Source organism: Vasconcelosia minhoensis LEGE 07310, from assembly GCF_015207255.1.
Classification (GTDB): Bacteria; Cyanobacteriota; Cyanobacteriia; order Phormidesmidales; family Phormidesmidaceae; genus Vasconcelosia; species Vasconcelosia minhoensis.
In genome coordinates, this window is sequence record NZ_JADEXG010000009.1 from 57,672 (window position 1) to 111,918 (window position 54,247).

General features: G+C 53.4%; 53 protein-coding genes and 2 pseudogenes (1 of these 55 running past the window's edge). 33 read left to right on the forward strand and 22 right to left on the reverse strand.

Annotated elements, in window-relative coordinates; translation table 11 throughout:
- The 3 genes from bioA to IQ241_RS05745 all read right to left on the reverse strand — a co-directional run.
- On the reverse strand, positions 1 to 371 hold the beginning of the coding sequence (gene bioA, locus IQ241_RS05735) for an adenosylmethionine--8-amino-7-oxononanoate transaminase (RefSeq protein ID WP_193905460.1). The gene continues 910 nt to the left of window position 1, outside the view; 371 of the gene's 1,281 nt are visible here — the first part of the coding sequence; its start codon is at positions 369 to 371; the stop codon falls past the left edge of the window.
- A 60-nt stretch (positions 372 to 431) separates the two neighbouring features.
- A complete protein-coding gene (locus tag IQ241_RS05740; RefSeq protein ID WP_193905461.1) occupies positions 432 to 1,145 on the reverse strand; it encodes a Uma2 family endonuclease in 714 nt (237 codons plus the stop codon).
- A 201-nt stretch (positions 1,146 to 1,346) separates the two neighbouring features.
- Positions 1,347 to 4,931 carry a WD40 domain-containing protein gene (locus IQ241_RS05745; RefSeq protein WP_193905462.1) on the reverse strand — a complete coding sequence of 1,195 codons (3,585 nt, stop codon included), beginning with the start codon at positions 4,929 to 4,931 and terminating at the stop codon, positions 1,347 to 1,349.
- Between the two features lie 340 nt (positions 4,932 to 5,271).
- Between IQ241_RS05745 and IQ241_RS05750 the strand changes: the two genes are divergently transcribed.
- The 22 genes and pseudogenes from IQ241_RS05750 to IQ241_RS05850 all read left to right on the forward strand — a co-directional run bounded on the left by IQ241_RS05750 (position 5,272) and on the right by IQ241_RS05850 (position 25,828).
- Positions 5,272 to 6,927 carry a vanadium-dependent haloperoxidase gene (locus tag IQ241_RS05750; protein WP_193905463.1) on the forward strand — a complete coding sequence of 552 codons (1,656 nt, stop codon included), beginning with the start codon at positions 5,272 to 5,274 and terminating at the stop codon, positions 6,925 to 6,927.
- Positions 6,928 to 7,113: 186 nt separating this feature from the next.
- Complete coding sequence (locus tag IQ241_RS05755) at positions 7,114 to 8,358, forward strand: DUF2235 domain-containing protein (RefSeq protein WP_193905464.1); 1,245 nt, start codon at positions 7,114 to 7,116, stop codon at positions 8,356 to 8,358.
- 1 nt (position 8,359) lies between these two features.
- Positions 8,360 to 9,145: a peptidoglycan recognition protein family protein gene (locus IQ241_RS05760; RefSeq protein ID WP_193905465.1), complete on the forward strand. Its 786-nt coding sequence runs from the start codon at positions 8,360 to 8,362 to the stop codon at positions 9,143 to 9,145.
- Between the two features lie 357 nt (positions 9,146 to 9,502).
- Positions 9,503 to 10,297, forward strand: a complete 795-nt coding sequence (locus IQ241_RS05765) for a hypothetical protein (protein ID WP_193905466.1) — start codon at positions 9,503 to 9,505, stop codon at positions 10,295 to 10,297.
- A 265-nt stretch (positions 10,298 to 10,562) separates the two neighbouring features.
- Positions 10,563 to 11,384, forward strand: a complete 822-nt coding sequence (locus IQ241_RS05770) for a peptidoglycan-binding protein (protein WP_193905467.1) — start codon at positions 10,563 to 10,565, stop codon at positions 11,382 to 11,384.
- Positions 11,385 to 11,745: 361 nt separating this feature from the next.
- Entirely contained in the window at positions 11,746 to 12,615 is an 870-nt protein-coding gene (locus tag IQ241_RS05775; protein WP_228021418.1) for a peptidoglycan recognition protein family protein, read from the forward strand.
- 163 nt (positions 12,616 to 12,778) lie between these two features.
- On the forward strand, positions 12,779 to 13,327 hold the full coding sequence (locus IQ241_RS05780) for a hypothetical protein (RefSeq protein ID WP_228021419.1): 549 nt from the start codon (positions 12,779 to 12,781) through the stop codon (positions 13,325 to 13,327).
- A gap of 71 nt (positions 13,328 to 13,398) precedes the next feature.
- The gene (locus IQ241_RS05785) at positions 13,399 to 14,430 is read left to right on the forward strand and encodes a hypothetical protein (RefSeq protein ID WP_193905468.1); all 1,032 of its coding nucleotides are present in this window, start codon (positions 13,399 to 13,401) and stop codon (positions 14,428 to 14,430) included.
- Positions 14,431 to 14,581: 151 nt separating this feature from the next.
- Complete coding sequence (locus tag IQ241_RS05790) at positions 14,582 to 16,306, forward strand: N-acetylmuramoyl-L-alanine amidase (protein WP_193905469.1); 1,725 nt, start codon at positions 14,582 to 14,584, stop codon at positions 16,304 to 16,306.
- Positions 16,307 to 16,355: 49 nt separating this feature from the next.
- Positions 16,356 to 16,850, forward strand: coding sequence for a hypothetical protein (locus IQ241_RS05795; RefSeq protein ID WP_193905470.1), 495 nt, complete (start codon positions 16,356 to 16,358; stop codon positions 16,848 to 16,850).
- Positions 16,851 to 16,973: 123 nt separating this feature from the next.
- On the forward strand, positions 16,974 to 17,192 hold the full coding sequence (locus IQ241_RS05800; RefSeq protein WP_228021420.1) for a hypothetical protein: 219 nt from the start codon (positions 16,974 to 16,976) through the stop codon (positions 17,190 to 17,192).
- A gap of 253 nt (positions 17,193 to 17,445) precedes the next feature.
- Positions 17,446 to 18,273, forward strand: a complete 828-nt coding sequence (locus tag IQ241_RS05805; RefSeq protein WP_193905471.1) for a hypothetical protein — start codon at positions 17,446 to 17,448, stop codon at positions 18,271 to 18,273.
- An 818-nt stretch (positions 18,274 to 19,091) separates the two neighbouring features.
- Positions 19,092 to 19,739 (forward strand): Uma2 family endonuclease, encoded by a 648-nt coding sequence (locus IQ241_RS05810; RefSeq protein WP_193905472.1) that lies wholly within the window; start codon positions 19,092 to 19,094, stop codon positions 19,737 to 19,739.
- Between the two features lie 554 nt (positions 19,740 to 20,293).
- On the forward strand, positions 20,294 to 20,509 hold the full coding sequence (locus IQ241_RS05815) for a hypothetical protein (RefSeq protein ID WP_193905473.1): 216 nt from the start codon (positions 20,294 to 20,296) through the stop codon (positions 20,507 to 20,509).
- Positions 20,510 to 20,546: 37 nt separating this feature from the next.
- A pseudogene (locus IQ241_RS26370) lies at positions 20,547 to 20,747 on the forward strand (DUF433 domain-containing protein).
- A gap of 14 nt (positions 20,748 to 20,761) precedes the next feature.
- Positions 20,762 to 21,328 (forward strand): Uma2 family endonuclease, encoded by a 567-nt coding sequence (locus tag IQ241_RS05825; protein WP_193905474.1) that lies wholly within the window; start codon positions 20,762 to 20,764, stop codon positions 21,326 to 21,328.
- 49 nt (positions 21,329 to 21,377) lie between these two features.
- Positions 21,378 to 21,632, forward strand: coding sequence for a DUF6888 family protein (locus IQ241_RS26375; protein WP_390622419.1), 255 nt, complete (start codon positions 21,378 to 21,380; stop codon positions 21,630 to 21,632).
- A gap of 134 nt (positions 21,633 to 21,766) precedes the next feature.
- Positions 21,767 to 21,970: a DUF6887 family protein gene (locus tag IQ241_RS05830; protein ID WP_193905475.1), complete on the forward strand. Its 204-nt coding sequence runs from the start codon at positions 21,767 to 21,769 to the stop codon at positions 21,968 to 21,970.
- A 2-nt stretch (positions 21,971 to 21,972) separates the two neighbouring features.
- On the forward strand, positions 21,973 to 22,539 hold the full coding sequence (locus IQ241_RS05835; RefSeq protein ID WP_193905476.1) for a Uma2 family endonuclease: 567 nt from the start codon (positions 21,973 to 21,975) through the stop codon (positions 22,537 to 22,539).
- Positions 22,540 to 22,878: 339 nt separating this feature from the next.
- Positions 22,879 to 23,397, forward strand: a complete 519-nt coding sequence (locus IQ241_RS05840; protein WP_193905477.1) for a Ycf51 family protein — start codon at positions 22,879 to 22,881, stop codon at positions 23,395 to 23,397.
- Positions 23,398 to 23,479: 82 nt separating this feature from the next.
- A complete protein-coding gene (locus IQ241_RS05845) occupies positions 23,480 to 24,619 on the forward strand; it encodes an iron-containing alcohol dehydrogenase family protein (protein ID WP_193905478.1) in 1,140 nt (379 codons plus the stop codon).
- Between the two features lie 9 nt (positions 24,620 to 24,628).
- Positions 24,629 to 25,828, forward strand: coding sequence for an aspartate aminotransferase (locus IQ241_RS05850; RefSeq protein ID WP_193905479.1), 1,200 nt, complete (start codon positions 24,629 to 24,631; stop codon positions 25,826 to 25,828).
- Here IQ241_RS05850 and IQ241_RS05855 read toward each other — a convergent pair.
- The 3 genes from IQ241_RS05855 to IQ241_RS05865 all read right to left on the reverse strand — a co-directional run bounded on the left by IQ241_RS05855 (position 25,825) and on the right by IQ241_RS05865 (position 28,379).
- Positions 25,825 to 26,367, reverse strand: coding sequence for a DUF456 domain-containing protein (locus IQ241_RS05855; RefSeq protein ID WP_193905480.1), 543 nt, complete (start codon positions 26,365 to 26,367; stop codon positions 25,825 to 25,827). The two genes, IQ241_RS05850 and IQ241_RS05855, sit on opposite strands and share 4 nt — an antisense overlap.
- Positions 26,368 to 26,385: 18 nt before the next feature.
- Positions 26,386 to 27,111, reverse strand: a complete 726-nt coding sequence (locus IQ241_RS05860; RefSeq protein ID WP_193905481.1) for a DUF1995 family protein — start codon at positions 27,109 to 27,111, stop codon at positions 26,386 to 26,388.
- Positions 27,112 to 27,218: 107 nt separating this feature from the next.
- Positions 27,219 to 28,379 (reverse strand): cysteine desulfurase family protein, encoded by a 1,161-nt coding sequence (locus tag IQ241_RS05865; RefSeq protein WP_193905482.1) that lies wholly within the window; start codon positions 28,377 to 28,379, stop codon positions 27,219 to 27,221.
- 108 nt (positions 28,380 to 28,487) lie between these two features.
- On the opposite strand from IQ241_RS05865, the pseudogene IQ241_RS05870 reads away from it, so the two are divergent.
- Positions 28,488 to 28,868 (forward strand): annotated as a pseudogene (locus IQ241_RS05870) (ISAzo13-like element transposase-related protein); the annotation flags it as partial.
- A gap of 60 nt (positions 28,869 to 28,928) precedes the next feature.
- Here IQ241_RS05870 and IQ241_RS05875 read toward each other — a convergent pair.
- Genes IQ241_RS05875 through IQ241_RS05885 form a run of 3 tightly spaced genes read right to left on the reverse strand, consistent with a single transcriptional unit; the run spans position 28,929 to position 31,108 of the window.
- A complete protein-coding gene (locus IQ241_RS05875) occupies positions 28,929 to 29,336 on the reverse strand; it encodes an NUDIX hydrolase (protein WP_193905483.1) in 408 nt (135 codons plus the stop codon).
- An 11-nt stretch (positions 29,337 to 29,347) separates the two neighbouring features.
- Complete coding sequence (locus IQ241_RS05880; protein ID WP_193905484.1) at positions 29,348 to 29,743, reverse strand: DoxX family protein; 396 nt, start codon at positions 29,741 to 29,743, stop codon at positions 29,348 to 29,350.
- A gap of 39 nt (positions 29,744 to 29,782) precedes the next feature.
- On the reverse strand, positions 29,783 to 31,108 hold the full coding sequence (locus tag IQ241_RS05885; protein WP_193905485.1) for an NAD(P)/FAD-dependent oxidoreductase: 1,326 nt from the start codon (positions 31,106 to 31,108) through the stop codon (positions 29,783 to 29,785).
- A 283-nt stretch (positions 31,109 to 31,391) separates the two neighbouring features.
- Here IQ241_RS05885 and IQ241_RS05890 point away from each other — a divergent pair, with 283 nt between their 5' ends.
- Positions 31,392 to 32,396 (forward strand): aldo/keto reductase, encoded by a 1,005-nt coding sequence (locus IQ241_RS05890; protein WP_193905486.1) that lies wholly within the window; start codon positions 31,392 to 31,394, stop codon positions 32,394 to 32,396.
- A gap of 6 nt (positions 32,397 to 32,402) precedes the next feature.
- On the opposite strand, the gene IQ241_RS05895 is transcribed toward IQ241_RS05890, so the two are convergent.
- Positions 32,403 to 32,987, reverse strand: a complete 585-nt coding sequence (locus tag IQ241_RS05895) for a thioredoxin family protein (protein ID WP_193905487.1) — start codon at positions 32,985 to 32,987, stop codon at positions 32,403 to 32,405.
- A gap of 263 nt (positions 32,988 to 33,250) precedes the next feature.
- Here IQ241_RS05895 and IQ241_RS05900 point away from each other — a divergent pair, with 263 nt between their 5' ends.
- Positions 33,251 to 33,685, forward strand: a complete 435-nt coding sequence (locus IQ241_RS05900) for a hypothetical protein (RefSeq protein WP_193905488.1) — start codon at positions 33,251 to 33,253, stop codon at positions 33,683 to 33,685.
- Positions 33,686 to 33,693: 8 nt separating this feature from the next.
- On the opposite strand, the gene IQ241_RS05905 is transcribed toward IQ241_RS05900, so the two are convergent.
- Together IQ241_RS05905 and IQ241_RS05910 are read right to left on the reverse strand one after the other, a co-directional pair.
- Positions 33,694 to 34,272 (reverse strand): DUF3172 domain-containing protein, encoded by a 579-nt coding sequence (locus tag IQ241_RS05905; RefSeq protein WP_228021422.1) that lies wholly within the window; start codon positions 34,270 to 34,272, stop codon positions 33,694 to 33,696.
- 216 nt (positions 34,273 to 34,488) lie between these two features.
- Complete coding sequence (locus IQ241_RS05910; RefSeq protein ID WP_193905489.1) at positions 34,489 to 34,692, reverse strand: hypothetical protein; 204 nt, start codon at positions 34,690 to 34,692, stop codon at positions 34,489 to 34,491.
- A 133-nt stretch (positions 34,693 to 34,825) separates the two neighbouring features.
- Between IQ241_RS05910 and purD the strand changes: the two genes are divergently transcribed.
- Positions 34,826 to 36,115 (forward strand): phosphoribosylamine--glycine ligase, encoded by a 1,290-nt coding sequence (gene purD / locus IQ241_RS05915; RefSeq protein WP_193905490.1) that lies wholly within the window; start codon positions 34,826 to 34,828, stop codon positions 36,113 to 36,115.
- 70 nt (positions 36,116 to 36,185) lie between these two features.
- Positions 36,186 to 38,144, forward strand: a complete 1,959-nt coding sequence (gene nblS / locus IQ241_RS05920; RefSeq protein ID WP_193905491.1) for a two-component system sensor histidine kinase NblS — start codon at positions 36,186 to 36,188, stop codon at positions 38,142 to 38,144.
- Here the strand turns inward: nblS and IQ241_RS05925 are convergent.
- The gene (locus IQ241_RS05925) at positions 38,141 to 38,761 is read right to left on the reverse strand and encodes a CpcT/CpeT family chromophore lyase (protein WP_193905492.1); all 621 of its coding nucleotides are present in this window, start codon (positions 38,759 to 38,761) and stop codon (positions 38,141 to 38,143) included. The genes nblS and IQ241_RS05925 overlap by 4 nt on opposite strands.
- Before the next feature lie 159 nt (positions 38,762 to 38,920).
- Between IQ241_RS05925 and psb29 the strand changes: the two genes are divergently transcribed.
- Positions 38,921 to 39,655 (forward strand): photosystem II biogenesis protein Psp29, encoded by a 735-nt coding sequence (gene psb29 / locus IQ241_RS05930; RefSeq protein ID WP_193905493.1) that lies wholly within the window; start codon positions 38,921 to 38,923, stop codon positions 39,653 to 39,655.
- Positions 39,656 to 39,812: 157 nt separating this feature from the next.
- Here psb29 and IQ241_RS05935 read toward each other — a convergent pair whose 3' ends face one another.
- The 7 genes from IQ241_RS05935 to IQ241_RS05965 all read right to left on the reverse strand — a co-directional run bounded on the left by IQ241_RS05935 (position 39,813) and on the right by IQ241_RS05965 (position 44,961).
- The gene (locus IQ241_RS05935) at positions 39,813 to 40,298 is read right to left on the reverse strand and encodes a tellurite resistance TerB family protein (RefSeq protein WP_193905494.1); all 486 of its coding nucleotides are present in this window, start codon (positions 40,296 to 40,298) and stop codon (positions 39,813 to 39,815) included.
- A gap of 114 nt (positions 40,299 to 40,412) precedes the next feature.
- Positions 40,413 to 41,096: a Crp/Fnr family transcriptional regulator gene (locus IQ241_RS05940; RefSeq protein ID WP_193905514.1), complete on the reverse strand. Its 684-nt coding sequence runs from the start codon at positions 41,094 to 41,096 to the stop codon at positions 40,413 to 40,415.
- A gap of 107 nt (positions 41,097 to 41,203) precedes the next feature.
- A complete protein-coding gene (locus tag IQ241_RS05945) occupies positions 41,204 to 41,803 on the reverse strand; it encodes an inositol monophosphatase family protein (protein WP_228021423.1) in 600 nt (199 codons plus the stop codon).
- A 61-nt stretch (positions 41,804 to 41,864) separates the two neighbouring features.
- Entirely contained in the window at positions 41,865 to 42,215 is a 351-nt protein-coding gene (locus IQ241_RS05950) for a DUF1257 domain-containing protein (RefSeq protein WP_193905495.1), read from the reverse strand.
- 156 nt (positions 42,216 to 42,371) lie between these two features.
- Complete coding sequence (gene ycf46 / locus IQ241_RS05955; RefSeq protein ID WP_193905496.1) at positions 42,372 to 43,883, reverse strand: stress-responsive protein Ycf46; 1,512 nt, start codon at positions 43,881 to 43,883, stop codon at positions 42,372 to 42,374.
- Between the two features lie 68 nt (positions 43,884 to 43,951).
- Entirely contained in the window at positions 43,952 to 44,299 is a 348-nt protein-coding gene (locus IQ241_RS05960) for a hypothetical protein (RefSeq protein ID WP_193905497.1), read from the reverse strand.
- A 98-nt stretch (positions 44,300 to 44,397) separates the two neighbouring features.
- Positions 44,398 to 44,961 carry a metal-dependent hydrolase gene (locus IQ241_RS05965; protein ID WP_193905498.1) on the reverse strand — a complete coding sequence of 188 codons (564 nt, stop codon included), beginning with the start codon at positions 44,959 to 44,961 and terminating at the stop codon, positions 44,398 to 44,400.
- A gap of 117 nt (positions 44,962 to 45,078) precedes the next feature.
- Between IQ241_RS05965 and recQ the strand changes: the two genes are divergently transcribed.
- The 4 genes from recQ to nikC all read left to right on the forward strand — a co-directional run bounded on the left by recQ (position 45,079) and on the right by nikC (position 50,949).
- The gene (gene recQ, locus IQ241_RS05970; protein ID WP_193905499.1) at positions 45,079 to 47,301 is read left to right on the forward strand and encodes a DNA helicase RecQ; all 2,223 of its coding nucleotides are present in this window, start codon (positions 45,079 to 45,081) and stop codon (positions 47,299 to 47,301) included.
- A gap of 174 nt (positions 47,302 to 47,475) precedes the next feature.
- Positions 47,476 to 49,116: an ABC transporter substrate-binding protein gene (locus IQ241_RS05975; protein ID WP_193905500.1), complete on the forward strand. Its 1,641-nt coding sequence runs from the start codon at positions 47,476 to 47,478 to the stop codon at positions 49,114 to 49,116.
- Positions 49,117 to 49,126: 10 nt separating this feature from the next.
- Positions 49,127 to 50,050 carry an ABC transporter permease gene (locus tag IQ241_RS05980; protein WP_193905501.1) on the forward strand — a complete coding sequence of 308 codons (924 nt, stop codon included), beginning with the start codon at positions 49,127 to 49,129 and terminating at the stop codon, positions 50,048 to 50,050.
- 2 nt (positions 50,051 to 50,052) lie between these two features.
- A complete protein-coding gene (gene nikC / locus IQ241_RS05985; RefSeq protein WP_193905502.1) occupies positions 50,053 to 50,949 on the forward strand; it encodes a nickel transporter permease in 897 nt (298 codons plus the stop codon).
- A 10-nt stretch (positions 50,950 to 50,959) separates the two neighbouring features.
- Here nikC and IQ241_RS05990 read toward each other — a convergent pair whose 3' ends face one another.
- Positions 50,960 to 51,481, reverse strand: coding sequence for a hypothetical protein (locus IQ241_RS05990; protein ID WP_193905503.1), 522 nt, complete (start codon positions 51,479 to 51,481; stop codon positions 50,960 to 50,962).
- Between the two features lie 211 nt (positions 51,482 to 51,692).
- On the opposite strand from IQ241_RS05990, the gene dxs reads away from it, so the two are divergent.
- Positions 51,693 to 53,609, forward strand: coding sequence for a 1-deoxy-D-xylulose-5-phosphate synthase (gene dxs, locus IQ241_RS05995; protein WP_193905504.1), 1,917 nt, complete (start codon positions 51,693 to 51,695; stop codon positions 53,607 to 53,609).
- On the opposite strand, the gene IQ241_RS06000 is transcribed toward dxs, so the two are convergent.
- Positions 53,606 to 54,247: DUF2721 domain-containing protein (locus IQ241_RS06000; RefSeq protein ID WP_228021424.1), on the reverse strand; the 642-nt coding region annotated here is incomplete at its 5' end. The two genes, dxs and IQ241_RS06000, sit on opposite strands and share 4 nt — an antisense overlap.

A 54,247-nucleotide genomic window follows, 5' to 3' on the forward strand; every position in this document is an offset into this window, starting at 1 on the left:
TTTCCCTGGTTTACCCAATACTGATAGGCCATTTTCAGCGCCACTTCTACCGCCGTCGAGCCGTTGTCGGAGAAGAAAACGCGTTCCAGGCCATCGGGTAGCTTGGCCACCAATCGCTCCGCTAGCTGCTCTGCCGGGTCGTGGGTAAACCCCGAGAAGATCACCTGCTCTAGCTGCTGGGCCTGCTGATAAATCGCTGCGGCAATCTGTGGATGGGCATGCCCGTGGGTGTTGACCCACCAGCTCGAAATACAGTCTAAAATCTGCCGACCGTTTTCCAACTCCAGCCAAGCGCCTTTACCTGACTTAACTTTAATAGCAGAGGGGGCGGTCTTAGCCTGAGTATAGGGGTACCAGATATTAGGATGCATACTGAAAAGTTGGAGCTAACAACTCCTCAGCATAGCTGACCTGTGATAACGATTACCGGCCTATGTCTGATCTGGATTAACGCCTAATTCACGTAGCTTGGCAGCTAGCCTTTCACTGCGCTGCCGTTCAGCTTCAGCGGCGGTTTGAGCAAGTTCTGCCGATTCCTCAGGGGTCGGAATTAGCTCCCCTTCAGCGGTAAAGTAACGCAAGGCTTGCTCGTAGACCCCCAGGTACAGGCCCAGCTGCTGACTCCACAGATGTCCCTGCTGATTCGGCTGAAGCTCATGATAGGTACCATCGAGCAGATGGAAGCCTTTGAATTCTAAGCTGTCAGGATCGAACCAGAAGTAGTCAGGCGTGCGGAAGATGTCCTGATAAATCTGCTTCTTCAGGCCCCGGTCGGTCTTAGCAGTCGAGTCTGACAGCAGCTCAATGATGATATTGGGATACTTGCCGCCTTCTTCCCAAACGACCCAACTTTTACGGGGCCGCTTCTCAGCATCGAGTACACAAAAGAAGTCAGGTCCTCTAAAGTCCTCAGATTTACGCTGGTGGGGACTGTAGTAAATCGTCAGGTTACCGGCTGAGAAGTAGTCAGTGCGGTCTTTCCAAAGCCAGTCGAGACAGGTCAGCAGCAGCATAATCTGCCGCAGGTGCAGAGAGCTTTCCAAGGGCGGTTCATCGCTATAGAGGTCGCCAAGCGGAAAGACGATGCCGTCTAGCTGAGCCGGGTCTGATTGGGCTGGCAGGGATTCGGTGGCTGGGGTGGACATTGACGGAATCCTAAGGGCGTCAGTTCATTCAGTATAGTTTCGTTTTATGCCCCTAGGATCGAGAATTAAATAACTTGACCATTTGTGCATGTCTCGCGGCCCTCACCCCGGCCCTCTCCCCGGGGGAGAGGGAGCTAGATCCGGCCCCCTTCTCCCCCGGGAGAAGGGTTGGGGATGAGGGCTCGGGAGTTGTGCATCTTATTAAATCCTTGATCCTATATGTTGGGAGACTTTAAGCGCTGAATCTTCCGGAATCGGGATGGGAATCCGTGAGAGAGGGCTCGATTCTTCGGTTGCACCTAACGCTTTTAGGGTTGCTTTTTGAGCATCGGCCAGCCCGCTGACGCCGGTGATCTTCAGGCCGTCGTAGGGTCGGGGCGTGCGGCATGTGTTCAAGCAGGTCTGTGTTTCTAAGCTCCACTGATTAAGGGTTTCATCGAAGCTGCCGCTCCAGAAGACGGGCTGAGGGGCTGAGGAGTTTGCTGACGGTTCGGCGGGGGGAAACGCGATCGCAGAAACCAGTTCGGTATGCCCCTGAAACGTGTGAGCAGATTGCCCCGTTTCAAGATCCCAAACGCTGATCGCCCGGTCGAAGCCGCCGCTCAGTAAGGTGCGCCCGTCTGGCCTAAAGGCGAGGGCCACCACCGGCCCGGTGTGCCCGGCAAACGTATGACAGCAGGTTCCCGTTGACAGATCCCATAGCTTAACGGTTTGGTCGTAGCTGCCGCTGGCCAGCCACCGCCCATCGGGGCTAAATCGAATCGTCCAGACCGTGTCTTGATGGCCTTCTAGAATTTGAATGCACTGCTCTGACTGAGCGGCATAAAGCCTGATCGTTCGATCCAGGCTACAGCTGGCCAGCCAGGGCTGGTAGGGATGAAAGGCCACCGACCAGACCCAGGCGGTATGGCCCTGCAAAGTCGATAGGCACTGCCCGGTTTCGGCATTCCACAGCTTGACGGTGCGATCGCCACTGCCGCTCGCCAGCAGCGTATCGGTTTCATAGGCGGCGGTGGGCGGTGCAAAGGCGACTGACCAGGCTCGGTTGGCATGGCCTCGCAGGGTTCGCACGACTTCTCCTGACTGGGGATTCCACAGCTTAATCGTTTGGTCTTCGTGCCCGGTCGCGAGCCACTGCCCGTCCGCTTTGAACGACAGAGATAAAATACCGTTGGTATGGCCTTTCCAGGTTTTAGCACAGTGGCCTGTTTTGAGATCCCACAGCCGGGTCGCGTGATCATCGCTGCCGCTGGCTAGCTGCTGACCATCGGGGCTAAAGGCCACCGACCAGACCCGGTTGCCGTGTTCTCTCAGAGTTCTGACGCACTGTTGGGTGCTGACCTGCCAGACCTTTACGGTTTGGTCATAGCTGGAGCTGGCCAGCAGCTGACCATTGGGGCTGAAGGCCAGCATGGTGACGGTCGCGGGATGTCCCGGCCAGCTGTGCAGGCACTCGCCGGTGGACAGATCCCAGAGCTTAAGGGTGCCGTTGAAGCTGCCGCTGGCAACAGATTGCCCATCGGGGCTAATCGCCACCGTTTTCACCCAGGACTGATGGCCGACGAAGGTGCGATCGCATTCCATACTCTCCAGATTCCACCGTTTCAACGTGCAGTCCTCACTTCCGCTGACCAGCAGCTTCCCATCCGGGCTGAAGGCCGCCGACCAGACCCGGCCCTGATGGCCTTCTAGAACCTGACAGGGGACTGTTTCGACATGGGGATCGTCCAGCTGCCAGAGACGAATGGTGGCGTCTTGACTACAGCTGGCCAGGAGTTTTCCCTGGGGGTGAAATGCGATCGCGTTGATCGTATTGGTATGGCCGGGTAGCGATCGCAGGCATCGTCCGGTGCTGGCATCCCAGAGCTTGACCAGCCGGTCGTCGCCGCCGGTAGCCAGAATGGCGGCGTCAGCATCTGCAAGGGGAGACTGGGGGGCAAAGGCCGCCGCCCAGGTCCAGATGGCATCAACTCTGAAAGCGGTAATTTGCTGATAGCTGGACACATCCCAAATCTGCACTTCGCCGCTGGTGTCGCTGGTGGCGAGCCACTGACCATCTGAGCGATAGGCGGTGCAGGAAACGCCGCCAAAGGTTTCGGCAAAGACCGACCGCCTGACCTGGGCGCAGGTCAGGTCGGTGTTGAGCAGGTTGGCTTTGACAAAGTCAGCCTGCCAGATCTGACAGTAGGAAAAGTCAAAATCGGATAGATCGACCTGTAAATAGGTCAACAGATTAATCAGGTTACCCACGGCATAGCCCGCCGGGCCTGCTTGCTGGAGGTACTGGATTCGCTGAATAATCAGGTCAATCAGCTTGCCTTCACTCCCCGCCTGAGCCTCTGCCTGGGTGACCAGCGGCGCGACGATAATGTGAATCTGATTTTTGCGGATGTAGTCTTTAGCGGTTGCCTTTAGCAGGGCAAAACGCTTGAGAAAAGGGGTCGGGCCATTGGGGAGTGAGTGGGTCAGTTCAGCGCAAAAGCGCTCAATCAGCTGGCCCGTGACGTACTCCATCATCACGGGCTGCTGGGTAAAGCCCTGGGACGTTTGCTCAATCAGCGATCGCCCCCGCAGGGACTCCAGCGCTTCTAGCAGAACTGGAGCTGAAACCGAGGGTGCCATATCTGCGAGCAGTTCGGCGATGGAGACGGGCGCACGGTTGATGGCGAGCCAGTACATGACGGTTTCTTCGAGAGTCGAAATCCGCTCGATCTGGCGCTTCAGCAGCTGGCAAATGCCGTTGAAAACGGCGATGTCCTGCTCTAAAAAGCTCGTGATGTTTCCGCCAAAGAGGTCGCAGATTGAGGTCGCCGTGATCTTGAGGGCCAGCGGATTGCCCTGGTAGCGTTCGATCAGCTGATGCATCGCGCCGTCCGCTCCCCTGATCCCTTTGGCCTGGAGCAGCGGCTCGGCATCTGCTGGCGGCAGTCCTCGCAGCTGGAGGGCACGAACCCGGGTTTCTTCTCCCTGGAGGATGCTGACTTCCAGGGGCTTCTCCCGGCTGGTAATGAGCAGACTGCTCTGATGACGAGACTCGCCGACGCGCTGTAGAAGTTCGCCATAGTCGGCGTAGCCGGCTCGATAGGTGCCTAGAGGCTGGCCTGCCTCAAACAGGGCGTCAAAGTTATCGAGCACGAGCAGACACCGAACGGTTCGCAGGCTTTCGATCAGCAAGGTCAGCCGGGCGCTTCTGGATTCGGGCAGTGCGCCGTTCTGTCCCTGGGCTAAAAATTGCAACAGGGCCGCGAGGAAGCAGTCGAAGGGCGGGGTATCCCGGAGCGATCGCCAGTACAACAGCTGAAACTCCGGTTGGACCTGCTCGGCTAGCCTGACCGACAGTGAGGTCTTACCGACGCCGCCCATGCCTAAAATTGCGACCAGGCGACATTGCTCCTGGGTTATCCACTGGCTGAGGCGCTCCAGTTCTGAGGCGCGACCATAAAAGTGGGAGGCGTCAACCGCTTCTCCCCAGTCCTGACCGGGAGATAGCGCTGTGGAATCAGGCGAGGAGGGAGCTGTACTTTCCGCTGCCTTCTGCTGGTGGTGGCGCTTCAGGACGGCCTGAAAGTTAAATTTGGTGACCGACTCCCCCAGCCCTGATGAAAGACACCGCCACAGCTTTGATCCCACGTCTTTGATATAGCCGGTGTCGTAGCCGGTAGCGCGGGCGATGGCTTCATAGGATAGCCCCTCCCACGCATGGCGAAACACCAGTTTCTGAACCTGAGTTAATCGTCCTCGTTCTATAGCCCCTTCAACCAGGGCAAGTGCCTCTTCAATGTCCATTTTTCAATGCTTAAATTTTTGTTTAGAAAGTTAGTATTTTCATTAAAACGTGCATGATTTCGGTTGAGTTTTAGGCCAAAAAAATTCCTGAAAGCACTCTCAAAAAGACAGATGCCTGCCTTGAGACGGCCTATTTGCAGGCAATCCAAAAAGCGTTTGCTCCATGAATACTTGGTTATCCGTATCTTAGAGCATTCTCTAGGACTTTCCATCTGACCTTTATCTAACTTTTATATGACTTTACCGACTATCTACGTTCTGGCTTAAGGGCTATCTTGAATTCACCTCAGTAAAACTACTGCTTCTTCAGAGCTAGAACATCGTAAAAGGAAGTCATTTCATGAAAAAAGGTGAAGCTCTCGGTCCCCAAACGCCTGCCGAACGCAGAAATGAAGCCTTCGAAAGACGCGTATGCGCTGCGCGGGCACAGCAGGCAGAAGTTCATCCCGTCCATATGAATAATGGGGACGACGAAAAGTACGCAGATCGTCGGGCTTCCTTTACGAAGGGAATGCTTCACGATCCTGAGACGGGTCTAGCTGACCGGGCAGCTTATGAATCTCTGCTTAACGCTTTGAAGTCAGGGGTTCCTGAAGCTTTTGATCGGATTCGGCTAAGTGGCGATCGCAAGCTGGTAAACCCTCAAGCGGGTCTTGCCTTTGAAGTTGCAGGCGGTGACAATCACGCCTTTACCGTTCCACCCGCTCCAAAGTTCAATAGTCAGGAAGAAGCCGCTGAAATCGTTGAAAACTACTGGATGGCTCTGCTCCGCGATGTGCCCTTTGATGAATACGCGATCACCGGCGGGGCTAAAGATGCGGCTGAAGAGCTAACTGACTTCGGCAGTGAGTTCAAGGGGGCTAAAGATGACTCAACGCTGCGAGTCACCCCGAAGACTCTTTTCAGAGGTCTAACGCCGGGTGACAAGGTAGGCCCTTATATCTCTCAGTTTTTGATGCTGCCAGTGCCTTTTGGCGCTCAGGGCTACAACCAGCAGATGCTGACGCCCAAACCGAAAATAGATTTCGTCACTGATTGGAATGAGTATATTGTCGTTCAAAACGGGGCTGAACGAGGCTTCAAACTCGATAAAGACAATTCAGATAAATCAGACTTTGATCCATGCCCGGTCTATATCCGCAACGGACGGGATCTCAGCCAGTGGGTTCATATTGATGTGCTGTTCCAAGCCTATTTCAATGCGATGCTGATTCTCTTGCAGGGGCCTAATCATCCGACTCCCGTATTGGGAGGACTCCGCGCACCCAAAAACCCAGGCAATCCCTATCTTCGCAACGCTACTCAGGATGCATTTGGTACTTTTGGTGACCCCTACATTGCGGCTACGCTATGTGAGGTGGCCACACGGGCTCTGCGGGCCGTATGGTTCCAAAAGTGGAACGTCCATCGCCGCCTGCGCCCAGAAGTTTTTGCGGCTCGCATTCATGCTAACCATGTTTGCCATACTGACTTCGATGTTTGGGAATCCCTTAAGCCAGATTCAACCTGTAAGCAGCCTGTCTTGGATCATGTGTTTGAACACAACAAGCAGCAAAACACACGCACCGGAAAGTCCACTGACGGAACTTACTTGTTGCCGCTAGCTTTCCCAGAAGGTAGCCCAACTCACCCAGCCTACGGTGCAGGACATGCAACGGTAGCAGGTGCCTGTGTAACGTTGCTCAAGGCGTTCTTCGATGAGAATCAACCCATCTCAAAACCTGTGAAGGTCAGTCAGGATGGTCAAACGCTTGAGGACTACACCGGCGAAGACAAGGACAAACTAACCATTGGCGGCGAGCTGAATAAACTTGCATCCAATATTGCAATAGGCCGAAATATCGCAGGCGTACACTGGCGCTCCGATGGTACTGAGTCCTTGTTCTTGGGTGAACAGGTCGCGATCTCCCTACTCCGCGATCACCGCCCGACATTCAACGAACGCTTTGGCGGATACGAGTTCACAACCTTTGCTGGCAGGAAGATATCTGTATAAAGTAGAAAGGTTCCCTTTTTACTTTGAGACCAAGAATACACCCAGCAAAAAAACATGCTTGGTACATTACAAAAAACATGCAATGCGAATAATTAGTTGATGACAACTGATTAATTCAGTAAGACTTCACATTTCTAAAGCTTAGAGATCAAATACATAAGACTACTGTTTGAGGAATAACTTCATATGACCCCTGATAAAAAACGACTCATAGTTTGTTGCGATGGAACTTGGCAAACGTTAGACAATGTTTATCCTACCAATGTTGTTAAGATTGCTCAAGCAATTAAGCCTATAAGCGAGGATGGTACGCAGCAAATACTCTACTATGACTCAGGAATTGGAACTTTAAGGGGAGACAGAATTAGAGGAGGTGCATTTGGAAGAGGAATAGACGAAAAAATACTCCAAGCTTATCGATTTTTATGCCTCAATTACTGCCCAGACGTAGATGAGATCTATCTATTTGGTTTTAGTCGTGGAGCTTATACTGTTCGAAGTCTAGCAGGAATGATGAGTTACTGTGGCCTTTTGCCTAGACAACAAATTCGAAGTTCTAGAAAGGCTTATGATTTGTATCGAGAACGAAACAACGTTGAATTCAAAGATCAAGAAGCTTCTACAAAGAACTCAAATAATGAAAAAATAAGAGACTTTTGGCAAACCCACGGATCTCAAACAGTAAAAATTACGCTCCTTGGCTGCTGGGATACTGTAGGAGCTTTAGGTATTCCTAATTTTGTAGATTTGCCAGAGGTCATAAGATTTCTTGATCTGTCTGAGCGGAATCAGAAAAAATACGAGTTCCTCGACACAAGTCTGAGTAAGTTTGTTCAACATGCCTTACATGCAGTAGCAGTTGACGAGCACCGAAAGGTATTTCAAGTTACTCCTATGACACCAAATCCAACAATTCCTGATCAAGTTCAAGAAATGTGGTTTGCTGGCGAGCATGGTTGTGTCGGTGGCGGTACACAAGGTCATCGAGGACTCTCAGACTGCACTTTACAATGGATGATAAATAGAATTCGAAGTCTTGGTATAGGACTAGAATTTGATGAAAGTCGTGTACAGTATAGCGCTGATAACGAATCACTGAAACTCGGAATTTATCCAGACCCTGAAGTTCCTTTTTTGAATGGCGGCCCTACTAAGTTTGGTTTTAGAGGCAATCATTTGCGCGAGATAAACAACCAAAAAGACTTAAGTGAGTACCTTAAGATTCGCTGGAAAAGTGAAAAGGTGGACTATAAACCAGAGAACTTGGCAGCCTTTAAAGGCTATCTCGATTCCTGGGGGCAAGATGAAGCAAGTAAAGTCGATGCTTTTGAAGCTACAGACGATGAAATTGATGGATGTGGTATCACTATCGAAGAAAAGGATGCAATACCAGATGAAGATTTACCCAATGCCGACGGAGGTGTAGAATAAGATGCCATTTTCTTTGATTTGGTTGCCGAAAGTACTTCAAGATGCTGGCCTCAAAGTTGCTTTAGTCGATGGTTGGGAAGATCGAGGTAAAGGTGACATAGGTACTGTAAAAGGCGTTGTTTGTCACCACACAGCTGGCCCAAGGAATGGAAATATGCCTAGCCTTCAAATCGTCAAGAACGGCCATCCTAATCTTAGCGGCCCTCTTTCCCAACTTTGCCTTGGGCGAGATGGAACGTACTATGTGGTTGCTGCTGGTAAAGCAAACCATGCTGGAAGTGGTGTGTGGCAAGGCATTACAACCGGCAATACTAACTTCATTGGCATTGAGGCAGAGAATACTGGATTGAATAACGATTTCCCCTGGCCAGATATACAGATGGATGCCTATCGACACGGTGTCGCAGCAATCTTGAAGAAAATCAATAAAGGAACCATTATGTGCTGCGGACACAAGGAATATGCCCCCGGACATAAAATTGACCCCCTTTTTGATATGAACGCGTTTCGGTCGGAAGTTGACGCAATCCTACAAGGTACAACGCCTCCTCTGAGAAGAATTCCGCAAATGGAGGATAGTACTACTGCAAGACCTACGCTTAGACGAGGTGCGACTGGCGACTTAGTAAAACAGATACAGAGAAAGGTCAGAGTTGATATTGTAGATGGTATCTTTGGTTCTAGAACTGAGGCGGCGGTACGTGAATTCCAGCGAAAACATAGTCTTGTTCCTGATGGCATTGTTGGCCCTAAAACTTGGGCGGCTCTTGATGACGTAGCGATTTAGAAAAATGCATGCACAGAATCAAACGATGACGGTTGAAGTTTGCGAACTTCATAAACATTTTCTATTCAATCATTGAAACCAAAGTCTTAGGCGTTTAATACGGCGTTATTGCATGAATCAAGTCAGCCACAGCAAAGGTTTCAGCATTTGTGAGCCCGAGAAATCCTCAGACTTTATTTTTTCAAAGCCTGAAACACTTGCATAGAAACAATTATTTATGCAACAACGCCCAATTATCGAACGTTTTAACTGTCTGCGTTCTGGGAAGACATTTGGAGAAAAATTAAGCTTAGTCTAAAAAATGACATGCTCAAGTTTTAAAAGTTTACATTTCCTACTTTAACTGAGGATTAAGACATGCGCGATATGAAAATACCAGACGTCAGAACCACACCAGACGCCAGAACCTTTCTAGCTCTGTTCATTCCAGTCATTGCAATTCTTAGCGCATTAATCTTGTCAATAACAATTATCGTAAATGACGATGAAGATACCACAGCCTCAGAGCGAGGACAAATTGTTTTTAATGCAACTTTGCCACTTTTTGGCACGTGGGTTGGAACCGTTTTGGCATACTATTTCGCCAAAGATAATTTTGAGGCGGCTTCTCAAAGCGTTAGAAAAAGTGCCGAACTAGCTCAATTAACTTCTCAGGTTTCCCAAGGAGAACTGCAATCTACTCTTGTCACTGTTGCTATGACCGCTAAAAGTAAAATGTTCTTTAAATATTCTACTGATACAATCGCACTGGATGAGATTGTGCGACAATTAGAAAGAAGAGGGCTCAGGCGTCTTCCAATTCTTGAAGACGCCACTGCGCAGACGACGAGGCAGACGACGAGCCCCGACTCATCCGAAGAAATTTTGGCTTTTCCTAAAGGAATAATATACATCGAAGACATACTTAAATATCTGTACTTTAGATCGCCAAAAGCTAGTGAGTCGCCAACCTTGCAAAACTTCCTTCAGGAAGTTAGTAAAGAAAGACCCTTTGCCTTAGTAGGTGAAGAAGCAACACTTTCAACAGCAAAAGAGGCAATTGACAAGATTCCTGATTGTAACGATGCATTTGTAACTAAAACGGGTAGACAAGACAGCGAAGTTGTAGGTTTTCTAACTAACACAGACATTGGAAACTATACTAAAGTTTAATGTACGCTCCCTTTAAAAGCACTGCAAATGTCCAAAGGAAATTGAAGAAATGATGCGAATATCCGTTCAAAGCCGTGCCTTGATATCGAGTAAACACAATGGTTTTCACTCTATTAAACTTAGCCCTACATAGCAACCTGGGTTCCTTTAGTTTGATATTAGTTTGATAGATTAATGCTTTCTAAGGGCGTTGACATAAATCATAATAAATGATGATTTTCAGAAGTTGAAACAATCGCTTTTTGTTTAATTAAGGAGAACAACTATGCCAACAATCAAGCAAATGATTGATAACCTTTCTAATAACACTTGCGGCACTAGTACAGTACGAGGTCTTAGCCTTCAGATTATTGATGAAATGAATCTCCTAATCCCCAGTGTTTTAGTCAATATTGAAGATCTCAATGTCAAATTAGAAAGCTCAGGAGTCAACCCTTACCTTCAACCCGCAGCAAAAGAGGCACTGCGACGAGCTATCACGAGGCGTCGGGCAACCTTGCATATAACTTCAGCTTATCGAACAGTAGCCCAGCAGTACCTTTTGAGACGTTGGTTCGAAATGGGTAAGTGTAACATTGGTGCCGCAGCACGGCCAGGGTTTAGCAACCACGAAGACGGTTTAGCTCTAGATACTCCAGATTTTGATGCTTGGAGGACTGCTTTAGAGGCTGAAAAATGGGATTGGCTTGGAGATACAAATCACAAGGATCCATTCCACTTTACTTTTGTAGGAGGGAGTGTACGAGATGATATTGGCGATATTGGGGTCAAAGCTTTCCAACAGCTCTGGAATAAGAACAAACCAGACGACCAAATTTCGGTTGACAATGTCTTTGGCCCTCAGACTGCAAAACGCCTAGATCAATCTCCATCAGAAGGTTTCAATATTGCAAGACTTCTCAAGCTAGTAAGTCCCCCGATGCAAGGTGGCGATGTTCGAAAGGTTCAAGAGTCCTTAGTCAATGTTGAACTTCTTAGTATAGAAGATGTAAACGGCATCTATGACGAAAAAACTGCAAATGCGATAGCAACTTTTCAAGATAAAAGAGGATTAAGCATAGATAGAGTGGTTGGACCTCCAGGGTAAGCGCAAGAATCAATAAAGACTGCCTTATTGAGAAAAATGGCCGCGCCTATGTCAACAGGGTAAAGCTATTGAGAAAGGCGAGTACGAAAAACTGGGGCTTCTAGCCACGTCTGCAGCGCCCAAAAGCCAATGCATACTTTGGATACGATTTTCTTGCGCTTACCCTGGTTGGACCTCAAACCCGTCGAAAGTTAGGGATTCTCTAAGTCGAGAATGGAGAGCACTTGCCATGTTAAGCTACGTGGTCCGAACTAATAGAGTGCGAAATCAGTGGGGCCGTTCAGCCTTACTCAAAATTAAGAAGAATTAAGAGATTTGGGTGACACCCAAATTCAACAACTCATTCGATTAACGTACTTCGTTGCGATTAACTCATGCTGATTTAGCTGTTCATCTTTGTTCAGGAGTTAAAAATATGCTATTTACTGCTCAAGTAGTAACCACAGACGAATGGGAGGCAGAGCCTTCTGGGCCATTTTCAAGAACGGTTCCGCGATTTGTTGTGATTCACCATACTGATAACAACAATCCTCCAAATGATCCTTCCAGAGGAACAATTGAAGGTGCAAAAAGACTTGCGAAGAATATTCAAATCTTCCATAAACGCTCTAGAGGGTGGTCAGATTCAGGACATAACTTCTTGAATACTACTGGAGGTTTTATCCTTGAAGGAAGACATGGTTCATTAAACGCTGTTAAACAAGGATTTTGTGTTCTATCAGCTCACGCACTTCAAGATTCACTAAAGCTGGCTGGGGGAAACCAGTCTCCTGGTATTGAAAATGAAGGGAATTTTATGACCTTCGAGATGGGGCAGGCCCAGTGGAATAGTTTGGTGGAGCTTTGCGCTTCCCTTTGTGAGTCATGCGCCATTAGCCCTAAAAATATCAGGGGGCATCGAGAATTTAGCAATACAGATTGTCCAGGTGATTGGCTCTTCAAGCAACTACCTCGTTTGCGCAAAGCAGTTGCTGATAAGCTAGAAATGCATATAGACTTGCATGAGCTTGAGAATAATGTTGCTGGTCAGACCCTAAAAGTTGGTTCGACAGGCCCTGAAGTAATTAAACTTCAAAAACGCCTGAGTGAGAGGAACTTCAACCCTGGCCCTATTGACGGTCTATTTGGAGATGGAACTAGATCAGCTGTAATACTCTTTCAAAGATCTGTGGGCCTCGAAGAAGATGGCATTGCTGGTCCACAGGCTCTCAGATCTCTGGATTTAATCTAACTGCTAATTCGGACTAACGAACATCATCTAAAAGTTATACAAGTATATGAGATTGTCTAAGCCCTAAAGATAGCCTTTAAAACAATCTATACCCTATTAACAAATTTCTCTCCGTCTATAAAGCCCATTTTCAGCAAGAGTGAAAATACATCACCAACTGACCATGACATATACTGCCGTAAAACAGCACGTTTCAAATAGAGGCGTTCCACCAAATGACTTTCTTGATCAGCTAGTTGCATGGGGGAAAGATGCGCCTGATGAGATATTCGTGCGAAACCCTTTTAGCGATATTTATTCCAGTGTATTCAACACGCTCGGGCCTTGGCAGGGCATCCCACATCGACGCGCTGTTATGTTAGAAGTGATGCGCGTTCTTGCTGGCTTTGAGTCTTCATGGAATTGGAACGAAGGGCGTGACATTACCAACCCCACTTCCGTTATACCAGACACGATCGAGGCTGGCGCTTGGCAGGTGAGCGCGAATGCGATGAATTTCGGGCAGGAACTCAAGGATCTCGTGCTTGACAAAGTTGGTACGCTCGATGGCAATGCTTTTCAAAAAGCAATGAAATTGGATCATTTGCTGGCAATGGAATTTGTGGCTCGGCTGCTACGCCGAACCACGCGTCACCATGGTCCTGCCCTTCGGCACGAGATTGACCCGTGGTTGCGCCGGGATGCGGTTGCAGAGTTTATAGCTTTAATGTAACGCGAGCATAGCTAAAGGTGTGCAGAGATCGCCTTTAATCTCTTTGTAAATGTTGAAAATAGGAATCTCAAATGGTTATGACATCAAATGGAATTAATGCCGCAACCGCTTGGTATGTCCCTTTGGGAGAATTAGATAAGCCAGAAGGTGCCCCTCTTCAGCGAGCTGAGGGTAAACCCGCTGCGACAGATACGCTTGTGCAGGAGGGAGGCAGCTTTACGATTACCCTGGAAACCTTTTGCATTAACGGACATCACGATGAGCGCAGTGACAATGATTTGCTAGTGCGATCGCGAATTAAATACGGCAGCGCTCCTCTGACCGAAGCCATCAATTTTTTTGGTGCCGATATCCCCGCTGGACAGGTGCAGGAGAACCTGCTCTCAGAGTACATTTTTAGCCAGGAAAACTACGATGGGCGCGATCGCGTTTACCTGGAAATTGATATTACCGAAGTCGATCGGAACTTAGCTGGGGACAGCTCTCTACTAAGCGGACTCCAAACCATCAAAGCAGACTTTGGCGCAATTTTTCCGACCCTACTTCCCTTCGCTGCCGTAGCTGTCAATACCCTCAGTAAGCTAACCAAACTTACCGCACGCCGAGATGACAACAAAATAGTATTTAAGAATTCTCTGGATTTTTCCCTGGTAGGAGCTGAAGGAGAAGCCAGACTGCGCTGCGGCGCTTATATCCTGTTTAACAGTCCAGTAGAAGCGGTGCAGTATCGGCTACGAGGGCTCAAGATAGAGTACTTCACGCCTTCAGAGCAAGGAAATCCGGTAAAAGATGACTATGTAGTGATTAAAGTTGTCCCAGTGTTGCTCAATACAGGCCACGATGAAGACCTGCTAGAAAACCAGCAGCTTGCTGTAGTATTAAGCCACGCCAATCAGAAGCAGGCGGGTATGGCTGACCGACTCTCACAGCGGAAGTTTCTTCAAAGCTTTATCCAAGACGCTCAAAAGATGCGAGACCTCGATCGATTTTTGAATTTGAAAGGAGTAATCGATCTTAACCTACCTCTAAATCCTAATCAACAGGAAACTTTTCTTCGCCTTGCCCAAAAATTCAAAGGCGTCATCGCTGCTCTCAAGCAGTAAGCGCTAGAAAAAAATCATATCGGGCAATGACTCAAACTATCCATTTATTCTAGATTCGAAAAACGATTTCTACTGCTTGATTTTGCCGGTAAACGACGTAATAACAGACTGCATAGTTCAACTACAAAACACGTATTACAGGATTGGTACAATGAGTAAACTTTTTAACCAGTTGGTCAAAATTTACGCAGAGACAAGTATAGATTTTCCCCAACTTAAAGAAATTACTATTGCTCAATGGCTCCTTGAATCTGGCCGAGGCACTAGCCGGCTTGCTATCGAACATCGCAATTTTGGTGGTTTAAAGTGGCGAGCTAAAATGGCAGGATTTGCCATACCAGTGGACTACCAAGCTAGTGATGGATTAGATAAATACTGTGAATTTGAAAGCCTAGAAGCTTTCATCAAAGGTTACTGGCATTTTTTGGAACGTTCTCTTTATGAAGGTTGGCGTAATAATACGGGATCCGCTGAAGAATTTATTAATTTTATCGGACCTATATATGCAGGCGATAGTGAGTATATTTCTAAAGTTTCTAATTTACTCTTTGAGGCCAAACTAATTTTGGCTGATGCCCAGCATGGAAAGCACCATGCGGGAACTGCTGAACCTGTAAAGAAGCCATCAATCAAGGCTTTTATCGAAAGCCCGAACCATAGCAGCCGAGCAGGTGCTGAAATAGATACAGTTATAATTCACTATACTACAGCAGGCACTTATGAAAGCACAAAAGCCCACTTCTTAAATCCTGAATCTAAGGTTTCTGCGCATTATGTTATCGACAAAAATGGCGATATATATCAAATGGTTAAGGATAGTGATAAAGCTTGGCATGCTGCTCAAGCAAATCGTAGTAGTATTGGGATTGAACACGTCGCTAAAGTAGGAGATCGGTTAACTTCAGCCCAAGAAAAATCATCTGTAAACTTAATAAAATGGTTGATTGCAGAATACAAAATTCCTAGAGAAAATGTTAAAGCTCATAAGCAGGTAAGTTCAACTAGCTGCCCAGGCAACATATTTGGAGACAACATAGACGATTTACATATTCCTAATTTCAAGAAGTGGATCGATAAAAATATTATAGGCAATGTTGCTTCAACACTTCAGCAAATTGGGCCAAGTGGCTTAGGTATTTACATAGTAAAGCCAGGAGAGACTCTTTTGGTAATTGCTGATCGCCATAATACAACCCTTGACAATCTACTAACAATTAACCCTGATATTCAGAATCCTGATATTATTTTCCCAGGGCAGAAGATCATAGTTGCCCGAGTGGATGGGGACGATGATTTAATTATTGCTAAAAGCCGTCCTTTAAATCTTCCAATTATAATTGCAGAACATCAACTTAACCGTAATAATTACCAAAATTTCTTGCATCACCTTCTAGGTGATATAACAATTACTGGTGGTTATATGGAACCACTTGGACATTCTAAGAAGCCAGAACAGAAAGCTATCTATTACGATGGGACATTAAAAACCTTACCTGCTGATGGAAGTAGTAGTGGACGCAATATTGGCATTGACTACGTCGTTACTAATAAAAAAGTAAAAGCTTGGTATGGAGGAATTGTAACCAGACAAGGTAGAGAAGGCGGCTATGGGCGAAGGGTTCACCTTCAATTAGATGTCATGTATCAACATGAAGAGAAAAAATATCAAGTTTATCAGGCTTATGCTCATTTACGTGAAACTTCAGTTAGTGTAGGACAAACGCTACAACAAGGAGAGCAAATTGGCATCATGGGAGGCTCAGGATCTTCTACAGATAATGACTATCCACCGCATGTCGATCTAAGCACATATTTGTTCATCAGTGGCCGGTTAGTTCAGCTGAATCCTCAGGTTTTGGATAAGCAGCTTGTTTGAATGTTCATCATTGAAAATCTTGCGTATCATTAAGCAGCGAAGTCAAACCATGAATGGGCTAGACAATATTTCAGATTTTATTGCTGAACGCTTACATATTTGTCGTACAAAGAGACGGTCATACGAGATTTGGCTTTCAATCCTTCAGCCGCTAAATATAGTCACAATAGCTGCCCCCGCAGTTTTATCAGTTATTGCGGGTTCTACAATTTTAACAGAACCTGCATTCTTTGGGCCAGATGGGGGGCGCTTAGTAGCAGGACTTTGCGCTTTTGTAAGTGCAGTCCTTACAACTATCCACAAAGCTCTTAATTGTGATAATCATCAATCTGAGTGTCGTAGACTCGTGCAAACTTATTCCGCACTGGAAGCAAGCTATGAAAGACTAACACTTATTTCTGAGGAAAAGCAGCTTAAAGAAGAAGTATTAAAGCTAGATATCCGCCTAGAGCAAATTAAAGAAGGAGCAGGAGCACAACCACCCGATTGGTGTCGGAGGAGGGCACAAAGAGAGCTGTCAAAAACTAAGTATAGTCGCCATTAATCTAATCAACCTGTTTAAATTAAAGGCGTTTCCCTTAGCGTCTCGGCATAGTTAAAAAAGTTTAGGCAGTAGACTTTATGAACCTATTCTAAACTAGACATAGCTACTCCTCTGGGAATCGCCATGACTGATACGCTCATCCAAAGCCCCGGTCGGGTCATTTTCCAAAACATCAGCTGGCAAACCTATCAGTCCTTGATTAAGGACTTTGTCTCTGAGCCTGCCATTCGACTGACCTGCGATCGCGGCATCCTCGAAATCCGCAAGCCCCTCGACCCCCACGAAAGCTACAGAAAACTACTTGGCCGCCTAATCGAAGCCGCAACGGAAGACTCGACCTAGAAATTCGCAGCTTAGGACTCGTCCGTAAATAAACAACCGATTTCAGGTTGACCAAAACTTTAAGTCCAGCTAGATAGAGAATCAACAATCCGGTAACTTAATTCCGAACGGAGCCTTATATGATCCTAGAGTTGATGACACGATGTCCAGAATCGTATGCACAAGATAGCTAAAAGCAAAATCTTGTGTCAAATTTTGTTTGACTTTTTACCAACATCACTTTCAGATTATTGCCCCTCGAATAGTAGAAACAATGAATAGAGAAAAAATTACTTCCCGAGAATATAAGGTTATACTTCGAAAAGAGCACTTTGTTGGAGATGAAAGACAACTCCTAAAAGCAAGTAAAGCTTTTTGGCAATCTTTCAAACAAGTTGCTGTCGATATTGTCCTCGATTCAGAGGGCGATTTGGAGAAGATAGTAGACAGGCGAGAGATCCAGCTCTATGACACCAAAAAACAGCTTTTTTATAATAAGAACTACATTTTTCGAGAGAGATACGATGTTCTCACCCACAAGAGGGAAGTTACTCTAAAGTTTCGGCACTTAGATCGTTATGTTTCTCAAGATCGCGACATGAAAGCTAATAATCACAGTGAGAAGGGATACAAATTTGAAGAAGACATTAAATCTCCTTTTTTAGTTTTATATAGCTTTTCATCAACTCAAACAATTCCCATTGATGAGAATTTTAGCAAAGTTCGAGATGTGTTACGGTTATACCCTTCCTTATCGGATGAATTTACAAATTACAATGAAGATGAAAACATCAAATCTGTAGGAAATATCATCCTTGAAATTGTTTTGAAGGGAGCTAAATTCCGTATTAGAAAAAACCCACAGTTAGACTGTAAATGTGCTTTAATTGTTTGGTATGCTAAAGACGATGATGAGAAGCCAGTAGTAGTCGAGTTTAGTTTTAGATATGGCGATGATAGTGAAAACTACACCAAAAAAGCATCCCAGCGGGCTTACGATGTGTTTTACAAGTTACAACATAAATTGGAAGATTGGGTAGATATCGAATCTGAGACTAAGACCTCCTATATTTATAAAGTTGCTCAAGGTGTAATTAAATAAAAAGTAGTGCCCCAGAAATGATGATTTTACTGTTCTCAGCCTCCACCAGCAAAGGATTTCAGTACTTTATCATTACCCATTTGGGGCACACCAAATAAAATAAATAAAGTAAGTATTCAGGTCACTGAAAGGTTCTAATGGAGCGGCTTTCGAGTTAGACAGATCTCCACTACTAGCACTCTTTTCTCAATAGCCTACAAAAAATCAAGGTCGAATGATACTCATCGAGAATCCTTATAAGCTTAAATATTGGCTGAAACCTAGCAAACTCGTTCCTCGTTGAGGCAAAAATTACGTCTGTAAATTGGAATTTGGAATTGCTGCTTCTCCAGTACGGAGGTATATTGCTCAGTTACTTCTAAATGCTGAACCGAATTGGAGCCCTTTATGAGCGAAAAGTCAACTTGTTTTAACAATTTCTGGTACTCTGTTCAAGAGTGTAAGGATAAAAGCGATTATGAAGCATCTATGGCTTGTTTCTGGGACTGTCAAGTAGATTTTGCCAATTGTATTAGTAGAGAGCTTGGTCTTTCTAAAGCTGAAGCGCTAGATTTTGTGCGGGAGACTATCGTTTTATTGAAAACGATCACTCCAAGAGAACGTGATGCTTTCTTTCGCTCAGCCGAAGACTCCTCGTCTGTTGATCGAATTTGGTCTCTTGTTCGACCTCTACCTGTTCTTCGTGAAGAGAGTTCGAGTGACTGAAATAAGTACCATGATCTGACGGATGACCTATAGCAGACCTCACAAACTCAAAGTGCGATCGCGGGTTCATCAGCCTAGCCTAAACTAGATATAGCTCTCTGCCGGGAAACGCCATGACTGCTACACTCATCCAAAGTCCCGATCGGGTCATTTTCCAAAACATCAGCTGGCAAACCTATCAATCCCTGATCAAGGACTTTGACTCCGAGCCTGCAATTCGACTGACCTACGATCGCGGCACCCTCGAAATCCGCAAGCCCCTCGACCCCCACGAAAGCTACCGAAAAATACTTGGTCGCTTAATCGAAGCCGCAACCGAAGAACTCGACCTGGAAATTCGCAGCTTAGGGTCGCGCACCGGCGACCGAGAAGACCTGAAAAAAGGATTAGAACCAGACCAGTGCTATTACATTCAAAACGAGGCTCAGGTACGAGACATCGAACAAATTGACTTAGCCTACTTCCCGCCGCCCGACCTGGCAGTCGAAGTAGACATCACCAGCAGCTCGCTAGATCGATTCTCAATTTATGCCGAATTAGGAATCCCAGAAATCTGGCGCTACGATGCGCATTCTCTGGCCATTTACACCTTATCCGAAGGCCAGTACAGAATTTGCGCCCAAAGCATTGCCCTATCGCCGCTCAAAGCAACCGATATTACCCGCTTTCTTGAACTGCGCTTTCCCAAGTCAGAGGCAAAAACAGCCGTAGGCGAAAACAGTTTAATCAAGCAGTTTCGACAATGGCTCGGAAGCCAGTAGGCCAATCGTCCTGAAAGCCCGGATAGAAAGTGCGATCGAGTCTATTATCCCGATTCAGCTCTACATACCCGAATACAGATACCTTCCGTCTGGAGAGCGTTGATTTTTACGATGTCCCGGCTGCTCTGCATAAGGATGTAGCGCTAGCGGGGACGGCACTCAGCTTGACCCGATACAGTCAAAGCCATTCGTCGCTAGATCAGTTACCATCGATGCATGAGTAGTCGGTGAGCACAGGCAATGCTACGAGAAACGCTAAAGCAAGAAATCAATCAGCTCAGCGAAAGTCAGCTGAGGGAAATGGCTGATTTCCTTGTCTCAATCAAGGCTCAGTCTCAACAGTCAGCAAAAACTGATCTGTTCTGGCAGCACGCAACACCTACAGAGCGGTCCCAAAATTTTCGAGCATGGGTTACGCAGCTTCCTAATACGGGCTTAAGCCTTCCGGATACAGCCTTCGATCGCAGCAGCATTTACGAATAGTGACCCGATACTTGCTGGTTACCAACATCGTTTTTCAGATACCCTGGCTGCTCTATATGAGGATTTAGAGCATGAGTCGCTATACTGAGAGCATAGTGATTGAGGCAGAACAGCGTCGCCAGCAAATCGCGATCGCGGCCAAAGCAGCAGTAGATGACTACTCAACAAACGGTGAACTGACAGCTTTCACAGCTCTAGATGGGAAAGACGTCTATGACAGCCCCGGTGGTGAGTTAAAATTGGTTAATTTCGATGCATCGAAGCGAAATCAAAAGAAATGGCAGTGATTTCTAGGAAAAAGCCAAGCAGCAGGGAGCCTTGAACATGGATTGGCAAACTCGAATCGTCATAGACCCTAATATTCTCGTCGGCAAACCGATTTATCAAAGGGACTCGCCTCGCCGTTGAATTCATTATCGACCTTCTTGCCCAGGTTGGAGCACCGATGAAATCCTCCGGAACTATCCTGGCATTACCCTTGAAGACATCCAAGCCTGCCTCAGATGTGCTGCTGCCCTCAAGTAGTTTGTTCTAATGCTATGGTTGCCTTGCCCCAGCCCTCCCTTACGCCTGATGAATATCTCCAGCTAGAGGCCGAAAGCCCCGTCAAGCACGAGTACATTGGCGGCGAAGTCTACGCGATGGCCGGAGCGACTGATGCCCATGTCACGATTGCCGGAAACCTCTTTGCCTTACTCCGTAGCCACGTGCGTGGTACCGGCTGCCGAGCCTACATTGCTGACATGAAAGTGCGGATTGAGAGCCACAATCGCTTCTACTATCCCGACGTCATGGTTACCTGCGACCCCCGCGATACGGAAACTACAAGCTACAAGCGCTTTCCCAAGCTGGTCGTGGAAGTTCTCTCTGACTCTACCGAAGCCTTTGACCGAGGCGATAAGTTTATGGACTATCAGGCCCTCGATAGCCTAGAAGAATATGTGCTGACCAACACCCGCCATCAGCGAGTTGAGTGTTTTCGCCGCAATGAAGCGGGCCTTTGGGTCTTGCAGTACTACACGCCCGAGACAGACGCCTTCCGCCTGGAAAGTATGGATTTTTCAGATACTCTAGCCATTCTATATGAGGATGTAGAGTACGAGTAGCTATACTCAAAGCGTTAGCGGTTGAGGCAAATTTAATACACCTGTACCGATGCCTGCCGTAGAACAGGCTTTTACCTGCGTCGGAGTATGCCAGATGCTTTCAAATGGGTATCAGCCCATCCATCTGTTTTGGTACAATTCAAATCCCCAAACGGTATTCATTCTTGCCGGTGTGACTGAGAGCTTGGAAATTCTAGTTTTCTCAAATGGACAATGGACTCATGGTTCGCTTATTTATTTTAGTGGTTCGCTAAATTCTGAAAACGCCACATGTAGCGTAAAGTTGATTACATTTTCCTCATGACTTCCTGAGACGCCATATGGCAAGAGAAGACTCATGGGTTAGAACATTTGTCAATAGACCGGAAAGCCATTGCTTTCGTGGTATTTCTGAATCTCAAATTATTTTGAGCGAACCATAAGAATGGAGGTTTAATAATGTCGAAACCTGACTTTAGCCAGATGTCTCGTCAAGAACTAAGAGCCTATGTCCTGGCACATCGCGAGGACGATGCTGCCATCGAAGCTTTAATTCAAAGCGGAAATCCCGACAGCCCAATCTATCCCTATCCTCAAACTGATGAAGACTTAAAGGCCATGGAAGCAATTTTCAGGCAAAAGCTGAGCGGTAGGGAGTCCTGAATATGGTCGCCTCATCCCAGCCCTCCCTTACGCCTGATGAATACCTCCAGCTCGAGGCTGAAAGCCCCGTCAAGCACGAGTACATTGGCGGCGAAGTTTACGCGATGGCTGGGGCGACCGATGCCCATGTCACTCTTGCGCTGAACCTAGCTACCTTACTTCGCCATCACGTGCGCGGTTCCGGCTGCCGAGCCTATATTGCTGACATGAAAGTGCGGATTGGGAGCCACAATCGCTTCTACTATCCCGACGTCATGGTCACCTGCGACCCCCGCGATTCAGAAACTACAAGCTACAAGTGCTTCCCCAAGCTGGTCGTGGAAGTTCTCTCTGACTCTACCGAAGCTTTTGACCGAGGTGATAAATTTGCCGACTTCCAGACCCTAGACAGTCTGGAAGAGTATGTCCTGATCAATACTCGTCACCCCCGAGTTGAGTGTTTTCGGCGCAACAAAGCGGGGCTGTGGGTCTTGCAGTACTATACCCCTGAGACAGATGTCTTCCGGCTGGAAAGTATCAACTTTTCAGATACCCTGGCTACTTTGTATGAAGATGTGGAATATCAATAGCGATGTCATTCTTCCTAACCTGCGATCGCGTTTTCTATCTTGGCATCATGGTCATCGACACTCTCCGCGAAGGGAAATTCGGAAATGAACTAATGCAACAAATCACAGAAGCCCTCGCGATTGTTCTAGCGATTTGAACAGGGCCAGTTTATAACGCTCCGACCTAACGCTAGGGTTGCCTCACCTTCGACGAATACCTCAGCGACCAGACAAGCCACAGAGGGGAAACTGGCTGGTACGATCAGGATAGGTTCAGGCAGGGCGCTATTCTCAGTAATCTGACCTGACCCAGCGCCATAGATACGGCTGACCATACTCAAGGACCCATCGGACTCTGCCATGCTCACTCCCGCCGATTTTTTACAAGCAACCCAGTGGGTTGGCCTGGGTACCCTCGCCTTTGCGGGGCTGACCCTCCTGGCGTTTATTCTCAAATGGGGCTGGCGGTTTCGGCTAGTGGGTGCCACCGGGCTGATGGCCGTGCTGACGGTGGGGCTATTTGGCCTCAGCTTCGAGCCGTTTACGCGGGCAGCGGTGCCGGGTTCAGTGCCTTTTACAACCGTGTTTGACTCCGGCGGCTCGCAGATTGTGATCAAGGTGCCCCAGTCGATTACGCAGACCGAGCTGGAGGCGACGCTCCAGCAGGCGGCCAGCAATCTGCTCAAGGCCAGTCGATTGGGCAACCGACAGACGCCGACAATTCGGGCTCGGACAATTGTGCATCCCCGTCCGGGAATTTCTGAGCTGCTGTACGTGGGTCAGGTGCAGCCAATCCCTGACGCGGAAACGGGTGAGCCGGTGACGATTCAGATTAACGCGCCGCAGCTAGCCAAAGCCAGTGCAGCTAGCGCGGCCTAGCATTTATGTCTAGGCTGCATTACACTAGCTTTTCATTAAACTCGTTCTGCTAAGGGCCTTTTCGCTGCAATCGGTGAATGCCATGACCGCCGCTCTCAAACCGCCGCTGATGATTGCCCCCGCCCAGGTGATCCGGGGACAGGGCATAATTGCGCAGAGCTCATCCCTAATCCAGCGACTGGGACAGCGACCGCTGATTGTAGGTGGCGATCGCACCCTAAAAATTGCCCAGCCTTTTCTCCAACCGGCCCTGACTGAGCTGAACTGGGAAACCGGCTCCTATCAAACCGATTGTAGCGAAGCCGCGCTGAAACATTTGCATCGAGCCGTCGTCAGCCACAGCGCTGACCTGATTATCGGAGTCGGCGGTGGCAAGGCCCTGGACGCGGCCAAGCTGCTGGCCCATCAGGCGAATTTACCTATAGTCACTATCCCGACCTCTGCCGCCACCTGCGCCGCCTGGACGGCTCTATCTAATATTTATTCAGACCAGGGGGCCTTCCGCTACGATGTCAGCCTGCCTCGCTGCCCCGACCTGCTTTTGCTGGATTACGACCTGGTTGCTACCGCACCGCCGCGCACCCTGATCGCAGGTATCGGCGACGCCCTGGCCAAATGGTACGAAGCCTCGGTCAGCAGCGGCAGCTCCGACCAGACCCTGATGATTGGCGCAGTGCAGCAGGCCCGGGTACTGCGCGATATTCTGTTCCAGAAGTCAGCAGCGGCGCTTCAGGAAACGGGCGGTAGCGACTGGCAAGAGGTTGTGGATGCAACCATACTGATGGCAGGCGTCATCGGCGGCATGGGCGGGGCTCAGTGCCGAACCGTGGCGGCCCATGCGGTTCACAACGGACTGACCCAGCTGCCCGCCAGTCACGATTCGCTGCACGGCGAGAAGGTGGCCTATGGTATTCTGGTGCAGCTTCGACTTGAAGAAATGGGGCCGGGGAATGCCCTGGCAGCAACGGCGCGGCAGCAGCTCTTGCGGTTTTACGCAACGCTGGGACTGCCTAAAACGCTGGCCGACTTGGGACTGGGTGAGATTGCCCTGAGCCAGCTCCAGCAGGCAGCGGTGGTAAGCTGTCAGGCCGGGTCAGATATTCATCGTCTGCCGTTTCAGGTCTGCCCAGAGCAGCTGCTGGCCGCGATGGTTTCGACTACGGCCCCAGGTCAGCGGCGAGCCGCAACCCCTACACCTGCAAGCGTCGAAGCCTCGGCATAGGAGAGATGGATGCAACTCGATTGGCTACAACCGGCTGAGCGGCTAGGAGCCCTGCCGCCCTACGTATTTGCCCGACTGGATGAGCTCAAGGCCAAGGCCCGCGAGCAGGGCGTTGATTTAATTGACCTGGGGATGGGCAATCCCGGCGGGCCGACACCGCAGCCGGTCGTTGACGCCGCGATCGCGGCCATTGCCGACCCGGCCAACCACGGCTATCCGCCCTTTGAGGGTACCGCTAGCTTCCGCCGGGCGATTACCAGCTGGTACCATAGCCGCTACGAGGTCACCCTCGATCCCGATAGCGAAGCCCTGCCGCTGCTGGGTTCCAAGGAAGGACTGAGCCATTTAGCGATGGCCTACATCAATCCGGGCGATGTAGTTCTGGTGCCGACGCCTGCCTACCCGGCTCACTTTCGGGGACCCGCGATCGCGGGAGCCGACATCCATCCCCTCATCCTCAAGCCTGAGAATGACTGGCTGATTGACCTAGACGCCATTCCCGCAGACCTGGCCCAGCGAGCCAAAGTCCTTTACTTCAACTATCCCAACAATCCTACGGGAGCCACTGCGCCGCGAACGTTCTTTGAAGACATCGTCGCCTTTGCCCAGCAGTATGAAATTTTACTGGTCCACGACCTCTGCTATGCCGAGCTGGCCTTTGATGGCTATCAGCCCACCAGCCTGTTAGAAATTCCGGGAGCTAAGGCGCTGGGGGTGGAGTTTCATACGCTATCCAAAACCTACAATATGGCCGGCTGGCGGGTGGGCTTTGCGGTGGGCAATCCGCACGTGATCCAGGGCCTGCGAACGCTTAAGACCAATCTGGATTACGGCATTTTTTCGGCATTGCAAACTGCGGCTGAGACGGCGTTGCAGCTGCCCGATGTCTATCTGCATGAGGTGCAGGCTCGCTACCGCAGTCGCCGCGATTTTCTGATCCAGGCGCTGGCCGAACTGGGCTGGGACGTGCCTAAACCCGAGGCGACGATGTATCTCTGGGTGCCCTGCCCGCCGCAGATGAGCGCCTCGGATTTTGCCTTCATGCTGCTGCAAAAAACCGGCGTGGTGGTCACTCCGGGCAGTGCCTTTGGCGAAGGTGGCGAAGGTTACGTGCGAATTAGCCTAATTGCCGACTGCGATCGCTTAGGTGAGGCAGTAGAGCGACTGCGGCAGGCCAACATTCGCTACCCAATGGCGGCCAGCGTCTAGCTCGCGCCGACGGTGGACCAGGTGGTGACGACAAAAATTACCGCCGAAGTCAGCCCTAAAATGCCTTCAATCACGTTGCCGATCAAAGAGCCGACGACCACGGCCAGGCTGACTTTGGCGCAGAGCTTAGTGCGCGCGCCAAGGGCTAAATCCTGACGATAGATAAATTCGCCTACAAACGCACCCAGCATCGCCCCGAGCACAATCCCCACCAGCGGCCCGCCCACCGGCAGCGTGGGCAGCAGGCCAAAAAATCCCAGCAGCAGCCCAGCCACAGCTCCAATCTGCCCCCAGCGGCTCGCCCCCACTTTCTTAGCGCCTAAATAGGCGGCCAGATAGCCCACAATCAGACTCAGCAGCAGCGCCAGAGCCGTGATGCCCAAGGCCCAGCTCACCTTTGCAAAGCCGACGACCAGGCCCCAGATCACGACCGCCGCTAGAATGACGCTAATCCCAGGTAGGGCTGGCACAAATGCGCCGATGACGCCGATCGCGATCGCAACCAGCAAAACCCCATAAAGCACTACCAACCAATTCATCTGCAACCTCTTAAACCGCTATTGCGACAGCGCCCTAAACAGCTGCTGTAGCTCTGATAGGAGTCCTCGCCTCGGCTTACTGCTGCCCTCAGACGCATCTTTGTCAGACTGAGTCTCATCCGAACCGTAGAGGATTCGCTCAAGCGCCTCTCCTGACGGACGCTGGGGTAGCTCTGTCAGTAACTCATACTGGCCATCCTGCTCTTTCCAGATTTGCCAGGGCTGCGGATAGCAGCGCAGCACCGCCGCGCCCTCCATCGGTCTGAGGTAGTAGCAGGTTTCTAGCGTACTCAAGAAGCGATCGCGCAGCTGCCGACCGGCGTAGCCAATCCCAATCGTCGAAACGTCTTCTAACTTAGGATTGAGAATAATCACCGGTCGGTCTAGGGCCACTTCGCAGAGCTGCTCAACCTGACTGACCTCCACCGATGACGGGTTGACAACCAAAAATGCCTCATCTTCAGGCGCAGCCGGTTCCCGCGCTTCGGTCAGGCCGCGAATGCTGAAGTCGGGATTTTGCCAGTCGCGCTTGGCCAGGGCCGCCGCGCCCGCATCGGGGAAAAATACTTTGAATTTTAAAGACAGCGGCTCAAATACAGACAAAAACTGCTCGGCAATCGGCTGCTGCTTCAGCTCGGCAATCGCCATTTCCACCTGTAAGCGACCATAGCCGTCGCGGATAGCGGCCTGGGTCGCCGCGATCGCTTGTTCAGTAGCGGCTTCGAGCGAAGAAGGAATCGTCATGGGCGCTGGAATAATCAATAATCTGCTGTGCAGCGGTGCTTTTCAGTTTAATGGATTCTGACCTGCCGCTCCTGTGCTTGCAATGAATCCAAATCTTTGGTCAACGGCTATACCGGCGCGACGAATTTGGCCGGGAGGCTGCGGGCCAACACCTGCTTCAGAACCATCGCTGTCCAGTCAATATCGGCGGCGGTGGTGCGGCGGCCCAGGGTGAGGCGGATGCCGGTCAGGGCAGCGCGATCGCGGTATCCCATCGCCTGCAATACCGGGCTGGGGCTGAGCTTACCGCTGTGGCAGGCTGAGCCGGCGCTGATGCCAATCCCAGCCAGGTTCATCTGGCGCACCAGGGTTTTGCCGCTGAGACCTTCGGTATGGGGCAGGCAAAAGCTGACGTGGTGGGGCAGCCGCTCGCGGCGGTCACCGGTGACCGCCAGTTCGGGCACATCGGCCAGCAGAGAGAAAAGGCGATTGCGTAGGTGCATCAGCCGCAGGGTTTCTGCGGGCATCTCCTGGGCCGCTAGCTCCGCCGCCAGGCCAAAGCCTGCAATGTTAGGCAGCGCCTGGGTACCCGAGCGCAGGCCAAACTCCTGACCGCCACCGCCCAGCAGCGGCGTCAGGCTCACGCCGGGTTTGATATAGAGCGCTCCAGCGCCCTGCGGCCCGTAGATTTTGTGGCTGGAGACCGACAGCAGATCTACCGGCAGCTGCTGCACGTCGATCGGCAGGCGGCCCGCTACCTGCACCGCGTCAGTGTGGAAGAGGGCGCCGTGGGCCTGGGCGATCGCGCCCAGTTCGGCGATCGGCTGTAGCGTCCCCACTTCGCTCTGGCCGTAGATAATCGAGACCAGGGTGGTATTGTCCCGCAGCGCCTGCTTTAAGTCAGCCGGACCCACCTGCCCGGTGCGGCTCACCGGCAGTCGGGAGACCTGCCAGCCGCGGGCTTCGAGCTGGCTGGCGGGAACCGCGATCGCGGAATGCTCGACGCTAGAAATAATTAAGTGCTGCGGCTGCCGGTAGGACTGGGCCACGCCGAGAATGGCCAGATTGTCCGCTTCAGTGCCGCCCGCCGTGAAGACTAGGCTGTCTGGGGAGGCGTTGAGTAAGGCTGCGATTTGGAGGCGAGATCGCTCCAGCACGGTGGCCGCCCGGTTGCCCCACTGATGCAGGCTAGAGGGGTTGCCCCACTCCGCTTGCAGAGTCGCCTGCATCAGCGCAATCACCTCGGGCCGAGGCGGCGTAGTCGCGCTGTAGTCCAAATAAATCTGCATGAAACCTAGAAACCGGACACCTGTTACCAGGATATCGCTTGATCAGCCCGGTTCCCCCAGTCCTAGCATAGATATAGTGGGCATAGATATAGTGGGCATAGATATAGTGGCGGCAGCAACGGACATCGAAGTCGATTATGGAAGCTCGAATTGCAACGACTCGCAGACGAAACAGAGATGAAAATAGAAGTGTGCCACTATCCACCTGGCACGAGCAAATGGAATAAGATTGAGCACCGTTTGTTCTGTCATATTACCCGCAACTGGCGAGGCGTTCCTTTAGAAACCCATCAGGTCGTCGTCAATCTAGTCAGCTCAACTCGAACCAACGAAGGCCTTGAAGTTCACTGCTGGCTCGACGGCAACATTTATCAGAAAGGACGAAAAGTTACCGCCGAAGCAATCGGTAGCCTCAGGCTAAAACGTAATTCATTTCATAGTGACTGGAACTACGAGATTCAACCTCATGAACAATTAGTAGTTAGGTAACTTATTTCCGAACGACTTCTAAGCTCAATTCTGTATTCTAGTTTTATTAGACCCAGCGGCCTAGAGCTGATTCAGCCGAGTTAATGCAGGGATAACGCATTCTGTCACCAGCGGAGCGATGCGGCTGGGTGACTCTGCCGCATCTCGACTGAGCCAGAACAGTTCTTCAATTTCATTCGTGGGAACGGGTTCGCCCAACAGCGGGCCGGTGTAGACCCGAGCTACAATTTGACTGTCGGGCTCATTCGCAGCCGCTGTGACAAATTCGCCTAAAAAACTGACCTGAGAGAGATCGATCCGACAGCCCAGTTCTTCTTTGACCTCGCGCTGTAAACAGTCTAGATCGCTCTCCCCCAGCTCGTATTTGCCGCCGGGGAACATGAATTTGGTCGTCTGCCGCTTTCTCACCAACAGCAGGCGCTGTTCCTGTACGACCGCATAGGCAATGACGCGCAGCTGATTTGGCATAGGCTCGAGAATCAGTAGCTGCGAGAGCTGGCTGGGGAAGTCGGGCCGTCTACGCTCAGGGCACCGGCTCCAGCATAGATCACCATCAGCAGACCGCCAATGAGGGCAAGATTCTTGAGGAAATTAGTGAGCTGGCTGGGGTCGAACGGATTGTGAAAGAAAATGCTGGCGGGAATGAGGAAGAGGATTAGCAGCGTTGCACCAATCCGCGTTTTGAACCCGATTAGCAGCGATAGGCCGCCCAGAAGTTGAAAGACGATAGTGCCAACGGCGAGCAGCGGGGCCAGCGGTAGACCGGCATCGGCGATGTCCTGTTGAAAGCCAGGAAAGTCGATCAGATGGCCAATGCTGGTCTTGAGAAAGAGAATGGAGAGAAAGATGCGGGCTGCGAGTGGAATGTATTGCATAAAACCTCCAAGAGGACAAGGGATTGTGAGAACTAACAGCTAGGATTTTTGACTCAGGTCGGGCATCTCTGGCTGGGTCTCCTCAGGCAAAACCTGAGGGAGGCGGCTAGGAACCGCAATAATTTGGCGCACTGCGCGATCGCGAATAATATAGTCTTTCAGCCAGCTCGCCAGCACATTCCAGCGATTGGAAAGGCCCGGCAGATAGTAAAGATGAATACCCAGCCACAGCAGCCAGGCCCCAAAGCCCGACATCGCTAGCTTACCAAAGAGATGAGCGACCCCAGCATTACGAGCAATAATCGCGGCGCGGCCCTTGTTGAAGTAGCTGAACGGCACCGGATCAAGTCCCCGGAGCTGACGCTTAATGTTTGCGGCAACGGCGCTACCTTGCTGAAGGGCTTCCGGTGCTACGCCCACCAGCGGCTCTCCGGAATCCTCGACATAGGCCCCATCGCCAATCACGTAGACCCGGGGATGGTCAGCCAGCTGGAGCGCAGGCCCTACCACGATCTTGTTTTGCTTGGCTGCGGGCAGATCGCGGTCTGTGGGCGGAATGTTGGCCACGACTCCCGCCGTCCAGATTACGGTCGATGTGGGCAATACCGTTTCATCCGCCAGGGTAGCGCTGCGCGCTGAAACGGCTTTGACTTTAGTCTGTAGCTGCACTTTGACACCCCGTCGGCGCAGCTGACGGCTGGTATATTTCCCCAAATGCGGCGGCAGGTTGGCCAGCAGCCGATCGCCCGACTGGACTAGGATGACCCGGGCCTGGGTCATATCCAGGCTGGGAAAGTCCTTTCGCAGCGATTCCCGAATCAGCTCCTGGAGCGCCCCGGCCAGCTCTACCCCGGTGGGGCCACCGCCGACGATGACGAAGGTGATCAGCTGGGCTCGCAGCTGCCAGTCGGTCGTACTGGCGGCTCGCTCAAAGCAGTGGAGAATGTGGTTGCGCAGCGCGATCGCGTCTTCCAACGTCCGCATCGGCAGCGTATGGTCAGGGGCTCCCGGCACGCCTAAAAATTTGGTCTGGCTACCGGTGGCAATCACCAGATAGTCGTAGTCAATCGGCGGGCCGCTGGTTTCAACTCGGCGAGCGGCAAAATCCACTCGACGCACTTCCGCCAGGATGAAGCGAGCGCTCGGCAGCTGCCGCATCAGCTTGCGCAGCGGATAGGCAATCTGGCTGGGCTCGATGAAGCCCGTTGCCACCTGGTACAGCAGCGGCACAAACGTGTGGTAGTTGCGACAATCGACCAGGACCACCTCAGCCGCCGCGTGGGCGAGCTTCTGCGCGGTGCGGACACCGGCAAAGCCAGCCCCGATGATCACGACGCGGGGGCGATCGCGGAGAGCAGCGTTCATAAAAGGACTTTGCTGAGGGTCTAGCTGTGGACAGAATGGAGCAGTTGATTGGTTATGAAGGACTGATAGACCCCCCGAGACTTTAACCCCCGGAGTTTTCAACCCCCGGAGTTTTCAACCCCCGGAGTTTTCAACCCTAGAGAGATGTATTCCTCGCAATCTTAGAATAACCTGTACTTTAGTTTGCTGCCTGAGCCAGTCCTGAGCATAATCTGAGCGCTGGCTGAGCTTCTGGGTCAGCCTCGCCAGCGAAACCGGATCCCCCTTAGCCCTCACCAAAATTATGGAATATACCTCTATCGGTCCCCTTCAGCACGCCTCTCAAATCGGTCTGGGTACCTGGGCCATCGGCGGCTGGATGTGGGGCGGCACCGATGAGCAGCGCTCGATCGACACCATCCTATCCGCCCTCGACCGGGGGATTAATTTTATCGATACCGCGCCGGTCTACGGCTTTGGCCGCTCTGAGGAGATTGTCGGCAAGGCGCTAGCCCAGTACGGCCAGCGGGATCGGGTGGTGCTGGCGACGAAGGTGGCCCTGGACTGGAATGAGGATGGTAAAGTGGTGCGCAATTCTAGGCGCGATCGCATTCAAACAGAAATTCAGGATTCCCTGAAGCGCCTGCAAACCGACTATATCGACCTTTACCAGGTGCACTGGCCCGACCCGCTGGTGCCCTTTGCAGAAACGGCTGAGGTCCTGAACGAACTCTACGAGGCCGGAACGATTCGCGCCATCGGCGTCAGCAACTACAGCCCGGAACAGATGGATGCCTTTCGTCAGGCGGCCCCCCTGCACTCGGCTCAGCCGCCCTACAATTTATTTGAGCGCGCTATCGACGATGACATTCGACCCTATTGCTTAGAGCAGGGGATTGCCCTGGTCACCTACGGAGCGCTCTGTCGGGGCCTACTGAGCGGCAAAATGAGCCAAGAGCGCAATTTCAACGGCGACGATCTGCGCAACAGCGACCCTAAATTTCAGCCGCCGCGCTATGAGCAGTACCTAGCCGCGGTGGAACGGCTCGACCAGTTTGCTCAGGAGAATTTTGGCAAGCGCGTCATCCATCTGGCGGCCCGCTGGCTGCTGGATCGGGGTGTCTCTGTCGCCCTTTGGGGAGCCCGTCGCCCCGACCAGCTGGATGCCGCCGAAGCAGTGGCGGGCTGGTCGCTGAGCCAGTCTGACCGAGCCGAAATCGATCGAATTCTGGCGGAGACCGTGAAAGACCCGGTGGGGCCAGAGTTCATGGCTCCGCCCGAGCGCGACCCCCAGACGGCAACGGCTTAAGCGCCCCTAGGCCCCGAAGTAGGCGGGTTCCTGGCCGGGATGCCATTTGATATTGCAGCCAATGCTGGGCTTTTGGGCTTCAGCGACCGGCTGCATCGCAATCACCGCGTCCAGCGCCTGGCGCAGGTCAGCCCCGTCTACCGGCTTGTCATTTCCCGGTCGGCTGGCGTCGAGCTGACCGCGATAGACCAGCTTCTGATTGGCGTCGAAGAGAAAGAAATCCGGCGTGCAGGCCGCGGTGTAGGTCTTGGCGACGGCCTGGGTCTCGTCGTAGCAGTAGGGAAAGTTAAAGCCCAGCCGAGTCGCCTGCTCACGCAGCTGCTCAGGGCCGTCCTGGGGGTGAGTTTCAACGCTGTTGGCGCTAATCGCCACAATGCCCAAGCCCAGAGGCTCATAGTCTCGCCCAATCTGGCCCAGCTGCTGCTCGACATGCTTGACGAAGGGACAGTGCTGGCAGATAAACATCACCAGCAGCCCTTTTTTATCGGCAAACTGGGCGGGCGAAACCGAGTCGCCCGTGACCACATCGGTCAGCTGAAAGTCTGGCGCTACCGTACCCAGCGGCAGCATGGTCGATTCGGTCATCACCATGGGAATATCCTCCAATATGTACTATCCGCCTGCGGCAAAGCCCGCCATCACCAGAATTGACAGCAGCAGGCCGGGGCTGAGCAGCAAAATTAGCGTTACCAGTTCGTGCATTTCCATCGGGTCAGAGTCTCCTCACGCGGGAACAGCTTACCTCTATGATGACGAATAGCGGCAGCAAATAACGGGCTAATCGATTTAAAGCAAGCAATAAATTTCGCGAAATTGGCGTATCTTGTAGCTGAGAGGGGAGCGAGGGGTTGGCAATGAGCGCCCGATATTGCCAGAGTGAAGGTCTGTTCCATGGCCTGGTGAGCGGCCTGATAGCTGCAACTATCTGCATCTGGGCCGTCCCGACTAGCGCCCAGGAGCTGAGCCAATCTGCAACCGACCTCCAGGGTCCGCCAGCTCATCTCCCGACTGCCCCCGCTGCGCCGCTCGATCCGCTCACCGAATCGGTTCCTACCACCCGCGTGACGGTACCGCCGCTGGAAGTACAGGAAGCGTCTCCAGCGCCCGAGCCTGCTGAGACCGCCGATGCGCCACCTCCACCTCCTACCGCTAGTCCAGCACCCGAGCCAGCCACCGCTGGCAGTGAACCGCTTGACCCATCTACCAATCCACTGATCACGCCGCCCGCGCCGAGCCTAACCAGCCGCTGGCCCGACCCAATACCCTTTGGTCAGCCGCTGCCCCGTTAGAACCGGTCTTAGAAGCGGCCACCGCCGTCGTTTTGGTAGATGCAGTCCACCTTGGCTGCCTTCGGCGTGTTGAGGTCGCCGGTAAAGCCAAAAGTATTCATCCGATTGCGGCAGGAGCGCATCTCTTCGGAATTCAGCACATCCTTTTGCTCCAGCACTGACCAGTTCGACGTGCGCATGACGCAGCCCGGTGAGCTTTGGGGCTGGGAGACAAAGACTCGTCTGGGATTCAGCGTGACAAACACCCTGGTATCCGTCACGATCGCGCTAGCCCCATACTGGGCACAGAGCTCTGGATTAGGCGCCAGGCTATCAATCTGGGCTTCGGTCGCCACCGACTGGTCGCCGCTGAAGTTGGAATTATAGGCAACCACCACCCCAAGCACGATCCCGAGGACAAAAATACCCGCGACGACGGCCCAGTTCATGCCGCCGAGCACGCCGCTGGGGCTACCGCCGTTCATGCCGCCGTTCATGCCGCCGTTGTTCATGCCGCCGTTGTTCATGCCGCCGTTCATACCGCCGTTTGGAGCACTGCGATAGCCATCTGGATTGCGGGGGGGAGGTAGGGGTCTTTTGCGTTTCATAGCCGCTTCCTAGCCGAACCCATAATCGGTCGGCAGCTTAAAACTGAGACATTACCTGTATAGTATGCCTCTGATCTGGGGGTTCTGTGTATGGAATAGGGTTAGATTTTAGATCATTCCAGACCAAACAAATGCCCCTAGGGCCAATCGGGCCCAAACCCTTCGATCACAGGGGCAAGTTTTATGACCAAGTTTTATGCCATTGATAACGCTGGTTTAGAATGCCTGCCGGGAAACCAGCTTTTCAATATCGGCTTGGGTCTGGTGGAGCAGGGCCTGGCGAGGGTCGCCCTGGTTTTGTAGGGGGGGAACCAGATTGCGGGCTTGGAGCGCCATATGGAGCTGAAGATGGGCCACGTATTCGCTAAAATCTTCGCGAGCGGTAGCGGACGGCGCGGGTGTGGACTCAGAACGTAACACCAGATTACTCTCCTCAATCTTCGGTTACGAAGTTATCACAGTCTGCTAAGCCGTTTTCAAGCTTTGCAACGAAGCTTAATGTGGGAAGATAATTGCCGCTATTGAACTCATTCAACTATCAGGGGGGTCAGCCGTGAGATTTATTGTCGTCGGCAGCGGAGGCAGAGAGCACGCCTTAGCCTGGAAGCTGCTCCAGTCGCCTAGCGTTCGGGAAGTCATCTGCGTTCCCGGCAACGGCGGTACGGCCCGGCTGCCCGGCTGTCGCAATCTGCCTTTAGCGGCAACTGACGCTGAGGGAATTGCCCGATTTGCCCTAGTGCACAATGTGCCGCTGGTGGTGATCGGGCCAGAGCAGCCGCTGGCCGAGGGCATGGCCGACCATCTGCGATCGCAGGACTTAAAAGTATTCGGTCCATCCCAGGCCGGTGCCCAGATTGAAGCCAGCAAAGTCTGGGCCAAAGACCTGATGCAGCAGGCCGGTATCCCCACCGCTGCGTCAGCTACCTTTACCGACGCGGCAGCGGCGCTAGCCTACCTGGAGCAGCAAACCGCGCCAATTGTGATCAAGGCAGACGGCCTAGCGGCGGGTAAGGGTGTCACCGTCGCGACCAGCCTAGAGATGGCCAGACAGGCGGTTGAGGCGGCCTTTCAGGGCCAGTTTGGCGCAGCAGGTCAGCAGATTTTGATTGAGGAGTGCCTGACCGGGCAGGAGGCCTCTGTTCTAGCCGTAACTGATGGAATCACCGTGCGGCCGCTGCTGCCCGCGCAGGACCACAAGCCCTTAGAAGAAGGCGACACCGGCCCCAATACGGGCGGCATGGGGGCCTATGCGCCGACGCCAGTCGTGCCGCCAACCCTGATGGAGCGGATTTGTGCCGAGGTGCTAGAGCCGGCGGTGGCTCAGCTGCGATCGCGCGGCATTGACTACTGCGGCGTTCTCTATGCCGGGCTGATGATTACACCTGCCGGCGACCCCAAGGTGATTGAGTTCAACTGCCGCTTTGGCGATCCTGAAACCCAGGCGCTGCTGCCGCTGCTGGAGACGCCGCTAGCGGACATTATCCTAGCCTGCTGCGAGCAGCGGCTGACGGATCTGCCGCCGCTCGAATGGCAGCCCGGGGCATCAGTCTGCGTGGTCATGGCGGCTGCCGGCTACCCAGAGCGCTATCCTAAAAATATGCAGATTTCGGGCACTGAAGCAGCTGAAGGCGATGGCGTCTGGGTCTTTCATGCCGGCACCCGCTGGCAGGGCAACCAGCTGAGAAGCACCGGCGGTCGGGTATTAGGCGTTACGGGCATGGCCTCAACCCTAGACCAGGCCCTCACTCAAACCTACGCCGCGATGGATAAAATCCACTTTGATCACAGCTACTACCGTCGTGACATCGGCTATCGAGTGCAGGGCAGGGCCCGTCAGCTCTGACCTGCCCAACGAAATTCCGTGCAACAATAGAGAATGAAAGCGGTAGCAGCTGGCGAGCCTTGACGCGCCTATGATGCAACTCCTGAGGCAGATCAAAAAATTGATGCTTCGCTGGTGGGGCGACTTCACGCTACAGACTCGGCTGATGGCCGGGGCAACGCTGATCGTGTCACTGGTGATGAGCGGCCTCACCTTCTGGGCCGTCAACACCATTCAGCAAGACGCACGGGTCAACGATACTCGCTTTGGCCGCGACCTGGGCCTGCTGCTGGCGGCGAATGTGGCCCCGATGGTAGAAAAGGGCGATCGCACCGAGCTGGCTCGCTTCACCTATAGTTTTTTCCAAAGCACTTCTAGCGTCCAGTACATGCTCTATGCCGACGAAGACGGCAACATTTTCTTCGGCATTCCCTATTCCGAAGCGGCGGTCCAAAATTCCCTCACCCTGCGGCGGCGGATGCAGCTGCCGCCGGGCTATGCTAAGCAGGCCGAACTCCCTACGGTGCGCCAGCACCTAACGCCAGCCGGCGAAGTGACCGACATTTTTGTGCCCCTGAGGGCGGACAATCGCTATCTGGGCGTACTGGCCCTCGGCATCACCCCCAATCCCACCGTCGTCGCCTCTTCCAACCTCACCCGCGACGTCACCATTGCCGTCTTTGTCTCGATTTGGGTGATGGTGATCCTGGGAGCCGTGTTCAACGCGCTGATCATTACCCAGCCGATTAAAGAGCTGCTTGGAGGGGTACAAAATATTGCTGCGGGCAATTTTAAACAGCGGATTAATCTGCCCATCGGCGGCGAAATTGGCGAGCTGATTTACAGCTTCAACGATATGGCCGAGAGACTGGAGCGTTATGAGGAGCAGAATATCGAGGAGCTCACCGCTGAAAAGGCAAAGCTCGAAAGTCTGGTTTCGACCATTGCCGACGGGGCGATTTTACTCGATGCCAACATGGACATTGTCCTCGCAAATACCGCCGCCTGTCGCATTTTTGGCTGGGAGACCCAGCTAGAGGGCAGCATTCTGCAGCATCTGCCGCCCGAAGTCCGTATTCAGATGACCCGCCCCCTCTACCAGGCCGCTGCGGGCGACTCTTCCGAAGGCATGGAGTTTCGGATTTCGCTGATGGAGCCCGCTAACCGGACCATTCGGATATTGCTGAACACGGTGCTCGACCAGTCCCGCGAGAATGTCAAAGGCATTGCGATTACGGTCCAGGATATCACCCGCGAGGTTGCCCTGAACGAGGCCAAGAGCCAGTTCATCAGCAACGTTTCCCACGAACTGCGCACTCCCTTATTCAACATCAAGTCCTTTATTGAAACGCTGCATGAGTACGGCGAAGATCTGTCCGACGTGGAGCGGCAGGAATTTTTGGAAACGGCTAATCACGAAACCGACCGGCTCAGCCGACTGGTCAACGATGTGCTAGACCTATCGCGGCTGGAGTCGAGCCGACGCTATCAGTTCTCGCCGGTGGAGGTGCATCAGCCGATTGAGCAGGTCTTGCGCACCTATCAGCTCAACGCCCGCGACAAAAAGATTGAGCTAGAGCAGGACGTCGAGCCCGACCTGCCGCCGATACTGGGCAACTATGATCTGCTGCTCCAGGTCTTTGGCAACCTGGTAGGCAATGCCCTGAAGTTTACGACTGCCGGTGGGCGAGTCGTCATCCGGGCCTATCGCTCACCGGCTTTGCAGCACCATCCCAGCGCCGAGTCCGTGCGCATTGAGGTGGGCGACACCGGGATTGGCATTGCCAACAAAGACCAGAAGGCGATTTTTGAGCGGTTCTTTCGGGTGGAAAATCGGGTACACACGCTGGAAGGAACCGGGCTAGGACTGTCGATTGTCAAAAATATTATGGATAAGCACAGCAGTCTGGTCAACCTGGTCAGCGAAGTCGGGGTGGGCACCACCTTCTGGTTTGATCTAGCCGTCTACGAGTCGGCAGCGAGCGTCGCAGCCTCCCCCACCCCGCACCAGACTGCCGACCCTCAAACTACGCTCTCCGGCTCCAGCTAAAAGCCCCAGTCTGAGCTGTAGTCTTGCTGCTTAACGAGCCGATAGGGTCCCATCAGGGCTCCCCACAGGGCCTTTTTAGTCTCAGGGTCAATCCCCTTGTCGAAGATTAGTAGCTCAGTCGGGCCGTTAGGGTCAGTAGCGTTCACCTCGAAGCCCAGGTAGACATACTTACGCTGTCCATTGACCTCAAAGGCGCAGAGCTGACCCTCGGGCAAGGTGGCTTTGAAGGCGGGGCTACCAATCTCTGAACGCAGCTCGATGCCCAACTCGCAATCGGGTAGGTGAATACAGTCATTCTCTGTAAGGTTTGCTAGCAAAGCAGGCTGCTGACCCGCACCTTGAAACTGATGGGGTTGCCTCAGCGCATAGTACTCAGCCCGCAGCTGGCAATCAGATTGCTTCAGCTGGAGCAGCCGCTGCCGGTAGGGCGTTTCGCTGGCCAGGTTGACCTGCTCTAAAAACAGCATCACACTGTTTTCGGATGGGGCAGACAAGGCTAAAATCGGCCTTTGCCACAGCCGCAGATGGACGTACCAGGCAGGATCGGCCGCAACCTGGGCCTGGTTTTCAAATTCGCCGGCGAGGGCAGATGCTAACTGCTGGAAGGGTGAGGCCACGCTAAATCATTCAGCTAGATGGTCAGCTAGGATAAGATAGAAACTCTTGAATCATACCTCAGCAGCGATCACAGCCGGGTAGGGTTCGGCCGGATCGGAGCCTTGGCAAACCGCCTCCAACGGGTGAGAATAGAAGCAAAAGTACTATGAGCGCTCACTGTGAATAACGTCCGCACGGTTTCAGATACAAAGCGAGCTTTTTACGCTCAGCACAATCGCCCCATCAGCTCGCTCTATCAGCGAGTGGTTGAAGAGCTGATGGTAGAAATGCATCTGCTCTCGGTCAATGTAGATTTCGCCTACGATCCGATCTACGCGCTGGGCGTCGTCACCACCTTTGAGCGCTTTACTCAAGGCTATACGCCAGAATCGGGGCGGCAGTCTATCTTCACGGCTCTGGTCCAGTCAGTGGGTGACAGCCCTGAGCAATACCGTCAGGATGCCGAAGCGCTACAGTCATCGGTGGCTGGGCTCAGCCTAGCCGACCTCAAGGCTCAGTTCGCGGCGGCCAAAGAACAGGGTGGCTCCCTACTACAGGATACGCTACACAAGGTTGCCAACAATCCCAAGTTTAAGTACAGCCGCCTGTTCGCCATCGGCCTCTATACCCTGATTGAGTCGGCTGATGCCGAAGCGTTGAAAGACAAAGCCCAGCGGGATGCGCTCCTGCAAGAGGTTGCTGAAGCTTTAGGGTTAGGGCCCGAGCAATTTGTTAAAGATCTGGATCTCTACCGCAGCAATCTAGACAAAATGTCCCAAGCTGCCGCTGTGATGAAAGATATTCTCGAAGCCGGTCGGAAAAAGCGGGAAGAGCGAGCTAAAGGCAAAGAAGCGGTAACGGAGCAGCCTGGCGATACGTCCGAAGACCCGGAAAGCAAGCCAGAAACGGTATAACCTTATTCATGACTGACCGCTAACTGCCCTTTCAATCAGGACAACAGAGGTTGTTCAACTGCGCGCAAGCTAGAATTGCGAAGATGACTTCAAATCTAGGATATCTCTAATAGAAGTTGGGATCTTTCCTTTTAGGATTTTCTAACCAAGCGAAAAGTCAGGAGGACCAGAAGTCGCGGAGCTGGTAAATGAGCAAATCGACTACGTTTTTATTGCCCTGGCTCAGCGAGACCTCGGCTTCCTGCTCAACTCGCTGCACTACGTCTTCCGGCAGGTCGAGCAGGTCGAGCAGCTTTTGATAAGCCTGGCTTTCGTCCTGATTAATTTTGGCTTCGTCGGGCGTGCGGGCGCTAGCGCTGATCACCTCGTAGCCCAGGCGCAGGACAAGTTCCTTTTCGGCAGGCGCGGTGAGATGCGGAACCGATTCCTCCAGCGGCACGTTTTGGATCAGGTAGCTTTGCAGCTCTTCTCGCAAAAACGTCTGCCGTTCCGGCGTTTTAGCAAACAGACGGCTGAAGCGGTCGAGCATGACATCGACTTCTGCCTGCTCTAGATTGCCGTCTGACCAGGCCATGGACAAAACCACGCGGAGCAGATTCATCTGCCGGGGAGAGATGGCGGGCGGGGAAGGTTGCGAATTCATAGCGGCGTCTAACTCTGGAGAAACTGCGATCGCTCCCCATCACTTTAACGACTCCGCAGCAAATCAAAGACGCTCCACCACAAATCTAAAGATTCAAGCTAATGCATCGCTGGCTTAGGACTGCTTCAGCAGCTGCTTCAGCGGCGATAGGTTGGTCAGGAATAGCGCATTGGTATCGGGGTCAGTCCGAATCCAGGCTTTTTGCTCCAGCTTCGCCATCAGCTTGACAACGTCGTGCTTACTTACATCAGCGACGGCGGCCAGGTCACTGGGCGGAATATTGAAAATCTCGACCTGATTCCCCACCTGCGTTCCATAGGCTTCAGCCATTGCCAGCAGCGTATTGGCCAGCTTAATAGCGGACGCTTTGTGACTCAGCTGAAAGCGAATATTGGTCAGGCGCAGCCGCTTCACCATCAGCTGTAGCATCCGGTGATGCAGCTGCGAATCTTTGAACAGCGTTTGGATAAACAGCTGGGCGGGGATGCTGACCAGCTCAACCGTCGATAGCGCCGTCACGTCGGTTGAGCGGGGGGACTCGTCAAGAATTGCCATCTCGCCAAAAAAGTCGCCCCGGCTCAGCACGGCCAGCGTGACATAGTCATCGCCCACCTGCCGCCGGACTTTAACCCAGCCAGAAGCCAGAAAATAGACCGCGTTGCCCCAGGAGTCTTCCATCAAAACCGTGCGGCCCGGAGGGCAGTCATACTGGGTAGCGGCAGACAGCAGCTGCTCCAGGGTTTCAGGATTGGCCGCGTTAAATAGTGGAAACAGCTGACTAAAGGCTTCAGGCTGCATAGAAGGGGTTAGCGTACTAGTGGACATCGCACCTGACTGTTGAGGTAGACCTGAGATTTGCCATCGGCTCACCTCAGTCTACCCAGTTCACCCGGCCTAAGCTCGCTCTAAGTCCGATTCGTTTCCTGCACGGCTGCCTGCACTTTTGGGCGCAGCTGCTCAATGTATTGGGACCAACCAATTAAGATCGTCTGCTGATGGATGAGTGTCTGCCCATCGACCGCATCGACGTCCCAGCGCAGCGGCTGGCCTTCTAGACCGCAGCAGGTGAGCCCGGCGGCTAGGGCGAGCGCCAGTGGGCCGGTCGTGTCCCAAGGTTTGACCTTATAGCTTCCCCCTCGACGGATAAAATTATCGGTGCCGTCGATCGGGTCGATTAGCCACAGCCGTCGGTGCTTGACTTGAAATGCCTGCCGAGACCGGACATTCTCCTCAGTGACGATGCCGTCGGTCGGAAAAAGAGTGGCCAGGCCGCTGGAGAGCTTGCGGTCTAGCGCCCGATCAACCGATGTCACGAAATCCTTCTGGCCTTTTTCATAGATATCGAAGGCCGCCTTTCCGAGCTGGAGCGCCTGCTGCCCGGCTTCAATAATCAAGCGGCAAATTTGCTCATTTTGATCCACAGAGAGCCGATCGATAGAAAGCTGATCTGAACGCTGATCCAAAGAGGGAAGCCGATATAGATAGCTGAGAGGGGTAACGCCCATAGAAAATGGGCTGGCCTATAGAGACAGACCAACCCATTCATAGGTGGGAACGCAGTAGAGCCTACTGAAGAACGAGCTTCACGTTTGCATTCTGCAAACCAGGGCGCTTAACCTCAGACAGGGTCTTGTTGACAGCGTACTTTTGGTTGATCGAGTTGATCAGCTCGGTCTGGTTGTGCTTTTTGGCAACACCCCAGAGGTCAGCAATCAGGTCAAAAGAACCATCCGCATTCCGGGACCAGCCCAGATCGTACTCACCTTCGAGAACGGCCACAATGTCAGCCCGGACGCGCTGGCCGTTATAGCCACGAACATCCGCCTCTGACTTGACAGAAACGCCCAGATCGCGCAGCGAAGATTTTAGGATCTCAGCATCGGTGATCTTGGTGCGCAGCGTGCTAAAGTGGGACATCTTGAGTTTCCTCCTGTAGAGAAATTGAGAGACAACGAGGTTGGAATCGATATCCGTCAAAAGTCGGTATGAACGACGATTGACTTTTTTTGAAAACTGCTAGCAACCGTTAGCCGGTACTAGCCCCTTTTCCTGTGGGAGCAGGAAAAAAGCCTGTTAGAACTCCATCCGCTGATATTCTGCAACGGATGCAGCTGCTGGACGGGCGCGCTGGCGAGCCCAGTCGCGAAGGGCGGTGACCTGCTCGCTCATCGTCTTAGATAGCGGCAGCGTCGATCGAATTGCCGCGATGATGTCGAGCTGGTTGAACTCACGACCCTGGGCAAACGCCTCATACATTGCCGAGATCAGCCCTTGCTCGATCTCCGCGCCCGAAAACCCTTCACACACCTTCGTAAGCTGTTCGAAGTCAAACCTCGAAACGTCGCGTCGCCGCTTACTCAGATGAATTTTGAAAATCTCTTTGCGCTCTTCTTCGTTGGGCAGGTCAACGAAAAAGATTTCGTCAAACCGACCCTTTCTCAGGAACTCACTGGGCAGTCGCTCTACCCGGTTGGCCGTTGCCATTACAAAGACCGGGGATGTCTTTTCCTGCATCCAGGTCAGGAAGCTACCAAAGATGCGGCTAGAGGTGCCGCCGTCGGAATCAGCCGAACCGGCGCTACCGGCAAACGCCTTGTCAATCTCATCGATGAACAGAATTGCGGGCGAAATGGACTCAGCGGTTTTCAACGCATTCCGCAGGTTAGCTTCTGACCGACCCACCATCGAGCCGTCATAGACTCGGCCCATATCCAGCCGCATCAGGGGCAGTCCCCAAAGCCGGGCCGTTGTCTTGGCAATCAGCGACTTACCACAGCCGGGCACGCCTAAAATCAGCATTCCCTTCGGCTGGGGCAGGCCATACTCACGAGCCCGCTCGGTAAAAGCGTTGGAGCGCTGTCTCAGCCAGTGCTTCAGCTCGTCTAGTCCGCCAACAGAGTCGAGGGTCTCATCCTCTTCAATGTAGTCCAGAATGCCGTTGCGGCGGATCAGCTGCTTCTTCTCAGAGAGCACAATATCCACCTCGGCTTCCGTCAGCCGCCCGGCCATCACCCGAGACTTGCGAAAGACTTTCTCCGCTTCATCGCGAGTTAGTCCCAGAGCCGCTTTCAGCAACTTCTCGCGGCCCTCAGTCGTAATATTGCTAGTACGCGCCTTATCTAGCTCTGCCGAGAGCACCTGATTCAGCTCGCTCATCGTCGGCAGGGTAAAGTCGAGGACAACAACCTCCTTCTCTAGCTCAACCGGAATCTCCTGCACCGGAGACATAAGAATGATGGTTTTCTGAGTGCCTTTAAAGCTCTCAATCGCATCTCGCAAACCGCGAGTCACCGCCGCAGAGTCTTTGAACGGATGTAAATCCTTGAATACAAAGATGCTGGGCTCGCGCTGCCGAATTGTCCAGTCAAGTGCGGCTTCGGGAGAGAGCGTGTTGTTGTGCTGAGTGGCGTTACGTCCCTGACCGTATTCCATAATACCGTGGGTCATCGTCCAGGTATATAGGCGACGGGGGCCTTTCTTCTGCGCGATCGCGGCAATCGTCTGCTCCGCCCGCTGCTCTTCAAAGGTGACTAAGTAGATTAGCGGATATTGAGATTGGATTAGTACGCTGAGCTCTTCTCTCATGATTACCGCCCTCGGGTAGACGACCTGTTGAGTGGGTTAGCAAGTCGAAAGCAATTCAGAACAGCCCTTTAGCAGGGCACCAGTTCACCCTCATCTCGACTCAGTGAGTCGGGCGCAATTGGCATCTCACCCAGCGTCAGGTCATCGACCCGACAGCTGTTTGAATGGGTACTAACAGCAGCGAGTTCACCTTCACGCAGCACAACCGCAGTGGAGCACTCTGGGCAGTCATAGACCCGATGAGTTTGACCGCAGGTATCAGCCGTCCCCTCAACAATGTCTGAATGCGTGAGATAAAAACCAATGGCTCGCTCAGCCATAGCAGACATGGCTTCACCATCGACCGCTGAGCGAATTTTGAGCTGACGATGGAGATCGTTCGGGAGATATAGGGTGACCTTATGCTTACCTTGCATATCGAACTTTAATAATAGGGGGGTTCCGGGTATGTGAATTACAATAGCGGGCGGCTCAGGGGCTGTCAAGACAGTAAGCCGCTATGACAGCATTATGTTTACATATGTTTACGATGCGGGGTGATTTTGTTCTTTTGATTACCTTTTGAGCTGCGTTTTAAGGGCTGTTGTGCTGCCTGCCATCGGCGCAGCAGCTTCAACAGCAGTAGGGAATAAAGGGTTTCAAAGCTGATAAATATCAGATGGGTTGCCGACCAGAGGCCCAGACCATGTCGGACCGATGGGAAAACGGCAATCGGCGAGATGATGTCGGTCGTCAGCCAGGGCCAGAATAGCTGAATGCCCTGGCCGCCCTGGGACAGCATATCCAGGCCCAGATGCGAGCCGTAGATGGTCAGCGTCAGCCAGAATATTGATTTGAAGGCATCTTTGCGGGTGACGTAGGCAAAGCTAGCCGCGATCGCGATCGCCAGCGTCAGGCTGTGGGTAAAGGTGCGATGGTAGCGCTCACCCGTAAGAATTTGCAGAACAAAGTCCAGATCCGGGGCGTTGGCGATCAAGATGGCATAGCCCGGCGAGACCGAGAGCCGGCCTCGGGTGACCGTGCGGAGGAATGCCGCGATCGCATATCCGGTAGTCGAATGGGCAATGGGAGAAGGCATGGCCGAAACGGGGGAAGGGGAATGGGAAAGCGACTAAGATTCTTGGGAAGCCTAATAAAACGGCGTCTACCTTTTATCCTAATAACGAAGCTCACTCATTCCCCCGCCGACGTTCGCATGACTAGCCGTATCATCGAGCCCGACCCGACCTTTCCCTCCCTCGAAAAAGCGCTCAAGCATTTCTTTGGCTATGACCAGTTCCGCCATCAGCAGCGGGCCGTGATCGAGCGCAGCCTGAAGGGCAAAGACGCCCTCGTGGTGATGCCAACCGGCGGCGGCAAATCTCTCTGCTACCAGCTTCCAGCTTTGCTGCGAATTGGGGTGACAGTGGTCGTCTCGCCGCTGATTGCGCTGATGCAGGATCAGGTCACCGCCCTTCAGGATAACGGCATCGCCGCCACCTTTTTGAACAGTACGCTACCGCCGCAGGTGCAGCGACAGCGTGAGCAGCAGCTCCTCTCCGGCGATATCAGGCTGCTCTATGTCGCCCCGGAGCGGCTGTTTAACCCCGGTTTTACGGCCCTGCTCGAACGGCTCGCCCAGCAGGTGGGCATCAGCACCTTTGCGATCGACGAGGCCCACTGCGTTTCGGAATGGGGCCACGACTTTCGCCCGGAATACCGCAAGCTGTTTCAGCTGCGGCAGCGCTATCCCCAAGTGCCGATCATCGCCCTGACAGCTACCGCCACCGACCGCGTTCGCCAGGACATTGTGCAGCAGCTGCGGCTGAATGACCCTGAGGTCTACGTCTCTAGCTTCAACCGGCAAAACCTTTACTACGAGGTTAAACCCAAGCAGGGCAAGCGCACCTATAGCGAGCTGCTGGCCCAGGTAAAAACGCTGCTGGCCAATCAGGGCTCGGGCATTATCTACTGCCTTAGCCGCAAGCGGGTCGATGAGATTGCCTTTCGCCTTAGTCAGGACGGGATCTCGGCGCTGCCCTATCACGCAGGGCTTTCAGACGCGGACCGGAGTACAAATCAGGAGCGCTTTATCCGCGATGACGTGCAGGTGATGGTGGCGACCATCGCTTTCGGCATGGGGATTAACAAGCCCGACGTCCGCTTCGTCATCCACTATGACCTGCCGCGCAATCTCGAAGGCTACTATCAGGAATCGGGGCGGGCCGGGCGAGATGGTGAAGCCGCCCACTGCACGGTCTATTTTGGCTATGGCGACGTGGCCACTGTGGAGTTTTTAATCGGCCAGAAGCCCGACCCGGCGGAGCAGCGGATTGCCCGGCAACAGCTGCGGCAGATCATCAACTATGCCGAAAGCGCCGTCTGCCGCCGCAAGATTCAGCTGGGCTACTTTGGCGAAGCTTTTGCGGGCGACTGTGGCAACTGCGATAACTGTCTGCATCCGGCCCCGATTGAAGACTGGACGATCGAGGCTCAGAAGTTTCTCTCCTGCGTGGCGCGCTGCCGGGAGCGCTTTGGCATGACCCACATCATCGACGTGCTCAGGGGCTCGCAGAAAAAGCGCGTGATGGAACTTAGCCACGATCGGCTCTCGACCTACGGCATTGGCAAAGATCGGACGGTCGAAGAATGGCGATCGCTAGCCCGCTCTCTGCTCCATCAAAACCTGCTAGAAGAGACTACAGACGGCTATCCCGTGCTCAAGCTCAACCCGGGCAGCTGGCAGGTGCTGAAAAAGCAAATCGCGGTGAATATCGCGGTGCCCAAACGGGCCGCCGCTTCATCACCCGCAGCAGACGAGCCGGAAGCCGCGCTGGAAGGGGAGGCGCTATTGCTGATGAGCCGCCTGCGCAACCTGCGAAAGCGACTAGCCGACGAGCAGTCCGTACCGCCCTATGTCGTCTTCGGCGACTCCAGCCTAAAGCAGATGGCCCGCAGTCGTCCGCTGTCTCAGAACTCGTTTGCCCAGATTTCTGGCGTTGGCAGCCGCAAGCTGGCCCAGTATGGTGAAATATTTGTGGCCGAAATTCAGAAATTCTGTGATGAGTATGGTCTAGCAGAAGCAGCTGGTTCTGCTCCCGCTGTCGCACCAGTCGCTTCGCCCACCGTCGCCGATACCCATCTGACAACCCTAAAGCTGCATCAGCAAAACCTTTCTCCGGCAGAAATTGCCATCGAGCGTGGGCTCCGGCTCGGTACCGTGCTGGGTCACCTGGCCAAGCTGCTAGAAGCTCGCTGCGAAGTGGACGTGGACCGACTGGTGCCGCCCGAGCGGCAGGTTCCGATTCGGGACGCGATCGCAGCCGTTGGACCGCATTCGCTGCGGGCGATTCGCGACCAGCTCAGCGAGACGTTTGACTATAACGAAATTCGCTTAGTTCGCTCCGCCTGGGAGGCAGAGCAGACCGTAGAAATCTGAACCTTATTCTCGTAATTTCACATCGGGTAATCAGAAGCAAAGTCCGATTATTAAGCTTTCCAGACATCGAGGGTGGCAGGGGAGTTTTGCTCTGGTACTGTATACAGTATTCATTGCCAGCTCAATCGTGAGGCTGTTTGGTTTCGCGATCGCACCTCCGCTCCGTAAATTCCTATGCGCCGATCCTCCACTCCCCGTTTTCTATCAGCCCCGCTCAAGCAGCTCTGTTTTGGTCTCCTGGCCGCCGCTATTCCCCTCAGCCTGGCCGCCTGTTCGGGCGAATCTCCTAAAGCGTCCGACTCAGGGGCTTCGACCGGCACCCCTCAGGAAGGCGGCTCGCTGGTCTGGGCGCGCTACGGTGACGCCGACTCGCTGGATCCGCACCGAACAACCACGACCCTTTCCTGGCAGGTGTTTGACCAGATTTACGACACCCTGCTGGCGTTCGATGATAACGGCGAAGTTGTGCCCAACCTGGCCGAGGAATGGACCGTCAGCGAAGACGGTTTAGAAGCGACCTTTGTGCTCAATCCTGACATTGTCTGCCACGACGGCACCCCCTTCGACGCCAACGATGTGAAATACACCGCCGAGCGCGCCATCAGCGAAGACAATCCCAGCGTCACCAAGGGCGCTTGGGGGCCAATTGAAACGGTCGAAGTCGTCGATCCGCAGACGGTAAAATTTCAGTTTTCACAGCCGTTTGGGGCATTTGTCTCGTTTATGGCCGATCCCTTCTCCAGCCAGATCTGCGACAGCGCGGCCGAGCTCGGCGATGCCTTTGGCGTCAGCGAAGCCATTGGTACCGGCCCCTGGAAGCTGGTGAGCTGGACTAAAGGGGACGAGATTGTCCTGGAGAAAAATGCCGACTATCAAAACTTTGGCCGCCCCATTTCCAACCCCGGCGCGCCTTACCTCGACCAGCTGGTGATTAAACAAATTCCGGAGCCCCAGACCCGACTGGCCGGGCTGGAGACGGGCGAGCTGCACGTGATTGCTGAGCCGCCTCTAGAAGAGCTCGACGCAATTGAGTCGGACCATTCGCTGGAGAACTACATCGCGACTAAGACTGGCCAGAACGTCTTTTTTGAATTCACCGTGTCCCGCCCGCCGTTTGACGACAAGCGGGCGCGGCAGGCCGTGGCCTATGCGGTTGACCCAGAGCAGGCGATTGATATTGTCTTTGGCGATGTGGTGAAGCGAGAGCGCTGCCCGGTGGCTCGCGGCGTCATGGGGAATGACCAGGACTTCTGCGCCCAGCACGGCTACGACTATGACCCCGAGAAGGCTCAGGAACTGCTGGCGGAGTTGGGCTACGGCCCCGACCAGCCGCTGGAAGTCACCCTGATGACCTGGGTGGGCGGCAATCGCGAAAAGATGGTGCAGGTGTTTCAAAATCAGCTGGCCCAGGTCGGCATTCAGGCCGATATTGAGACAATGGACATCGGCACGCTCAATGCCCGGGTCAAGCAGGAAAATGAGACCAAGACTGGCGAAAGCACCTTCGACATGATGGGCTGGGCCTGGTACGACCCCGACATTCTGCACCAGCTCTGGGCCTCGCCTGGGGCCTACAGCGGCTACCAAAGTCCCGAGCTCGACGCCCTGCTGGAGAAAACCCGCACTACGGTCAACTCAGACGAACGCCTGGAAGCGGTCAAAGAAGCGGAGAAATATCTGCTCGAAAACGCCGTCCATGTCCCCCTCTATACGCCGGGCTGGCTATGGATCTATACGGCTCGCGATGAGGTCAACGGCTTTAAAATTGGGCCATTCGATCGACCCCTGTTTAACGACGTGAAGCTGAGTTCCTGAGCCCTGCCGGATGACCCGCTATATTCTCAAGCGCATTCTTAGCGGTATCTTTACCATCTGGGTGACGACGATCGCGGTGACGCTGCTGATTCACCTGGTGCCCGGTGACCCAGTACAGATTATGTATGCCCAGTCGCAGTCCACCACGCCGGAGCAGCTAGAGCAGATTCGCCATCAGCTGGGGTTGGATCGGCCCATATATGAACAGTACCTGATGTATATGAGTCGGCTGCTCCAGGGCGACTTTGGCACCACCATTCGCGGCCGTCAGCCGGTGCTAGAGCTGCTGCTGGGACGGCTGCCGAATACGCTGCTGCTGGCCTTCGCTAGCCTGGTCATTACCATTCTGGTTGGGGTTACTGCCGGATTCTTTGCGGCTCACAAGCGCGGCACCTGGGTCGATACCACGCTGATGACGGGCGCGATTTTGGGTATCTCAATTCCCAGCTTCTGGCTGGGGCTGATGCTGATGTATATTTTCTCGCTGCGGCTGGGCTGGCTGCCGGTTTCAGGCACTGACCTGAAAAATCTAATCCTCCCAGCGATGACGCTGGGCTTGGCGAATGCCGCCGCGGTTTCGCGGCTGACCCGCTCCTCGATGCTCGACGTGTTTACCCAGGACTATATCCGCACGGCCCGGGCTAAGGGGCTGGCAGAGCGGATGGTGCTGCTGCGCCACGCCTTTCGCAACGGTATGGTCAACGTGGTCAATATGCTAGGCCTCCAGTTCACCTACATGATGGGCGGCGCGATCGTGGTGGAAAACGTGTTCGCCTGGAACGGCATCGGTCGCCTGGCCATTCAGTCGATTTTTCAGCGGGACTATCCGACCATTCAGGGCTTTATCCTGATCTTCGCAGCAGTGGTGGTGACGGTCTCGATTATTTTAGATATCCTCTACGCCTGGATTGATCCCCGGATTACCTACAGCTAGCCATGGTTCCCCCTGCTACAACGGCCCAGCCGACAGCTCCGAGCCTGACCCAAACCTCCCTAAACAAAGCCCGCCGGTTCTTTAGTGCTCTGCTACGCAATCCAGGCTCCCGGATTGGTTTGTTTCTCTGTCTAGTGCTGGTATTCACCGCCCTATTCGCGCCCTTACTGGCTCCCCACAGCCCGACCGAGCTAGGGGTCGGCAGAGCCCTGACGCCGCCCAATGCCGAGTTTTGGTTTGGCACGGATGAATTTGGCCGTGATTTGCTCAGCCGAGTGATCTACGGCTCTCGGCTCACCCTCAAGGTTGGGCTGATCGCCGTCGGGATCTCGATGACGGTGGGCGTTTTAGTCGGTCTGGTAGCGGGCTATGCGGGTGGCTGGTTGGAAGCCATCCTGATGCGAACCGTGGACGTGCTGTTTTCGTTTACCGAGACACTGATTGCGCTGGCGGCGGTAGCCGTCCTGGGTCCCAGCCTGACCAATGCGATGATTGCGGTTGGGATCAGCTCGATTCCCTACTATGCGCGGATTACCTATGGCGCTGTCCTGGTGGAGAAAAATAAGGAATATTTCAAGGCGGCCCAGGCGCTGGGGGCGCAGCACGGACGGCTGCTGTTCCGCCATATTCTGCCGAATATTCTTTCGCCGATTATCGTCATCGCCACCGTCGGCGTGTCGATTGCCGTGCTGTCGGCCTCGGCTCTATCGTTTCTCGGCTTAGGAGCCCAGCCGCCCTCACCGGAATGGGGTGCAATCCTGGCGGCGGGCCGGGACTATTTTAAGACTGCACCCTGGATTACGACTTTTCCTGGGGTTGCGATCGCGCTCACCGTCCTGGGCTTCAACCTCCTGGGCGACGGCCTGCGAGAAGCCCTGGACCCGCAGCAGCGTCAGTAGAGGGCATCTCCTACAGCCGGGGGGCCATTCGCCAGGGCCGGTAGCCCGCCCGCAGACACTGGGTCAGGGCATCGTCAGCGGAGAGTTCGGCAGCATCGCCCAGATCGACCACGCAGGTGGCATAGCGCTCGGGCAGCAGGCTGACGCCACAGCGCTCTAGGGCAGGGGTCGCGTCCTCAAGCAAAAAGCCGTCATAGATGCTAACGGTGCAGTCAGCGACTGCTTCGGGACGGCGCGATCGCTCGCAGACTGCCAGCGCCTCAGTCGCAGCCAGACCGGTAAATTCGCTAACATCAATAGTACAGCTGCTCAAGGCTTCGGGATAGCGAGCCGAAGCGCAGGCAGCAGCGGCAAGCTCGGTTTCAATGTCGGCCTCCAGTAGGGCAGAGGTGCATTCAAAGAAGTCGTCTTCCGCCGCTGTAGCAGGCGCTGCCGTTAGCACTCCGCCGGTCAGGGCGCTGAGTAAATAAATCCCAATCGGTAGATGAGCAGGAGAAAACAGGCGATAAGCAGTCCAGATGGCATTTGACATAGCAAGCGGCAACGCGAAGATTGTTGAAGTTACAGAGTCTTAACCTGATGGCTAGACCTTAATGCTAGCCCCTGTTTGTGAGGTTTTCACGGCGCGGGCAGCGAGTCAACAGGTCTAGAGTGTTGCTTAATCTTAATCCTGATCTAATCTACAGTGAAAGGGTGGCTAAAAACGATACATCACACCGACGCAAGAGAAAAGGTATACCCATATGCATCTGAGTGAAATCACTCACCCCAACCAGTTGCATGGTCTTTCCATTCATCAGCTCGAGCAAATTGCCCGGCAGATCCGCGAAAAGCACCTAGAGACGGTCTCGACTAGCGGTGGACACCTGGGACCGGGGCTGGGGGTTGTAGAACTGACGCTAGGGCTGTATCAAACCCTAGATTTAGACCGCGATAAGGTGATTTGGGACGTCGGCCACCAGGCCTATCCCCACAAGCTGATTACGGGCCGCTACGACCGTTTTCATACGCTGCGACAGAAGGACGGTGTCGCGGGCTATCTCAAACGCTGTGAGAGCCGCTTTGACCATTTTGGCGCGGGCCATGCGTCAACCAGCATTTCTGCCGCTCTGGGCATGGCAATTGCCCGCGACCTGCGGGGCGAAAATTTCAAAGTCGCGGCCATTATTGGCGACGGAGCGCTGACCGGCGGTATGGCCCTGGAAGCAATCAACCACGCCGGCCATCTGCCCAATACCAATCTGCTGGTGGTGCTGAATGACAATGAAATGTCAATTTCGCCCAATGTCGGCGCCATTCCCCGCTATCTGAATAAAATGCGCCTGAGCCCACCGGTGCAGTTCCTCTCAGACAACCTGGAGGAGCAGTTTAAGCATCTGCCCTTTGTCGGCGAGTCACTCAAGCCCGAACTAAACCGGGTGAAAGAGGGGATGAAGCGGCTAGCGGTACCCAAAGTTGGGGCAGTGTTTGAGGAGCTGGGCTTTACCTACATGGGACCAGTAGACGGCCATAATTTAGCGGAGCTGATCGGCACCTTCCAGGAAGCCCACAAGCATGTGGGGCCGGTACTCGTCCATGTGGCGACGACTAAGGGCAAGGGCTATGCGATCGCGGAGAAAGACCAGGTCAGCTACCACGCTCAGAATCCCTTTACCTTGGCTACGGGCAAGAGCCTGCCCCCCAGCAAACCCAAGCCGCCGAAATACTCCAAGGTCTTCGCTGAAACGCTGATTAAGCTAGCCGAAGACAATCCCAAAATTATCGGCATTACCGCTGCGATGGCGACTGGGACCGGGCTGGAGAAGCTTCAGGCGAAGCTGCCTAAGCAGTACATCGACGTGGGGATTGCCGAGCAGCACGCCGTTACCCTGGCGGCGGGTCTGGCCTGTGAGGGCATGCGTCCGGTTGCGGCAATTTACTCTACCTTCCTCCAGCGGGCCTTCGACCAGATTGTCCACGATGTCTGCATTCAAAACCTGCCGGTTTTCTTCTGCCTCGACCGGGCCGGAATCGTCGGCGTAGACGGGCCGACGCACCAGGGCATGTACGACATCGCCTACCTACGCAGCCTGCCCAACATGGTGCTGATGGCCCCGAAAGATGAAGCCGAGCTGCAGCGAATGATTGTTACGGGGATTGACCATACCGACGGGCCGATTGCCGTTCGCTATCCCCGCGGCAGCGGCCATGGCGTGCCGCTGATGGAAGAAGGCTGGGAGCCACTGCCGATTGGCAAGGCTGAGCTGCTGCGCCAGGGCGACGACATTCTGCTGGTGGGCTACGGCACGATGGTCTATCCGGCCATGCAGACGGCTGAAATCCTCAGCGAGCATGGCGTCGAAGCCACCGTCATCAATGCCCGCTTTGCCAAGCCGCTAGATACGGAACTAATTTTGCCGCGAGCCCAGCAGCTAGGACGGGTAGTGACGCTAGAGGAAGGCTGTTTAATGGGGGGCTTTGGCTCAGCCCTAGCCGAGGCGCTGCTGGATGAAGGGATTCAGGTGCCGGTGCTGCGGCTCGGCGTCCCCGATGCCCTCGTCGATCACGCTGAGCCCAACCAGTCCAAGACGACCCTGGGACTGATGCCCGCCCAGATGGCAGAAAAAATTCTCCAGCGGTTTGAGCTGGAGCAGACCAGCCCAGAGCTGACCGTAGGCTAGCCCGATTTGGCCGTAGGTAGCTTTGGGTCGGCCAGCTTCGACTCGGTCAGCTTTGACCGTAATTTTGGCTGGGGCGATCGCGGCTCCGTCGGCAGCGGCGTCAGGCTAGCGGGCAGCCGCCCCACCGCTCGGCTCAAGGAGGCTCCCAATGACTCCCCCAGAGCGCTGCCCTGCGCCAGGTCAACCAGCACGCAGCCTGCCCCCAGCAGCAACCCCACTGTCCCTAAAGCAAATAGCCCTAAGGATAGCGGAATGAGTCCGTTGATCGGGAAGAGCGTCCGCAGCGCCAGCGCCAGCAGACTGGCGGTGAACAGCAGCAGCACGCAGTGTAGCATTACCATACCGCCGTGGGTCCAGCGGTAGCGCTGGACCAGCTGCTGCCGCTGCTGTCGGGTTTGCTTCAGCCCCGGTAGGCTTTTGTCAAGCGACTGCGAGCGGCTGAGCTGACGTCGTCGTAGCCGCTTCAGCTCAATGGCCAGAGCCTGCTGACGGGTCCAAGCGCCGCCCAGTAGAAGCGCTGACAGCAGCACCATGAGAATGGCGTTGAGGATGAGCAGGATAAGCTGGTTGGTTTGTTCGATGCTCATGGGTGGATGGGTGTGGGACAGAGAGTGATGGAGTGATGGGGTAAAGAGTGA

What these genes read in the sequence shown, in the direction of transcription:
- IQ241_RS05755 (WP_193905464.1), top strand. Translation starts at nt 7,114, where the DNA reads ATGACCCCTGATAAAAAACGACTCATAGTTTGTTGCGATGGAACTTGG.
- IQ241_RS05790 (WP_193905469.1), top strand. Translation starts at nt 14,582, where the DNA reads ATGAGTAAACTTTTTAACCAGTTGGTCAAAATTTACGCAGAGACAAGT.
- IQ241_RS05945 (WP_228021423.1), bottom strand. Translation starts at nt 41,803, where the DNA reads ATGGGCGTTACCCCTCTCAGCTATCTATATCGGCTTCCCTCTTTGGAT.
- IQ241_RS05865 (WP_193905482.1), bottom strand. Translation starts at nt 28,379, where the DNA reads ATGCAGATTTATTTGGACTACAGCGCGACTACGCCGCCTCGGCCCGAG.
- IQ241_RS05905 (WP_228021422.1), bottom strand. Translation starts at nt 34,272, where the DNA reads ATGAAACGCAAAAGACCCCTACCTCCCCCCCGCAATCCAGATGGCTAT.
- IQ241_RS05840 (WP_193905477.1), top strand. Translation starts at nt 22,879, where the DNA reads ATGCTCACTCCCGCCGATTTTTTACAAGCAACCCAGTGGGTTGGCCTG.
- IQ241_RS26375 (WP_390622419.1), top strand. Translation starts at nt 21,378, where the DNA reads ATGCCTGCCGTAGAACAGGCTTTTACCTGCGTCGGAGTATGCCAGATG.
- nblS (WP_193905491.1), top strand. Translation starts at nt 36,186, where the DNA reads ATGATGCAACTCCTGAGGCAGATCAAAAAATTGATGCTTCGCTGGTGG.
- IQ241_RS05875 (WP_193905483.1), bottom strand. Translation starts at nt 29,336, where the DNA reads ATGCCAAATCAGCTGCGCGTCATTGCCTATGCGGTCGTACAGGAACAG.
- IQ241_RS05990 (WP_193905503.1), bottom strand. Translation starts at nt 51,481, where the DNA reads ATGTCAAATGCCATCTGGACTGCTTATCGCCTGTTTTCTCCTGCTCAT.
- IQ241_RS05825 (WP_193905474.1), top strand. Translation starts at nt 20,762, where the DNA reads ATGGTTGCCTTGCCCCAGCCCTCCCTTACGCCTGATGAATATCTCCAG.
- IQ241_RS05980 (WP_193905501.1), top strand. Translation starts at nt 49,127, where the DNA reads ATGACCCGCTATATTCTCAAGCGCATTCTTAGCGGTATCTTTACCATC.
- IQ241_RS05935 (WP_193905494.1), bottom strand. Translation starts at nt 40,298, where the DNA reads ATGAATTCGCAACCTTCCCCGCCCGCCATCTCTCCCCGGCAGATGAAT.
- IQ241_RS05815 (WP_193905473.1), top strand. Translation starts at nt 20,294, where the DNA reads ATGAGTCGCTATACTGAGAGCATAGTGATTGAGGCAGAACAGCGTCGC.
- IQ241_RS05850 (WP_193905479.1), top strand. Translation starts at nt 24,629, where the DNA reads ATGCAACTCGATTGGCTACAACCGGCTGAGCGGCTAGGAGCCCTGCCG.
- IQ241_RS05800 (WP_228021420.1), top strand. Translation starts at nt 16,974, where the DNA reads ATGACTGATACGCTCATCCAAAGCCCCGGTCGGGTCATTTTCCAAAAC.
- IQ241_RS05830 (WP_193905475.1), top strand. Translation starts at nt 21,767, where the DNA reads ATGTCGAAACCTGACTTTAGCCAGATGTCTCGTCAAGAACTAAGAGCC.
- IQ241_RS05765 (WP_193905466.1), top strand. Translation starts at nt 9,503, where the DNA reads ATGCGCGATATGAAAATACCAGACGTCAGAACCACACCAGACGCCAGA.
- IQ241_RS05835 (WP_193905476.1), top strand. Translation starts at nt 21,973, where the DNA reads ATGGTCGCCTCATCCCAGCCCTCCCTTACGCCTGATGAATACCTCCAG.
- IQ241_RS05750 (WP_193905463.1), top strand. Translation starts at nt 5,272, where the DNA reads ATGAAAAAAGGTGAAGCTCTCGGTCCCCAAACGCCTGCCGAACGCAGA.
- IQ241_RS05745 (WP_193905462.1), bottom strand. Translation starts at nt 4,931, where the DNA reads ATGGACATTGAAGAGGCACTTGCCCTGGTTGAAGGGGCTATAGAACGA.
- recQ (WP_193905499.1), top strand. Translation starts at nt 45,079, where the DNA reads ATGACTAGCCGTATCATCGAGCCCGACCCGACCTTTCCCTCCCTCGAA.
- IQ241_RS05770 (WP_193905467.1), top strand. Translation starts at nt 10,563, where the DNA reads ATGCCAACAATCAAGCAAATGATTGATAACCTTTCTAATAACACTTGC.
- dxs (WP_193905504.1), top strand. Translation starts at nt 51,693, where the DNA reads ATGCATCTGAGTGAAATCACTCACCCCAACCAGTTGCATGGTCTTTCC.
- IQ241_RS05795 (WP_193905470.1), top strand. Translation starts at nt 16,356, where the DNA reads ATGAATGGGCTAGACAATATTTCAGATTTTATTGCTGAACGCTTACAT.
- IQ241_RS05760 (WP_193905465.1), top strand. Translation starts at nt 8,360, where the DNA reads ATGCCATTTTCTTTGATTTGGTTGCCGAAAGTACTTCAAGATGCTGGC.
- IQ241_RS05785 (WP_193905468.1), top strand. Translation starts at nt 13,399, where the DNA reads ATGGTTATGACATCAAATGGAATTAATGCCGCAACCGCTTGGTATGTC.
- ycf46 (WP_193905496.1), bottom strand. Translation starts at nt 43,883, where the DNA reads ATGAGAGAAGAGCTCAGCGTACTAATCCAATCTCAATATCCGCTAATC.
- IQ241_RS05845 (WP_193905478.1), top strand. Translation starts at nt 23,480, where the DNA reads ATGACCGCCGCTCTCAAACCGCCGCTGATGATTGCCCCCGCCCAGGTG.
- IQ241_RS05960 (WP_193905497.1), bottom strand. Translation starts at nt 44,299, where the DNA reads ATGCAAGGTAAGCATAAGGTCACCCTATATCTCCCGAACGATCTCCAT.
- IQ241_RS05940 (WP_193905514.1), bottom strand. Translation starts at nt 41,096, where the DNA reads ATGCAGCCTGAAGCCTTTAGTCAGCTGTTTCCACTATTTAACGCGGCC.
- IQ241_RS05900 (WP_193905488.1), top strand. Translation starts at nt 33,251, where the DNA reads ATGAGCGCCCGATATTGCCAGAGTGAAGGTCTGTTCCATGGCCTGGTG.
- IQ241_RS05890 (WP_193905486.1), top strand. Translation starts at nt 31,392, where the DNA reads ATGGAATATACCTCTATCGGTCCCCTTCAGCACGCCTCTCAAATCGGT.
- IQ241_RS05810 (WP_193905472.1), top strand. Translation starts at nt 19,092, where the DNA reads ATGACTGCTACACTCATCCAAAGTCCCGATCGGGTCATTTTCCAAAAC.
- IQ241_RS05950 (WP_193905495.1), bottom strand. Translation starts at nt 42,215, where the DNA reads ATGTCCCACTTTAGCACGCTGCGCACCAAGATCACCGATGCTGAGATC.
- IQ241_RS05975 (WP_193905500.1), top strand. Translation starts at nt 47,476, where the DNA reads ATGCGCCGATCCTCCACTCCCCGTTTTCTATCAGCCCCGCTCAAGCAG.
- nikC (WP_193905502.1), top strand. Translation starts at nt 50,053, where the DNA reads ATGGTTCCCCCTGCTACAACGGCCCAGCCGACAGCTCCGAGCCTGACC.
- IQ241_RS05860 (WP_193905481.1), bottom strand. Translation starts at nt 27,111, where the DNA reads ATGACGATTCCTTCTTCGCTCGAAGCCGCTACTGAACAAGCGATCGCG.
- IQ241_RS05895 (WP_193905487.1), bottom strand. Translation starts at nt 32,987, where the DNA reads ATGGTGATGACCGAATCGACCATGCTGCCGCTGGGTACGGTAGCGCCA.
- IQ241_RS05740 (WP_193905461.1), bottom strand. Translation starts at nt 1,145, where the DNA reads ATGTCCACCCCAGCCACCGAATCCCTGCCAGCCCAATCAGACCCGGCT.
- IQ241_RS05855 (WP_193905480.1), bottom strand. Translation starts at nt 26,367, where the DNA reads ATGAATTGGTTGGTAGTGCTTTATGGGGTTTTGCTGGTTGCGATCGCG.
- IQ241_RS05780 (WP_228021419.1), top strand. Translation starts at nt 12,779, where the DNA reads ATGACATATACTGCCGTAAAACAGCACGTTTCAAATAGAGGCGTTCCA.
- IQ241_RS05805 (WP_193905471.1), top strand. Translation starts at nt 17,446, where the DNA reads ATGAATAGAGAAAAAATTACTTCCCGAGAATATAAGGTTATACTTCGA.
- IQ241_RS05880 (WP_193905484.1), bottom strand. Translation starts at nt 29,743, where the DNA reads ATGCAATACATTCCACTCGCAGCCCGCATCTTTCTCTCCATTCTCTTT.
- IQ241_RS05965 (WP_193905498.1), bottom strand. Translation starts at nt 44,961, where the DNA reads ATGCCTTCTCCCATTGCCCATTCGACTACCGGATATGCGATCGCGGCA.
- IQ241_RS05885 (WP_193905485.1), bottom strand. Translation starts at nt 31,108, where the DNA reads ATGAACGCTGCTCTCCGCGATCGCCCCCGCGTCGTGATCATCGGGGCT.